Below are 45,574 nucleotides of genomic sequence, written 5' to 3'. Positions count from 1 at the left end.
CGACTGATCGGATGACGAGACTCGTTCTCGCGTCCGCGTCGCCCGCCCGCCGCGCGGTATTGCGCTCGGCGGGCATCGAACCCGTCGTCCGGATCTCTGATGTCGACGAGGACGCCGTCGCCGCGGCACTGCCGCCCGGCACGGCGCCGGAGGTCGTCGTGGTAGAGCTCGCGCGGGCAAAGGCGCGGTCGGTGGCCGCCACGATTCCGGATTTCGCCGCGGATTGCGTTGTGGTCGGCTGTGATTCGATGCTGCTCGTCGACGGCGAACTACAGGGCAAACCGCATACGCCCGAGGTCGCGCGGGCCCGCTGGTCCGAAATGGCCGGGCGCAGTGCGGATCTCATTACCGGCCACTGCGTTCTGCGCATGCGCGACGGCGAAATCGTCGCCCAATCCGTCGACTGCAGTTCCACCACAGTGCATTTCGCCAAGCCCGAACCCGAGGAGCTGGACGCCTACATCGCGACCGGCGAGCCGTTGCAGGTCGCCGGTGCTTTCACACTCGATGGCATGGGCGGTTGGTTCGTCGATCGCATCGATGGCGATCCGTCGAGCGTTATCGGGATCGGACTACCACTGCTGCGCCGACTGCTTGGCGACATTGGGGTCGGCATTGCGCAGCTGTGGCGCCACTCGCCCAGCTGACGGCGGCGCGATCCGCGGCTCCGCCCCGGCCTCCGCGCCGATCGGCACCGGTGTCGCGTCGCGCTCCGGCTCCCGGAGCACCTCTTGATCGCGCCGCACGTCCTGGTCCCGCCGCGCCGCCATGAGTTCCAATCGAACGACGCAGAGCTCCGGCTCGACGAACGGTTGCAGCCGGACATTCACCTCACCGCGCACGCCGTTGCGGTCGAGCACCTCTTTGATCAAGCCCAGGTGCACGCCGCACACCACCTCGGAATGGGTGCGCGCGAGTTCGCGCAGCGGGCAGGCGGTGAGCCGGATCAGGACGTGCTCATCGGTTTCGGTGGCCGCGTCACGCTCCGGCGCGAAACCCAGTTCGGACATCAGCGTCATAGTGACGTCCTTGGCGTCCTCCAGCGATTCGACCGCGTGGTCACCCGCGTCGAGTTTGGCGCCCCAGGCACGTCCGGCGGCAATGGCCGCCTCGGACCGACGCCGCGGATCGGGACCGAGCTGGTCGGCTAGGACCTGGGCCAGTTCCTGATAGCCAACCGATCGCTGGACCGCGCTGTAGCCGATGCGCGGACGCCCACGGCCGCGCGGTGGTTGTTGGAACTGCCGCACCAGCGATTCCCTGGTAAGCACATCCAGATGGAACCGAACAGTGGTGACGTGCTGTCCGGTGATTCTGGCCAGTTCTTGGGCGTCGAGAGGTTCGCTGGCGCCACGTAGGATCGCGAGCAGTCGACGCCTCGGCCAAGAATCGGACATAGCTCACCCCTCCTCCCGGGAGACTTTATCGGATGAGGGTGCGATTTATTCGCCCATTCAGCCGATTTGTGATCTGAAACGAGTTTCACTAACGCCTCACACCTAACATCGGCGTGAGACCCGAACCGCTATAACCACCCGTCTACCTCGCGTGAAGGACCCATATCGTGCCCGTTGCCCCGGACTCTCATCCTGCCTTCGGTTCGTACGCACATCCTCACCGACTAGTAACCACAGAGTGGCTGTCGGCAAACATCGGCACGCCGGGGCTGAAGATCATCGAGTCCAATGAGGACATCCTGCTCTATGACATCGGTCACGTTCCCGGGGCCACCAAGGTCGATTGGCGCGGCGACCTCAACGATCCGGTTACGCGTGACTATATCGACGGTGCCCGGTTCACCGAGTTGATGCGCGCCAAAGGAATCGAGCGCGACGATACCGTGGTGATCTACGGCGATCGCGGCAACGCGCAGGCCGCGCACACGTTCTGGGTCTTCACCCTGTTCGGGCATCCGGATGTGCGACTGCTCGACGGCGGACGGGACGCGTGGATCTCCGAGGTGCGCGACACCACCTTCGACCCGCCCTACCTGCCGCGCAGCGAATATCCGACGGTCCGGCGCGACGACAGTTCGGTGCGGGCGTTCCGCGAGGATGTGCTCGCCCATCTCGGCAAGCCGCTGATCGACGTTCGCTCCCCCGAGGAGTACTCCGGTGAGCTGATCCAACCGCCGGCCAATCCCGAGGACGCGGCGCTGCGCGGCGGACATATTCCGACCGCGGTGAACATTCCGTGGACCGAGGCCTTCCACAGCGACGGGCGCTTCCGTTCCCGCGCCGAATTGGACGATATCTATGGCGCGCTGGCCGTCGCGGACGATCTGGTCGTCTACAGCCGGGTCGGCGAGCGGTCCAGCCACACCTGGTTCGTGCTGACCTATCTGCTCGGGTTCGAAAACGTGCGCAATTACGACGGGTCCTGGACCGAATGGGGCAATTCGGTTCGCATGCCGATTGCCAAGGGGTATGAACCGGGTGACGCACCGACGGCCGGTACCCGCAAGGCGCGCGCCCGATAGCCGTGATCTGGGCGCATCACAGCCGAGGGCCCATTGTGATGTGTGACCTACTGCGGAGTAGGCCTATCCGAGTGCGGCGGTTGTTGGCAGACTGCCTACACTCGCCCGAGACGGAAGTATGTCGACCACGGGGCGACCAAGAAGATTGCTAACAGGAGGCTCAGTGCCCAGCCATGCCAGCGCGCGGATATCGAAGGTACTCGTAGCTAACCGAGGCGAGATCGCCGTTCGCGTGATCCGGGCGGCCAAGGATGCCGGTATCGGCAGTGTCGCGGTGTACGCGGAGCCGGATGCCGATGCCCCCTTCGTAAAGCTCGCCGACGAGGCGTTCGCCCTCGGTGGGCAGACCTCGGCCGAGTCGTACCTCGTCTTCGACAAGATCCTCGATGCTGCGGCCAAGTCCGGTGCCGACGCCATCCACCCCGGCTACGGATTCCTTTCCGAGAACGCCGACTTCGCCCAGGCTGTCATCGACGCCGGGCTGATCTGGATCGGCCCCTCCCCGCAGTCCATCCGCGACCTCGGTGACAAGGTAACCGCGCGCCACATCGCCGAGCGCGCGAAGGCGCCGATGGCGGCGGGCACCAAGGATCCGGTCAAGAACGCGGCCGAGGTGGTGGAGTTCGCCGAAGAGTACGGCGTGCCCGTCGCGATCAAGGCCGCCTTCGGTGGTGGCGGTCGCGGTATGAAGGTCGCGCACACCATCGAGGAGATTCCGGAGCTGTTCGACTCCGCCGTCCGCGAGGCCACCGCGGCGTTCGGTCGCGGCGAATGCTTCGTCGAGCAGTACCTGGACAAGGCCCGCCACGTCGAGGCGCAGGTAATCGCCGACAAGCACGGCAATGTCGTCGTTGCCGGTACCCGCGACTGCTCGCTGCAGCGCCGGTTCCAGAAGCTGGTCGAGGAGGCGCCCGCGCCGTTCCTGACCGATGATCAGCGCGCGCGGATCCACGCTTCGGCCAAGGCCATCTGCAAGGAGGCCGGTTACTACGGTGCGGGCACCGTGGAATACCTCGTGCAGGGCGACACCGTGTCGTTCCTCGAGGTGAACACCCGCCTGCAGGTCGAGCACCCGGTCACCGAGGAGACCGCCGGAATCGACCTGGTGCGTCAGCAGTTCCGTATTGCCGAGGGCCATGAGCTGGCGATCAAAGAGGATCCGACGCCGCGCGGGCACGCCTTCGAGTTCCGGATCAACGGTGAGGACGCCGGCCGCGGCTTCCTGCCCGCACCGGGTCCGGTGTCGGTGTACCAGGAGCCCAGCGGCCCCGGTGTGCGTGTCGATTCCGGTGTGGTGCAGGGCAGTGTGATCGGCGGTCAGTTCGACTCGATGCTGGCCAAGCTGATCGTCACCGGCGAGAACCGGGAGCAGGCGCTGCAGCGGGCCCGGCGCGCGCTGGCCGAATTCCACGTCGAGGGGCTGGCGACGGTCATCCCGTTCCACCGCGCGATCGTCGAGGATCCGGCGTTCATCGGTGACGGCGAGAAGTTCGACGTCTACACCAAGTGGATCGAGACCGAGTGGGTCAACAACGTCGAGCCGTACACCCCGGCCGGTGCCACCGCTGACGAGGACGAGGATCTGCCGCGGCAGAAGGTCGTCGTCGAGGTCGGTGGGCGTCGGGTCGAGGTATCGCTGCCGGGCAACTTCACCGTCGGCGCCGGCGCCGCGGGTGCGGCCAGCAATGGCGCCGGAGTGATCCGCAAGAAGCCCAAGCCGCGCAAGCGTGGCGGCGCAGGCGGCGGCGCGGCCTCAGGTGATGCGGTCACCGCGCCGATGCAGGGCACCGTGGTCAAGGTCGCGGTCGAAGAGGGCCAGTCGGTCGAGGCGGGCGATCTGATCGTGGTGCTCGAGGCCATGAAGATGGAGAACCCGGTCAACGCGCACAAGGCCGGTGTGGTCACCGGACTGTCGGTGGAGGCCGGCGCGGCCATCACCCAGGGCACCGTGCTGGCAGAGATCAAGTAAACAGCTGGCGAAGACCGTCTCGGAGCGGGCGCTGGACACCGACGTCCGCGCCCGCTCTGTCGTATCGTGGTTCGGTGACCAGCTCTGCCGTCGTCCCCACCGTCGCGGAGGTCATCCGCGGCCGACGTGAATCAGCCAGCCGCGCCGACGGATATCGCCTCGCCTTGGTCGTCGAGGGTGGTGGCAGCCGCGGCGTCTACTCCAGTGGGATGGTGCAGGCGCTCGACGAACTCGGGCTCTCCTCGGTCTTTGATGCCGTGTACGGCACTTCGGCCGGTGCGATCAACGGTGCGTGGTTCTTGTGCGGGCGGGCGCTGGCGGCCATGCGGGCGTGGACCGATCCGGTGATCATGCGACGTGCGGTCGATCCGGCGCGACTGCTGCGCGGGCGGCCCGCCTTCGACCTGGACTACCTGGTGAACCAGGTGTACGACGGCATCGAGCCGATGGATTTTCCGGCAATTCTGGCCAATACCACCACCTTTCATCCGATCGGCACCGATATCCGCACCGGGCGCGCGGTCGATCTACGCAGGCACATCGTCGACAAACCCACGCTGATGACCGCGCTGCGGGCCTCGGCGGGGCTGCCGATTCTCGCCGGTCCGCCGGTGCCGCTCGGCGGTGCCGAATATCTCGACGGCGGACTGTCCGAAACGGTGCCGATCCGCACCGCGGTGCGTGACGGTGCGACGCACGCCTTGGTGCTGCGCACTCGACGCACCGATGAAAAGCGCCCAGCCGCGCCTCGGCTGCACCAGGTCGTCGGGGGTAGCTATCTGCGCGTCAGGGCACCAGGGGCTTACCGCGCCTGGCTGCAGCGGCCGCATCAGCAGGCCGTCGAGGACAACTTCCTGGCGGGGCTCGGGGATGCGGCTCTGCAGATCCACCCGCCCCTCGGCTCCCCGAATGTGGACAGCGCCGCGCGCGATACCGCGCTGCTCTCCGAGGCATTGACGATCGGGCGGCAAGCCGTGCATGCGGCCCTGGCCGCGCTAGTTCAGCTCGACGGTGGCGCCGTTGGAGAGCATGAAGTCGTGTAGTTCGAGCCGACTCGGGGTGGCGTCCTGCGCGACGTCGAAGACCAGCTGGGTGGTAGCCGATTGGCCGGGCTGGAGTTCGAACGAATAGCCGTAGCGGCGCTGGGTGGTCTGCCACATGGTCGCGATCGCGTTGTGGTCGACCTGGCGGCCCTGAGTGTCCACGAGACGTTGACCGACGGGCAGGAACCACTTCGGCTCGTCGGAGATATTGCGGACCGCGACAGTGACCACGGAGTAGGAGCCGCCCGCATTCTGCAATCCGATCCGCGGGACACCGGAATCCACCGAGGTGACCACGAATTCGAACTTGCCGTCGCGCACCGGGCTGTTCAAACCCGCAGATACCGGCGCTGGCGGCTCGGCTGATTGCGCGGTATCCCCGTCGCGCACCGCAACCGATGGATCGGCCGTGCGCGTGCCGCCGCCGCTGCCGGTATTGCCGAAGGCGATCAAGGCGGCACAGCCCGCAGCCAGCATGAACGGGGTCAGGATTATGACGACGAGTGCGCCGATCAGCCTGGACAGGAAGGACTTGCGGCGCCTCCGCTGATACTTGCGTGGCGGTGGTGCGATCCATGGGCGGCGCTGTGAGACCGACCAGCGAGGGGCAAGCGGAGCCCGCTTCGGTTGTGGTGCAGCTCGTTTGGCTCGTGCTGGCGGGCGGATGACCGGTGTCGGTTGGACCGCAGCACGATTCGGTGCCCACGGTGAATGCTGCGGTGCGGCGGGTCCCGCTGGTGGGGGCGGTGCCAGTCGGGTTGCCACGAGTGTCGGCGTGGGGCCGGGCTCCGGGAGGACCTTGGTGGGATGGAGCGGCTTCGGCGACTCTACCAATGGTGCTGGTGATTCCGCCGATGATGTCGGCGTGGGTGTCTCTGCCTGCGTCGGCGGGTCGGTCACGACTCGCGTCGACAAGTGCGTCTCCACCCGTGTCGGTGTCGGCTGCACATCTACTGCCTGCCGTCGCGCCTGCGGTAACGGCGCATCTGGGAGCGGCGGCTGCGGTGCTGCCGACTGCGGCACATCTGGGAGCGGCGGCTGCGGTGCTGCCGACTGCGGCGTACGTGACTGCGGCGCATCCGGAGGCTGGGCTGGTGGAGTCGGCGACTTGGGGGTCGAATGCTGGGGCGAGCTAGGTGTCGATGAATGCGGTGCGGGGTGTGGGACGCGCGCGAAGGCGGTGGCTGTGTAGGCGGCGGCGGCGAATTCACGGGCGGTGGGATAGCGGTGGGTCTGGTCCTTGGCCATGCCGCGGGCGATTACCGCGTCCAATTCCGGTGGGACCGCTGGGTTCACGGTTGAGACTCGGGGCGGGTCGGTCATCAGGTGGCCGTGCATCTGACGGGCCGGGTCGGTGTCGCCGTAGGGGCGGCGGCCGGTCAGGCATTCGTAGAGGACGCAGGCCAGGGAGTAGACGTCGGAGCGGGCGTCGACGGTGCCGTTGAAACGTTCCGGCGCCATATAGGCCCAACTGCCGATGGCCATGCCGGTGGCGGTGACGGCGGTCTGGCCCAGGCTCTGCGCGATGCCGAAATCGATGAGATATGCATGCCCACCGGTGCCGACCAGGATGTTCGACGGTTTGACGTCACGATGGATCAGCCCGGCTCGATGCGCCGCATCCAGACCCGAGGCCGCCTGCGTCACGAAGTCGACGGCCGCGGCAGGTGTCAAAGTGCCCACCCTGGTCAGCATTTCGGCCAGGTCGATGCCATCGATGTACTCCATATCGATGTACAACCGGCCGTCGAGTTCCCCGAAACCGTGAATCGGCACGATATGCGGATGTCGCAGACTCGATCCGAGCCGCGCCTCCCGCTGGAACCGCTTTCGATAGTCCACATCAGCGGCCACCTGCTCCGCCAACACCTTCAGCGCGACCGTGCGCCCGGTTTCGCTGTCATGCGCCAGCCATACCGCCCCCATGCCGCCCCGCCCGAGCAAACGGTCGAGCCGGTACTTCCCGAACTGTTCCCCCATCACTGACCTCCATCACTGGGACGAGGCAGGTGGCCGCGCCGTTGCGGAGTAGGGCGGCAACCCGATCGAAACCGCATCGCCCGAACCTATCCCCGACCCTAACCCCGCCACCCACCCTCGAACAGTGTGACCTCCCCTACGTAGTCCTACTCAATCGGCGACACGACCGCTGCAAACACCGGGGTGTACCACTCGGCACTGCTTACTTGCCCGGCTTGGCGCGGCCGCCATGGCCGGGCTTGCCCTTGTTCGGCTTATCGTTGCCCGAGTCGCCATTGGCCGAGTTGTCCACATGCGGATTTCCATTGCCAACGATCGTGGGTTCCGACGGCTGTTCGGGTATCTCGCCGAAGGGCTGCGCGGGAACCCAATTCGCGCTGCTACCACCCACAGTTCGACATGCGAGCGGTGTCCCGTCGGCAGCAGTAGTAATGCCGTCGATATCCGGATCGCACAGCTGCCCTACACCCGGAATCACCACATTCGGCGACGCCGCCTGCGCCGATTCGGTCGGCACCGACGATCCGGGAACAGTAGGCGTAGGCCTGCCGGATGACGGTGCCGCGGAACTCGTTTCGCCCCCCGGCCGCCCCAACCACAGCGCCAACCCGATCACAGCAACCAACGCAGCAACAGCAACAGCCGCGTGCCGCGGACCAACTCCCCACAAACCCGCACCCTCCCCCGACAACTCAACATCTCGCCCCGACTCCCCCACACCCCCACCAACCCACGTCGACACACCCGAAGTCTCAACATCCCGCGTCCGCTCAGCCGCGGCCGCACCGCCCCGGCCCGACTGCCGCCCAGACCGGGCGCCCCACATCGAATCACGCACACCACCGACATCACGCATTCCCTGACCTGCGGCCTCACGGCCCCGCATAGGCGCGCCCACAGACCCGCTGACCCGCGCCGATTCAGGAACAGACCTAGCGCCACGTATCCCCGCACCCACGGCTCCACCGCCCCACGCCGACTCCCGCACAGGCCCGGCATCCCACATACCGGCCGCTTCGACCCCACCGGCCCACATCGTCTCCGGCACAGGTTGAGCCTCCCCCGCCCTCGTACCTTCAGACGAGCCGCCTCGCATCAGCTCATAGACAGGTTGAGCGGCCCGAATCTCCGAGCCCTCGGACGGGCCGCCCTGCACCGCAGCACGCGCAGACCCGGCATCTCGCATCTGCTCACCCCCGGACCCCAAGGCCCCCATCGAGGCAGCTGCTGACTCAGCGACCTGCATCGGCTGGACTCCGCCAGCCCGCATCGGCTCACCGGCAGACTCCGCGACGCGTGGCCCGGCACCGGCGCCGAGCGACTCGGCCGCACGCCATGGCTCGGGCAGACCAAGGTTTGTCGGCACGGTTTCCGCGACGATCTCGACTGTCGAGGCCTCGCGGCCGGTCACCGCGGCATACGCCGCGCAGGCGAATTCGCCTGCGCTGGAATAGCGTTGGCTGGGGTCCTTGGCCATGGCGCGGGTGATGACGTCGTCGAGGGCCGCGGGTACGGCAGGGTTCAGGGTGGCGGCGCTGGGTGGGGCGGTCAGCAGATGGGCGCGCAGTTGCTGTGGAGAGTCGACATTGCCGAAAGGTCTTTGGCCGGTGAGGCATTCGTATAGAACGCAGGCCAGTGAGTACTGGTCCGCGGGCGCGTCGGCGATGCCGTCGAAGCGCTCCGGCGCCATATATGCCAGGGTGCCGACCACATTGCCGTGGGCCGTGATGGCGGGTTGGTCGATTCGATGTGCGATGCCGAAGTCGATCAGATGGACGAACCCGGTCGGGCCCACCATGATGTTGGACGGTTTGACGTCGCGGTGCACCAAGCCGACCCGGTGCATGGCATCGAGCGCCTTCGCGGTCTGCGCGATGATCGCCACGGCACGCGCCGGATCCAGCGGCCCGGCTTCCCGCAGCAATGCGCTGACATCGGTGCCCTCGATGAACTCCATATCGATATAGAGGCGGCCGTCGAGTTCGCCGAAGGTGTGGATCGGAACCCGGTGCGGTCCCGGAGCGTGCGCGGCCAGGCGGGCCTCCCTGGTGAACCGCAGTCGGCAGGTCGGATCGGCGGCGTGCGAGCAGGCCAGCACCTTCAGAGCGACGGCACGGTCGGCGACGGTGTCCAGGGCGAGCCAGACCTGCCCGGTCCCACCGGTGCCGAGCAACCGATCGAGGCGGTAGTGGCCGAACCACGTCTTGCCCATGTCGAACCTCCTACTACCTTCCGTTCGTCTTTTAGCTACCCGAAATCCGCACCGGCATTACAGATTCCGCGAATTGTTCCGGCCGCAGAGGCGATCATGGCGCAACCGGCCCGCTCGGCGCCGCGAAATCCGACGAGCACGACCTCGATGCGGCAGCGCGGGAGCGTTCAGCAAAAGCCGCTAGCCTTGCTGTTATGAGTGACCTGCCCGAGATTCGCATCGGCACCGCGGAGCGCGAGCATGCGATGCAGCGCCTGTCCGATCATTTCGCCGCCGGGCGGCTCAGCGTTGCGGAGTTCGATGAGCGCAGTGCCGTGGTCGCGGCCGCGCTGACCCGCGGCGACCTGGAGAAAGTCTTCGTCGACCTGCCCGAACCGGCCCCCGTTGCCGCGGCGCCCGCCAAGCGCGACTCCGGGTTCATCGCCGAGTGGCCGGAGCGGGTGATGGCGGTGATCCCGATCCTCGCCGTCATCCTCTTCTTCGTCACCGGCAGCTGGCTCTGGTTCCTCGCCATCCCGCTCTCGGGCGCACTGCTGTTCGGCGGTCGGCACGAGCACCAACGCCGCCGCCCACGCGACCGTCGCCGCCGCCGGGAACTGGAGGACTGATGGAGCCCATCGAAATCAATGCGGGCACCTGGTACCTGCGCGCCCTGCGCGCCGACGACCGGATCGATGACCGACCCGCCCTCGCCGACGGCGGTATCACCGATCCGAACTACGTCACCCTTCGCACCGAGCAGTGGGATGACGGATCCCACTTCTCCTGGGCCGTCTGCGAACCCACCACCGCCGAACTGGTCGCCGAAATCGTCGTCACGCCCGGTGCCGGCGACACCGCCGAACTCACCGGCTGGGCCCGCCCCGGTTACGAGCCCGCCCTCGAAACCGGCACCACCGCGGTCCGGCGCTTCGTAGAAGGCGGCCTCGGCCTCCGACTCCCTTGAGCCAGAAGCCGACTCAGCGCATCACACCCGTGTGTCCGGTGGAGTAGCGGCCCGGCTGCGGCCAGATGATGAGTCCGTGCGGCCCGCGCCCAACGGGTATGCGCGCCAACAGGTTCCAGTTCTCGATATCGATGGCGTACACCTCACCGTGGTGTCGACCCGACACCCAGAAAACGCGCCCGTCCGCGGAGAGGTTGCCCATATCCGGACTGCCGCCGCCCGGTATGAACCACTTGTGCACCAGTGCATTCGCGGCGAAATCCCAGACGGAAATGCTGCCCTCGTGCCGGTTGGTGATGAGCATCTGTTTGGAGTCGCGAGTGACATACAGGCCATGCGTGCCTTTGCCGGTCGGCACGAAACCTGTGTTCTCCCAGGATGATGCGTCAATGGTGTAGATGCCGTCCGCGACCATATCGGCGATGAAGAAGGTACGCCCGTCCGGGGACAGCTTGACGTCTTGCGGCTTGCCACCACGACCTCCCGGCAGGTCGATCATCTTGACCACCTTGCGCTCGGCCACATCGAAAACCAGCATCCGGCCGATGAATTCACAACTGGCCAGGGCGAATCGACCGTCGGCGGTGAAGTCCATATGGTCCACGCCCGCGCAGTCGGGTACCGCGAGGGCGTGCACCTTCTGCCAGGTGTGCGGATCGTAGAAGTCCAGCGACTTATCCGCTTCGGCGACGACCAGCGCGTACCGGCCATCCGGCGTGTAGTACATGTTGTAGGGGTCGCGCACCGGGAAGGGCTCGCCGGGTTTGCCGGTACGCGGATCGATCGGCAGCAGGGTGCCCCCGCCGATCGGCAGATCATTGGTGACATACAGCGTCTGCATGTCATAGGACGGCACCACATGCTGGGGTTCCCGACCACCGGCCGGGAACTTGTCGATCACCTGGAAGGTTGCCGGGTCGATCACCGAAACCGAATGCGATTCGCTGTTCGGCACGTAGACCAGGGGCCGATGGTCGGCCACCGCCGGACTCAACTCCCGGTTCGCGGCATAGACGTCGGTCGGCGACAACGGCGGCGGCATGCCGGGTAGCAGATTCCCCAGATGCGGCGGTGCCGCGCTGGTCGTGGCGGCGACCGTGGTGGGCGGCGGAGTCGTCACACCCACCGATCCGGCCTCGCTCGGGGCGCACCCCGCGACCGTCACGAGGACGGTCAGCGAGGCGAGCAGTGGTGCGCAGCTTCGGTGATTGCGCTGTCGGTTCACGCGCTGCACCGTGCCAGGAGGTGGTGAAGACGAGATGACATGGGTGCGAAGCCTAGGCGCTGCCGCCCGGATTCCACTGCAATCCCGGCCAGAGCGCAACGGATTGCCCGAATCATCCGGAAATACGTACTCGGACAGTCAAATTTCCGTTTGCGGTCGGATAACTATCCGGCGTCGTCGAGTACCCGATCGAGCGCGTCGACCACGGTGTCCAGCTCCGATTCGGTAACGGTGAGCGGTGGCCGGAACCGGATGCCGCGTTCGCCGGTGCCGAGAATCAGCACATGCTCGCGTTCCCGCAGCGTGGTCAGCACCTCGTCCCGCAGTTCGGCCGAGGCCAGTGTGATGGCGCACATCAGCCCGCGTCCGCGCGGTTCGGTAACCCGAGGATGGTCGGCCGCAAGCTGCTCCAGACGCCGCAGCAGATGCGCGCCGAGCGGCCGTGACCGCTCGATCAGCTCATCGCGCTCGAACACCTCGAGGATGCGCCGGGTCCGCACCATATCGGTGAGATTGCCGCCCCAGGTGGAATTGAGCCGAGAGCTGACCACGAAGACGTTGTCGGGCACCTCGTCCACCCGACCGCCCGCCATGATGCCGCAGATCTGGGTCTTCTTACCGAACGCGACAATATCGGGCTCGAGCCCGAGTTGTTGGTAGGCCCAAGTGGTTCCGGTCATGCCGACACCGGTTTGCACCTCGTCGAGAATGAACAGCGCGTCGTTCTCGTGACAGAGTCGCTGTACGGCCTGCAGGAACTCCGGACGCAGATGACGGTCGCCGCCCTCGCCCTGGATCGGCTCGGCGATGAAACACGCTATGTCGTCGGGGTTTTCGGCGAAGGCGCGGCGCGCTTGGTCGAGTGCGTGCGCTTCTGCGGCGTCGATATCGACACCGTTGGCCAGGAACGGCGCATCGATGCGCGGCCAATCGAATTTGGGGAAGCGGGCCGTCTTCACCGGGTCGGTGTTGGTCAGTGACATGGTGTAGCCGGTGCGGCCGTGGAACGCTCCGGTCAGATGCAGCACCTTGGTGCCGAGTTCCGGTGCGCGCCCGTGGGATTCGTTATGCCTGCTCTTCCAGTCGAACGCGACCTTGAGCGCGTTCTCCACCGCCAGTCCGCCGCCGTCGATGAAGAACAGGTGCGGTAGCCGGGGATCGCCCAGCACCCGCGCGAAAGTGTCGACGAAGCGGGCCATCTCGACGGTGTACATATCGGAGTTGCTCGGCTTGTTCAGCGCCGCGACGCTCAGTTCGGCGCGGAACTCTTCGTCGTCGGCCAGGGCGGGATGGTTCATGCCGAGGGCATTCGAGGCGAAGAAGCCGAACATATCGAGGTAGGAGCTGCCGTCTCGTTCATCGACGATCAGGCAGCCACGGGATTTCCGTAGATCCAGCACCAGGTCGAATCCGTCGGCGAGGATGTGCGCCGACAGGATCTCGTGTACCCGGGAGGCGGGGGTGACCGGTGCAGTGTCACTCCCCGCGCGGGTGCGCTCCAGTTCGATGGTCACACCCGTAGGGTACGTAAATCTTTACGAAAGTTCTACGGAATAACGGAGTAATTACGGTCAGAGGCTACCTGTCGTAGAATGTCTGCAAGATGATGGTGCTTCGAGTTCGCACGTTGGCGGTCGCCCTGATCTCCTGTAGCAACTGCTCGAGGTGCCGAGGAGAAGCCACCCGCACCAGCAACACGTAACTCTCGTCACCGGCCACCGAGTGGCATGCCTCGATCCCCGGGATATGTTGCAGCACGGCAGGCGCGTCATCGGGTTGCGAGGGGTCGAGAGGAGTGATGGCGACGAATGCCGACAACAGCTGCCCGAGCGCCTCTGGATCGACATGTGCGGTGTAGCCACGGATCACCCCGCGCGCCTCTAGTCTGCGGACCCGCGATTGCACAGCAGACACCGATAAGCTCGCCTTTTCGGCCAGATTCGACAGGGTGGCGCGACCATCGGCCATCAGTTCACGAATCAGCAGGCGATCGATGTCATCGAGTACGGGTCTTGCCGGTGTATCCGCCATCAGCGAAGGCTAACCCAGCGGAGGCTACTCGTGGCGAAAACTTTTGCGCCTTGACGGACCGTACCCATCCGATATTGTTCGCCGACCCAAAGCTAAAGCGGAGCAACCGATGACAGACACGCTCGACGACCACCTGACCAAGGACCTGGCAACCCGCTCGGCCGAACTGCTGCACACACTTGGCGCGCCGACACCGGTCGCGGGCGAGCTGCCCGCACGGACGCCGATCACCGGTGGCACGCTCATGACCCTGTCCGCCGATTCCCTCGACGATGCGGACGCGGCGATCGGGCGGGCGGCGGCAGCCTTCCGCGGCTGGCGCACCGTACCCGCGCCGGTGCGGGCGGGGGTGGTGCGGCGACTGGCCGAACTGCTCACCGCGCACAAGGCCGAACTCGGCGAGTTGGTCACCCTGGAGGCGGGGAAGATCGGCGCGGAGGCCGTCGGCGAGGTGCAGGAGATGATCGATATCTGCGAATTCGCGATCGGACTGTCGCGCCAGCTCTACGGCAAGACCATGCCCTCGGAGCGGCCCGGACATCGGCTGATGGAGACCTGGCATCCGCTCGGCGTGGTCGGGGTTATCTCGGCATTCAACTTCCCGGTCGCGGTGTGGGCGTGGAATACCGCCCTGGCGCTGGTCTGCGGTGACACGGTGGTGTGGAAGCCGTCGGAGACGACACCGCTGACGGCGCTGGCCTGCCATACGCTGCTGCGCCGTGCTGCGGCCGATGTCGGCGCGGATCCCGAAGTGCATCAACTGATTCAAGGTGGCGCGGAGGTCGGGTCTCGGCTGGTCGAGGACGAGCGGGTGGCGCTGGTGAGCGCGACCGGTTCGGTCCGGATGGGCCGTACGGTGGCGCCGCGGGTGGCCGCTCGGTTCGGGCGATGTCTGCTGGAGTTGGGTGGTAACAACGGCGCGATCGTCACGCCCACAGCGGATCTGGAGCTGGCGGCGCGCGGCATCGTATTCGCGGCGGCGGGTACGGCCGGACAGCGCTGTACGACCTTGCGTCGGTTGATCGTGCACGCCGATGTCGTCGGGCCGCTGCTGGATCGCGTGGCCGGGGCATATCGACAACTGCGCGTTGGCAATCCGCTCGACGACGGTGTGCTCGTCGGCCCGCTGGTCAACGGCCGTGCCTACGAAGGGATGCGCGCGGCGATCGATCGTGCGCTTGCCGACGGCGGCGAACTGGTCTGCGGCGGCGAGCGAGTCGACGGCTTCGGCGACGACGCCTTTTACGTGCGCCCGGCGATCGTGCGCATGCCCGCCCAGACCGCCGTGGTCCGCGAGGAAACCTTCGCACCGATCCTGTACGTGCTCACCTACCGCGACTTCGACGCCGCTATCGACCTGCACAACGGTGTTCCGCAAGGCCTTTCCTCGGCCGTCTTCACCGCTGACCAGCGCGAGGCCGAACGCTTCCTCGCCGCCGACGGCTCGGACTGCGGCATCGCCAACGTCAATATCGGCACCTCCGGCGCGGAGATCGGCGGCGCGTTCGGCGGGGAGAAACAGACCGGCGGCGGGCGGGAATCCGGGTCGGACTCGTGGAAGGCATACATGCGGCGGGCGACCAACACCGTCAACTACTCCGATCAGTTGCCATTGGCGCAGGGCATCCAATTCGGCTGAGCCACAACCTGTCCTGCCTTTCGGCGCATGCCTCGACGATGTCGTCGGGGAGAGGCCGAATAGCGCGAGGCGCGGGCTTTGCGCGCCGCTCACGCATGTGCGGCAGAGCGGATAATCGCTCGCGCGGACCACCGGCATCGACGTAGCGTTGCTCGTACGACGCGGGGTGGAGCAGCTGGGTAGCTCGCTGGGCTCATAACCCAGAGGTCGCAGGTTCGAATCCTGCCCCTGCCACTGATGGTCCAGGCCGACCGGTTCCAAACCGACTGGCCTGGACCTTTTTTCGCTGGGGGCGCTCTGCGGCGAGTCGCCGGGAGTGTCGGTAACGGGATGTATGCCAGGCCGATTGAGCGAGTAGCCCAGGCACCCAACCCTTCAGACCGGCCTGGCAGCGTCTCGGTAGGGGAACATGAGTAACCGCTTCAACACCTTCGTCGGCACCGGACTCGCATTCGCGGGTGCGCTCACACTGCTGCTCAGCGGCTGCGCGCCGCAATCGAGCGGCCCCGGGCTCAGCGCCGCGACGGCGTCGGTCACCACGTCCAAGGCCACCTCGACACCGGTTGCGACAACGTCGCCGCAGTCGACCACGACCACCGCAGCTCCGACGACCACATCGCCGACCACCTCGGTAGCACCACCCGCACCGCCTGCGCCGATCGCCTCGGTACCGCCCGCAGCGGCCGCCCCACTCGCCCAATCCCAATCCTCCTGCGGCAACGACTCCTACCTCAACTCGGACAACCAATGTGTCCACCGCCCCCAGTCCGCTCCCGCCGCCCCGCCCGGAGCCACCGCACGCTGCACCGACGGCACCTACAGCTACAGCCAGCACCGCTCCGGCACCTGCTCCCACCACGGTGGCGTCGCCGCCTGGTTGTAACTCCCGGCCACCGAAGCGGCGACTCCGCGGATGAGGCGCACCTGAGCCTCCCGCACGCCGTGATGGGCGCATCGGAAAGCCCGCCTTCGAACTGGGCACCCACTCGAGGGGTACCCAGTTACGACAAGGGGTGCCGGGGTGTCACGAACCCACCTGCTCCGCATGAACTCGCGCTGCCCGCACGAATTCACCCGGCCCGCCCGACCTGCTCCGTGCGCGAATTCGCTTGGCACACATGAGTCCCCAGCGCATGAACTCACCTGGCGGGCCGCGAACTTCGCTTGGGGACCCGGACTCGGCTGGTGCGTGAGCTCCCTGGCGCGGACGACTTGCCCGAGTGGTCCGGTGACGTGATGCGATCATTCCGGCTCGCGTGGCCGAGGTCACATTTCACCTCGCATCCTGCACAACTCATGCCCACTAGTCGAGCTACAAATTGAGCAGTCTGCTCAGCGTGTCGCATATCAGTTGTGCGTTCAGCTCTACAAGTACAGGATGACGGAAAGAAATGCTCAACGAAGCGAAGCGCCCGATCGGTGCCTCGCGGACGGGTGGACTACATGACCGAGCTCGCGGACCGCGAACTGATCCCAGCCCCCTATGACCTGGCCGACCGCTACCGCGTCGGCGCGGGCACCGTTGTCCTCACCGGCGTCCAGGCGATTGCCCGACAACTGGTCGAGCAGCATGTTCGTGATCTGCGCGCCGGACGCCGGGTCGGCACCTTCGTATCCGGATATCAGGGCAGCCCGCTCGGCGGCGTCGACAAGATGCTCAGCGGGATGCCGAATGTATTGGCCGAGCACGATATTTCGTTCGTCCCCGGATTGAACGAGGAACTCGCGGCGACCTCGGTGTGGGGCAGCCAAGCGGATCTGCCCGCGGGCGAGGCTACGCATGACGGCGTTGTCGGAGTCTGGTACGGCAAGGGCCCCGGTCTCGATCGCGCGACGGACGCGTTGCGGCACGCCAATATGTACGGCGCGAATGCCCGTGGCGGTGTCCTGTTGCTGGTCGGCGATGATCCGGCGTCCAAGTCCTCGACCGTGCCTGCGGTGAGTGAGCGCTCGCTGGCCGCGATGGGGATCCCAGTTCTGTTTCCGCGCAACGCCCGCGAGATCATCACGATGGGCCTGCACGGTGTCGCCCTCTCGCGGGCATCGGGATGCCTGGTCGCGCTGAAGATCGTCGCCGATGTCGCCGACGGCGCGTGGACAGTCGACGGCTCGGTCGGCGATATCGACATCACCGTCCCCGAGATCGAATGGGAGGGAAGGCCGTTCACCTACCTCCAGCGGCCGATGGCCGCGCCGACGGACAGCGTGCTCGCCGAGGCCGATCTGTACGGGCCGCGCTGGAAGATGGTGCAGGCCTACAGCGCACTCAATGAACTCGACGTCATCGAGGTGAATCCGACGCGCGCCCACATCGGAATCGCCGCCACCGGAACCACATTCGACGCCGTGCGCCAGGCACTGATCGATCTCGGCGTCGACGATGACGCACTGCATCACGCCGGGGTCCGACTGCTGCGCATCGGCATGCCGTATCCGATTGCACCTGGTCGGGTCCGGCAATTCGCCGAGGGGTTGGAGCGGGTCGTGGTCGTCGAGGACAAGACCGCGTTCATCGAAACGCAGATCCGCGAAATCCTGTACGGCACTGCCGATGCGCCGCAGATAATCGGCAAGCGCGATGCGGAGAACCGGCCGCTGTTCGCGCAGGACGGCGAGCTCACTTCGGGTCGGATCGTGGCACCGTTGCGCCGCGCGCTGCAGCGGCGGCTGGAGATGAAACGTCCCTTGCCACAGCCACTGTCGCTCGCGGTGCTACCTGCGAAGCGGGCGGCCTACTTCTGTAGCGGCTGCCCGCACAACCGGTCCACCGCCGTGCCGGAAGGGTCGATCGCCGGTGGCGGCATCGGCTGCCACACCATGGTCACCATGTCCGGCCGCGAAGACACCAAGGTGACCGGGCTGACCCAGATGGGCGGCGAGGGTGCGCAGTGGATCGGTCAGGCTCCGTTCACCTCGGTGCCGCATCTGTTCCAGAACATCGGTGACGGAACGTATTTCCACTCCGGACAACTCGCGGTGCAGGCGTGTATCGCCGCGGGCGTGAATATCACCTACAAGCTGCTCTACAACGATGTCGTCGCGATGACCGGCGCGCAGGACGCCGAGGGCGCACTCGCGGTACCCATGCTGACCCACAAACTCACCACCGAGGGCGTGCGGCAGATCATCATCTGCGCCGATGAACCCAAGAAGTACCGCAAGCGCGACCTCGCCGCCGGAACCCTGCTCTGGCACCGGGATCGGCTCGACGAAGCCCAGCGCACCCTGCGCGAGATTCCCGGCGTGACCGTGCTCATCTACGACCAGCACTGCGCCGCCGACGCGCGCCGTCGGCGCAAGCGGGGCACGCTGCCGGTCCGGCGGACCCGGGTGGTCATCAACGAGGCGGTCTGCGAGGGCTGCGGCGATTGCGGTGTCAAGAGCAACTGCCTTTCGGTACAGCCGGTCGATACCGAATTCGGCCGCAAGACCCGCATAGACCAGACCTCGTGCAATACCGACTACAGCTGCATGGACGGCGATTGCCCCTCTTTCGTAACGGTCGAGCTTCCCGCGAAAGCCGAGAAGCGCAAGACAACTCGACGCCCCGAGCCGCCGCAACTGCCCGACCTGCCGAACGGCGCACCGGCGACGACCCAGAACGTATTCCTCGCCGGTATCGGTGGCACCGGAATCGTGACGGTCAACCAGGTGCTTGCGACCGCGGCGTTGCGCGCCGGGTACGAGGTGGCGAGCCTGGATCAGATCGGTCTGAGTCAGAAGGCCGGGCCGGTCGTATCGCACCTGCGCTTCACGAGTGGCGAATTGGAGCCGGCGAACCGCCTGACGCCGGGTTCGGCCGACTGCATAGTCGCGTTCGACCTGCTCGCCGCCACCGATAACAAGAATCTGGCCTACGGCTCGAAGCAGACCACCTTGTCCGTCGCGTCGACCAGCAAGACCGCGACCGGAGAAATGGTCTACGACAAGTCCGTCGCGTATCCCGAAGAGCGCGAACTGCTTTCCCGGCTCGAGCAGGTATCCCGTTCGGTGCGCTCGTTCGACGCGCTGGCCGCAGCCGAGGTGCTGTTCGGAAATACCGCCGCCGCCAACTTCCTGCTCGTCGGCGCCGCCTACCAGATCGGCGGCCTACGCATACCCGCGTCGGCGATCGAGGAGGCCATCGAGATCAATGGCGTTGCGGTGCATGCCAATATCGCGGCATTCCGTTGGGGGCGGGTGGCGATCGCGCGGCCGGACGAATTCGCCGCTGTCACCGCGCGAAAGACCCACAAGCGCGCCGAGATCGCGATTCCGGCAGACCTTTTCGACGGGGTGAGCGCGACAGGTGAGACCAGGCGGCTGCTCGAACTGCGTGCCATCGAGCTGATCGGCTTCCAGGGAGTACGCGTCGCGCGCGACTATATCCGCACCGTGCAACGCATTTGGGAGGCAGAGCAACGCGTCACCGATCGCACCGAGTTCAGCGAGCAGGTGGCCCGCGGCCTCTACAAGTTCACCGCCTACAAGGACGAATACGAGGTGGCCCGCCGCTTGACCGACCCCGCCTTCCTCGACCAGGTCAGCCAGCAGCTCCCCGACGGCGCCAACCTCACCTACCGTCTGCACCCGCCGATCCTGCGTGCCATGGGCCGCAAGAAGAAGATCGGCCTCGGCCCCCGCAGTCACCTCGCCCTGCGAGTCCTCGCAAAGGGAAAGCGCCTGCGCGGCACCAAGTTCGACCCCTTCGGCTATGCCCACGTCCGCCGCGTCGAACGCACCTTGCTCGCCCACTACACGGAAATGGTGACCACCCTGGCCACCAACCTCACCCCAGCCGACTACGACCGCGCAGCCAAGGCCGCCGCACTTCCCGACATGGTCCGCGGCTACGAGGACATCAAACTGGCCAATGTCGAGCTCTACCGAAACGGCCTGCAGGATCTCGGCATCAAGCCCCCGCAGCTCTAGCAGCCGCACCGACCGGACACCCCGTCTCCGCATCCGGGCACCCCACATACGCGGGGTGCCCGGATGCGAGCGGGTTGCCCGGTCGGTTCAGATACGGAAAGTCCGGAACCAGTTTGCCGAGGCGTGGTGTGGGACGGGCCGATTTCGGCTGCGGAGCGCGTCGACGCAGCCATCGGGCGGGGTGGTCCAGATCTTGCCGGACCCAGCGGATGACGATCCAGCCGAGCGCGCGCAAGGCGTCTTCGCGACCCTTCTGCACCGAATTGGGGATAGCGACGAGGCTGTGGATAAGTTTCGGCTATTCGGTGATCGAACGGACCTGCTGTTCGTATTGCGCGCGGGTTTCGGAGTCGGCGGGGTGCAGGGCGCGGTTGCCGTCGAGGAGTCTGCGAACGAGGCGGACCGCGCGTTCGGGGGCGGCGGCCAGGGCTATGTCGATGGGACCCAGGTAGTTCGGGACGGCTACCTCGGCCTTGCGGGTTTCGCAGGTTTGCAGGATGGCGGCGGCGACGTCTTCGGGTTCGACGGTGGGCATGCCCTTGCCGAGCGCCAGGCCGGAGGAGAGGCGGGTGCGGACGGCCGACGGCATGACGCAGCTGACGCTGACCCCCTGCGGCGCGAACTCCAAACGTGTCGCGGCGGACAGGCCTACTGCGGCGAATTTGCTCGCGTTGTAGACGGCGAGGCCCGCGACCGGGATCTTGCCCGCGAGCGAGGCGACATTGACGACGTGGCCGCGGCGGCGCTCGATCATGCCGGGCACCACTGCGCGCATGCCATGGATGAGACCCCAGACGTTGATATCGATGGTCGCGCGGCCGACCGCGTCGGACTCGTCGAGGAACGCGCCCGCGGGCATGACACCCGCGTTGTTGACGAGAACATCCACCGCACCGAAGTCGGCGACGACCTTGTCCCACTGGTCGCGGGCACGGACGTCGAGCTCATAGGCGCGCGCACCGATAGCCGCAGCGGCGGATTCGGCTGCGACAGTATCGACATCGGCAATGGCGATTTCAGCGCCCTTGGCCGCGAACAGTTCCGCGGTCGACTGTCCGATGCCGCGGCCCGCGCCGGTGATCAGCACCCGCGCGCCCTTCAGGTCGATATCCGGATAACCGTGACCGAGAATATTCATGCGAAGGCTCCTTGTTCCAGCGCTCGGCGAGTGCTGTGCAGACTGTGTTCGAAGGTTTCGAGACGGCGGCGTCCGTCCATGAAATTCGGGCCCATTACCTCGAGATCGTCTGCGGTGGCACCGATCACGAGGACGCGCGTACCTGCCGCGCGCAACACCCCGACCTCGGCGGCGAGCTGGGCGCTCATGCGGCTGCGCAGCTGCCGCTCCAGGAAATGACCGGGACCGGTCGCGGGGACTTTTTCGACGGAGGCCATCGGCGCGAGCACCAGTACCTCGTCGAGTTGTTGCGCGGCAAGCAGATCAACCGATGCAGTCGATCCGGCGCCACCATCGATGAAGCGGCGTCCGGCGATCGATACGGGCGGGAACCAACCGGGTACTGCCCACGACGCGCGCAGCGCCTCGCCCAAGGCTGCCGACGGTGCATCGGGCGAACCGAACGGAACCCGTTCTCCCGTCGCATAATCCATGCCGACCAGCCAGGTCGCGGGATGAGATACCCAGGAGCGGCCGGGATTCAGGCGATCGGCCAGGTGTTGCAGCCAGCTCGCATCACCACCGCCGATCGGCAGTAGGCCGCTGCCCGCGGTGAGCAACCGCTGTCCGGTCGCGGGCGCACGCAGACTCAAAGCCAACTCACCCAGCCGGGGCCGGGGCAGCGGGGGAAACCGTCCGGGTTCGGAACGCATATGCGCCGACAGAATCGGATTCGTCGAGGTGCCGCGCTGCATGGCGACGAGTTCATCCACACCGATACCGCTGCCGAGCAGGGTGACCGTCTCGGCACCCGCCGACGTGCCGAGCAGCACATCCGCCTCCCGCGGATCCCAGTCGAGCACCTCGCGGGTGGCGGCCAGCGCGGCGACGATCCAGGCGAACCCGAGCGTGCCGCCGCAGCCGATGGCCAGGCCGCGCCGTTGCGACCGGTTTTTGTTACCCATGGTTTCAAACACTAGCAGAATTCAAATACCTTCGGTATCCGAAATCCAACGGTACGTAGAATCTGCGGTATGGCACGTCTGACCCGGTCCGAAAGTCAGGCCCGTACCAGGGCCGATCTGATCGCGACCGCACGCGATCTCTTCCTGACCGAGGGCTATGCGAAAACCAGCCTGGAGCGAGTCGCCGAGGAGGCGGGCTACTCGAAGGGCGCGGTCTACTCGAACTTCCGCACCAAAAAGGAGCTGTGCCTGGAGGTGCTCGGGCTGATCCACGCGACGAAATTCGGCGAGGTGGCCGATCTGATCGCGGCCGGCGAGACACTCGACGATCAGCTGGCGCGATTCCACGAATGGGCCGAGCACACCATCGGCGATGTCGGCTGGACCATGCTCGAATTCGAATTCGCCACCGTCGCCCGCGACGATCCGGAACTGCAGGCCGCGCTGGTCTCCAGCCTCGCCATGATGCGCGGCGCCGTCGCGGCGCAGGTGCAGACGCTTTCGGACACGATCGGAATCCCGCTGCCGATGTCCGCAGCGGATGCCGCGACCGCGATCCTGAGCATGGGCATCGGGCTCGGCATGCAGCGGGCCGTCGATCCGTCGATTCCGGTGCGGCTGATCACCGATGCGGTACGACTGCTCGTGACGATGGGCGATGGACCGCTGCGGGCGATGAGCCCGGATCTCACGCCGTGAAGTGCAATGTCCATTCGCCGCGGTAGTGCAACCGGGTGACGCTACCCGGCGGAATGTCGATCCGCCAGAACGATTTCGGCGGCGCGTCCAAGGTCACCAGCAGCGCCGCACGGATCACCGCCGGATGGGTGACCGCGATGGTGGACATGCCTTCGGAGGCGATTTCGGCCATCCAGTACCTGGTCCGCTCGACCACATCGGTCACGGATTCGCCACCGTGACCACGGAACTGCGGGTCGGTCAGCCAGGCATACAGCTCATCCTGCGGCACCGACATCAGTTCGCCGCCGCGCCACGCGCCGGCATCCAGATCACGCAGCCGGGCGTCCTCCTCGCCCGGAAGTCCCATCAGCGCAGCCGTTTCCACGGTCCGGCGTTCGGGTCCGGTGAGCACGCGCGCCGCGGTCAGGCGGCCACACGCCGCGATTGCTCGGCGACCGGCCTCGGTCAGCGATTCGTCTACTGGAAAACGTGCCTTTCGCATCGCCTCGGTCATGCCATGGCTGACCAGGTCGAGTCTGAGCACCTTTTGCACGGTTGGAAGCGTACGGCGCGACGCTGGCGGCCGTACTTCGATTGCCACCCCTTCGCTCGGGCCGCGAGCCATTTGCCGGACTCGAGGTATTCCGGCCGCCGCTGCTGGTTGTCGGTACCCGGGTGCACACTGATGCCATGGCCCAGTTCTCCACCGCGACCCAAGAGTGGTTCGACGGCGCGTTTCCCGCGCCCACGGCCGCTCAGCTGGGCGCTTGGCAGGCCATTGCCGCAGGTGAGCACACCTTGGTCGTCGCGCCGACCGGTTCGGGTAAGACACTGTCGGCCTTTCTGTGGGCCATCGATCAACTCGCGACCCGGCCGAAGCCCGAGGGCAAGGTCGGCACCTCGGTGCTCTATGTGTCACCGCTCAAGGCATTGGCGGTGGACGTCGAGCGGAATCTGCGTGCGCCGCTGGTGGGGGTCACCCAGACCGCGAAGCGCCTCGGCCTGGACCCGCCGACGATCACCGTCGGCGTTCGGTCCGGCGATACCAGTCCGGCGGACCGGCGATCGATGCAGCGGACACCGCCCGACATTCTGATCACCACGCCCGAATCGCTGTTCCTGATGCTCACCTCCGCGGCCAGGGAGACGCTGAGCGATGTCGGCACGGTGATCGTGGACGAGGTACACGCCATCGCGGGCGGTAAGCGCGGCGCACATCTGGCACTGTCGCTGGCCCGTTTGGATCTGCTGACCGAGCGGCCCGCGCAGCGGATCGGGCTATCGGCGACGGTGCGACCGCCCGAGGAGGTCGGACGGTTCCTTGTCGGAAGCGCGCCGATCACGATCGTTTCGCCGCCCGCTCCCAAGACCTTCGATCTGTCCGTGCGGGTGCCGATCGCGGATATGACCGAACCGGGCGATTCCGATCAGCCCGGGTCGATCTGGCCGCATGTGGACGAGGCGATCGTGGATCTGGTGCTGGGCCACCGGTCTTCGATCGTCTTCGCGAATTCGCGCAGGTTGGCCGAGCGACTGACCGCGCGGCTCAATGAGGCCTATGCCGCGCGGCTGGGCGAGGCCGTCGATACCGACCACAAGCCGCCCGCCCAACTCGGTGCCTCCACCGAAGTGATCCACGGCGCCGATCCACTGCTGGCCCGAGCGCACCACGGTTCGGTGAGCAAGGAGCAGCGGGCGCTGATCGAGGACGATCTCAAGAGCGGACGGCTGCGCTGCGTTGTCGCCACCAGCAGTCTCGAACTCGGAATCGATATGGGCGCGGTCGATTTGGTGGTACAGGTGGAGGCGCCGCCGTCGGTGGCGAGTGGGTTGCAGCGGGTCGGGCGGGCCGGGCACCAGGTCGGTGAGATCTCGCGCGGGGTGCTGTTCCCGAAGCACCGCACCGATGTCATCCACTGCGCGGTCGCCTCGCAGCGGATGACGGCGGGGCAGATCGAAGCGTTGCAAGTTCCCGCGCACCCCTTGGACATCCTGGCCCAGCAGACCGTCGCGGCCTGCGCGCTCGAACCCATCGACGTCGACGCCTGGTTCGAAACCGTGCGCGGCACCGGCAATTACGCCTCGCTGCCCAGGTCGGCGTATGAATCTGTGCTCGATCTGCTCGCCGGTCGCTATCCGTCGGACGAGTTCGCCGAATTGCGGCCCCGGCTGGTCTGGGACCGCGACGCGGGCACGCTCACCGGTCGACCAGGTGCGCAGCGACTGGCCGTGACCTCGGGTGGCGCGATCCCGGATCGTGGCCTTTTCGCGGTCTACATGGTCGGTGAAAAGGCCTCGCGGGTGGGCGAACTCGATGAGGAGATGGTGTACGAGTCGCGGGTCGGCGATGTTTTCGCGCTCGGTGCGACCAGCTGGCGCATCGAGGAGATCACCTTCGACCGGGTGCTGGTCACGCCCGCATTCGGGCAGCCGGGGCGATTGCCGTTCTGGCATGGTGACGGACTCGGTCGCCCCGCCGAACTCGGCGCGGCGCTCGGAGAATTCATTCGCAAGGCCGGTGTGCACTCATCGAAGGGTGCGGACTCCAACACCGATGGAAAGAAGCGCTCCCCAACGGATCCGGCGGTCGACGCACTCCTACGTGGCGCCGGCCTCGACGACAATGCCACCACGAATCTGGTGACGCTGCTCGATGAACAACATACTGCCACCGGACAATTGCCCACCGACAAGACCCTGATCGTCGAGCGCTTCCGCGACGAGCTCGGCGATTGGCGACTGGTGCTGCATTCGCCGTACGGCCTGCCGGTGCATGCGCCGTGGGCATTGGCGATCGGTGCGCGGCTGCGGGAGCGGTTCGGCGTGGACGTCGCGCCGAATGCCTCCGATGACGGCATCGTCGTGCGACTACCCGATACCACCGACGATCCGCCCGGTGCTGAGCTTTTCGTATTCGAGCCCGATGAGATCGACGACATCGTCACCGAGCAGGTCGGCGGATCGGCGCTGTTCGCATCGCGATTCCGGGAGTGCGCGGCGCGGGCACTGCTGCTGCCCCGACGCGATCCGGGTAAGCGTGCGCCGCTATGGCAGCAGCGGCAGCGGTCGGCGCAATTGCTCGATGTGGCGCGGAAGTTTCCGGACTTTCCGATCCTGTTGGAGACGGTGCGCGAATGTCTGCGTGACGTTTACGATCTGCCGTCGCTGCGGGATCTGCTCGGACGGGTGGCGCGCCGCCAGGTGCGCCTGGTCGAAGTCGAGACCGCGACGCCGTCACCGTTCGCCAACTCCCTGCTGTTCGATTACATCGGACAGTTCATGTACGACGGGGACAGTCCGCTGGCCGAACGTCGGGCCGCCGCACTATCGCTCGATTCGAGTCTGCTCGCCGAACTGCTGGGGCGGGTGGAACTGCGGGAGCTGTTGGACGCCACCGTTATCGAGCAGACCGAGCGGGAATTGCAGCGGCTCACACCCGAACGGTTGGCACGGGATGCGGAGGGTCTGGCCGATCTGTTGCGGTTGCTCGGACCGCTTACTGCTGACGAAGCCGCGCAGCGGTGCGTCGGCGTTCAACTCGACGATGCAGAGCCCACCGGTGATCCGGCGGAATGGTTCACCGGCTTGGTGAAATCCAAGCGCGCACTCGAGGTCACCTTCGCTGGACGGACCTGGTGGGTCGCGGTGGAGGATGCCGCGCGCCTGCGCGACGCGCTCGGCGTACCGCTCCCGATCGGCACCCCCGCCGCATTCATCGAACCGGTCGCCGATCCGCTCGGAGACCTCGTCGGGCGCTATGCCCGCACGCACGGACCGTTCACGACCGAGGCCGTGGCCGCTCGTTTCGGACTCGGCACCGCGGTCGCCGCGACGGCACTGCATCGGCTGGTCGCGGAAAAGCGCGTGGTAGAGGGCGAATTCACACCTGCGGCCAGCGGCTCGGAGTGGTGCGACAGCCAGGTGCTGCGCCGATTGCGCCGCCGGTCGCTCGCGGCCGCCCGGCATGAGGTGGAGCCGGTTGCGACCACTGCCTTCGGCCGGTTCCTGCCGTCCTGGCAGCACATCGGCACCGGTGAATTGCGCGGCGTCGACGGGGTGGCGACGGTGGTGGAACAGCTTGCGGGAGTGCCGATTCCCGCGTCCGCATGGGAATCGCTGATCTTGCCCGCGCGGGTGCGCGACTACTCACCCGCCATGTTGGACGAGTTGATGGCCACCGGTGAGGTCATCTGGTCCGGGCACGGCGCAATCACCGCCAAGGACGGCTGGATCGCGCTGCACCTGGCCGATCAAGCGCCGTTCACGCTGACACCTGCCGACGAGATCGAACTGTCCGAGGTGCATCTGCGCCTGCTCGATGCGTTGGGTGCATCGATCGCCCCGTGGACGCCCATTGATGCCGAACCGGAGGCGCAGCCCGGTGCTGGATCAGGACAGGTCGTCGCGCTGGACGATGATGCAGCACAGGATGTTTCAGCGATGCCGGGCAATTCGGCGACTCGAGGCACCTCGGTGACCACCAACGGCTCGGCAGGCCGAGACGGGTCGCCGATGCGACTCCCCCCGGTCCTGCACGGCGGCGGCGCGTACTTCTTCCGGCATCTCTCCGACGCCACCGGACTCCTCGACGATCCCCGAGTCGCGAATGCATTGTGGGAGCTCGTCTGGGCAGGCGTGGTCTCCGGTGACACCTTCGCCCCCGTGCGCGCCCTGCTCTCGGGTAGCGCACGGACCACCACCGCCCATCGCACACCACGGCGCGCACCGCGCGGACGGGCCTACCTCCCACGACCGAATATGCCCACCAGATCCGGACCGCCCGCCGTCGCGGGCCGCTGGTCGTTGCTGCCGGAGCGAGTAGCGGACAACACCCTGCGCGCCCACGCGACGGCAGACACCCTGCTGGAGCGGTACGGCGTGCTGACCCGCGGTTCGGTGCAGAACGAGGGCGTGCCGGGCGGATTCGCGCTCATGTATCGCGTGCTCACCGAATTCGAGGATCGCGGCCGTTGCCGCCGTGGCTATTTCATCGATTCGCTGGGCGGCGCACAATTCTCCACCACCGATGTGGTGGACCGACTGCGCTCCTTCGACACCGAGCGCACCCGCCCCGGCACCGGTGGACAACGCCGGAGCACCGCATTCGCCTTGGCGGCAAGCGATCCCGCAAACCCCTACGGCGCGGCACTGCCCTGGCCGAAGGGACCGTCCGAGGGCGCGGGCCACCGCCCCGGACGCAAGGCCGGCGCCATCGTCGTGCTCGTCGACGGCGAACTGGCGCTGTATCTGGAGCGCGGCGGCAAAACGCTGCTCACCTTCACCGAGGACCCGAACGTCCGCCAGGCCGCGGCCACCGCCCTGGCCGATCTGGTGCGCGACCGCCGCGTCGACTCACTGGTGATCGACCGGGTCGACGGAGAAACCGTGCACGGCAACACCTTCGCCGGTTTCCTCACCGAGGCCGGATTCTCGGCGACCCCACGCGGCCTGCGATTGCGGAGCAAGCCGTGATCCGACGACGAAGCCGCGCATCACGACGCCACTCCGGCAAGCACGGCGACAGCGACTCACACACCGCAAAGCGAGGCCGGATTCTCCGCGACACCACGCGGCCCCGATTACGGAGCAAGCCGGACGAACCCGCGCACGCCGACACCTTTCCGGTAAGCGCGGCGTCGGCCACTCGCATACCGCAGAGCGAGAACTGCGCGGCGTCGGCCACTCACACACCGCAGAGCGAGAACTGGGCAGCGACGGCCACTCGCACTCCGCACCTATGGTCGAGCCATGCCTGAAGGCGACACCGTATTCCTGACGGCGGCCAGACTGCGGCTCGCGCTGGAGGGGAAAACGCTGATCCGCAGCGATTTCCGGGTGCCGCGCTATGCCACGGTCGATCTGGTGGGGCAGCGGGTCGAGGGGGTCGCCAGCTATGGCAAGCATCTGTTCGTCCGAACCGACGAGGTCAGCGTCCACACGCATCTGAAGATGGAGGGCGAATGGCGGACCTACTGCGCCGGTGAACGGTGGACGCGGCCGCCGGTGACCGCCCGGCTGGTGCTCGGCACCGATGACACCGAGGCCGTGGGCTTTTCGCTCGGCACCGTCGAGGTGCTGCGGCGCGCGGACGAGCACACCGCCACCGACCATCTCGGACCGGACCTGCTCGGCGCCAACTGGGATGTGACCGAGGCGGTGCGACGGCTGGCACGGCATCCGGCCCAACCGATCGGCCTCGCCCTACTCGACCAGCGCAACCTGGCCGGTATCGGCAATATCTTCCGCAGCGAAATCTGCTTCCTGCGCCGCGTCCACCCGGCCACACCTATCTGCGACGTCCCCGACCTGCTCGCCCTCGTGCACGAGGCGCATCGCGTACTCACCAAGGCCGCCACCGAACCACCGTGGCGGCCACTCGCCTACGGCCGCGCCCGACGCCCGTGCCAGCGCTGCGGCACCCGCATGGTCGTCCATCTACTCGGCGAGACCGAACCCCAACCCGGCCGAACGGCCCGAAACCCCCAGTCCGACCGCATTACCCAGCGCGAACGCGGCATCTACTTCTGCCCACGCTGCCAGCCAGAACCCACCTGACCGCGATAGTCAGCCGACTACTCGCCGCCCTCCTCGCCCTCACCGCCACGGCGGTCTTCAGTTATCCACTCCTGCACGCTCTTTCCACCACTGCCGACCCAGGCGTCCCGAATCCACCACCATCCACCTCGAATATTCGCCGGTTTTCCGAACTAACTAGACCGGTCGTCATAGTTCACGTACCGTGAGGGCGTGGCACCTCGCACCGACTCTCGCCAACGCTTCATCGACGCCGCGGCCGACCTCTTCCACACCCAGGGCTATCACGCCACCGGCCTTAATCAACTCGTCAGCGCGGGCGGCGCACCCAAGGGCTCGCTCTACTTCCACTTCCCCGGCGGCAAGGAACAACTCGCCGCCGAGGCCCTCACCCAATCGAGCAGCCAACTGCGCGACCAACTGGACGCCATCCTCGCCGACGGTGGCGATATCGCCACCGCCTTCGACGTCCTCACCGCACTGCTCGTCGATTCCGATTTCGAACGCGGCTGCCCCATCGCGACCATCGCACTCGACGCGGGGCGCGAGAGCGAAACGATCAGGCAGGCCTGCGTCACCGGTTTCGAATCCTGGCGGGAGTCGATCGAAAAGTACCTGCGGGACAAGGGAATCGACCAGGAGCGCGCCAACGAACTTTCGACTGTCACCCTCGCCACGATCGAGGGTGCCCTGATGCTCGCCAAGACCAAACGCGATGTCGCGCCGCTGCGCGCGGTCGCCGCCCACCTGCGTACCACCTTCGAACGGGAGCTCTCCTGATGCGCGTGCACCACCTCGATTGCGGCACGATGCGCCCACTCGGCGGCCGACTCCTCGACGGCACCGGCAGCATCTTCGGCCGCGCCGAGATGGTCTGCCACTGTCTGCTCCTCGAACTCGACTCCGGACTCGTCCTGGTGGAGACCGGCATCGGCGAGCAGGCGGTGCATCGACCCGAGGAATGGCTCGGCCGTCGCTTCCTCCGGCTCACCAATCCGGTCCTCGATCTCGCACAGACCGCGGTGCGCCAGATCGAGGCGCTGGGTTACCGACGCGAGGATGTGCGCGACATCGTCCTCACCCATCTCGACCTCGACCATGCGGGCGGCCTCGCCGACTTCCCGCACGCGCGGGTGCACGTATACGCCGAGGAACTGCGTGCCCTACAGGGCGGGCATACGCGCGAAGAACGCTTGCGCTACAAGGAACCTCAGTTCCGCCACGGTCCGCGCTGGGAATCGTACGCGGATACCGGTGACAGCTGGTTCGGATTCGACGCGGTGCGCGAATTGACCGGTCTGCCACCGGAAATCCTGATCATCCCGCTCGCCGGGCATACCCGCGGCCATGCGGGCGTCGCCGTCGATACCGGGAACGGCTGGCTGCTGTCCGCGGGCGACTCCTACTACCATCCCGGTGTCCTCGACCCGGTTCGTCCGCGACAACCGCTCGGAACAGCCATGTTCGAGAAGAATGTGCAGACACTTCCCGCCGCCCGCATCGAGAATCAGCGGCGGCTGCGCGAACTGGTGCGGGACCACGGCGACGAGGTCACGGTGTTCTCCGCGCACAGTTCGATCGAATTCTATGCCATGGAGCAGATCGGCGTTCGACCAAACCCTTGACGGCCCAAGCACTCCCGATTAACTTGCAGAATGCAAGTTAATATAGGGAGTGCAAGGTGAACGATCCGCGGCGGTACGTGGTCATCGGGGGGGGACTGGCCGGGCTCGCGTCCGCGGTCTGGTTGGCCGAGGCGGGTAAGCAGGTCACCCTGCTGGAACGCCGCGGTCGACTAGGCGGCCGGACGCATGCGATGAAAGTCGAAGCGGCCGATGACCTTCCCGATAACGGCCAGCATGTGATCGCCAGCGGTTACGACCATCTGTTCCGCTACCTGACCAGTGTCGGCACCCGGCAATACGTCGCTTTCCCGCAGTGCGCGACGCTGCGCTGGCCGGACGGGCGCAGTGCCTCCATGTCGACCAAGGGCTTCGGCGCTTGGCGCACTTTGTTCGGCGCGCATCCCGACGCGAGCCTGCTCGATCGGCTGCGCGCGGCCCGTGCCACGGCGCGATTGGGCTGGCAGTGTCTGCACCAACCCGCCGATCTCGCAGACCTCACCACCGAACAGTGGTTCAACCGGGTCGGTATGCCCGCTCCGGCGCGAGAAGCGTTGTGGGACTGGCTCGCTCTCGGTCTCGCGGCCGAACCGGTGCAGCAGGAATCGGCCAAGATCCTCGCCGATTTGATGGCCACCGGCATCCGGCTCGGGATCAAACACCGCAAAGCGGTCACCATCGGCTACCCGACCACCGACCTCGATACGCTCTATATCACCGGGGCCCAAAGGGTTTTCGAGAAATACGGTGTCGAGGTCCGCCACCGCGCGGTGGCTCGTCGGATCAATATCGAGAACGGCGCGGTGACCGAGGTGGTGCTCGCCGACGGTTCGGTTGTCCCGGCCGATGCCGTTGTCTGCGCGGTACCGAATTCGAATATTGGCGGTCTGCTCGACGACCTGCCCGAGCACTCCGAAATCTACGCCGCCGCAGATAAATTGGGTTACACACCGATCGTCAGCACCAACCTGTACCTGGACCGCCCGCTCGGCACCGAGGCCGAATTCGAGGCGCTGATCGGCGGCACCGGCGTCATCGACGAGGTCTTCGACCGGCAGTTGATGACCGGGCGAAGCACCGACCAGGCCTGGCTGTATTGCCTGACCACCAGCGGCGCGTACGAGCAGATCCACAAGACCAACGAGCAGATCATCGACGAACAGATGCGCCTGCTGCGCCGCTACTACCCGGCCGCTGTAGACGCGAAAGTCGTTCAGGGACACGTCGTTCGGATGCCGAAGGCGACCTTCTCCCAGGTGCTCGGCACGCACGGCCTGCGCCCGAATCAGCGCACCTCGGTGCCCACGCTTGTGCTAGCGGGCGATTGGACCGCGACCGACTGGTCGGCCACCATGGAGAGCGCGGTGCAGAGCGCTGCCAAGGCGGTGGAGCTATTGCTTGCGCTACCGTCGTTGCCGTGACCACGGAGCGCTCGAGGTCCGAGCAGCCCACTGCGAAGCCCTGTCCCACGCCCAAGCGCCGCATGTCCGCGGCCGAGCGGCGCGCACAGCTACTCGATGTGGCGCGCGACATCGTCGCCGTCGACGGCTTCGGTGCGGTGAGTATCGATCGGGTCGCGCGCGAGGGCGAGGTCGCACGGGCACTGGTGTATCAGCAGTTCACCGATCTGTCCGGGCTGATGACCGCGCTGGTGGATCGCGAATCCGCAATCGCACTGGCCGGTATCGGCACCCTCGACTGGTCCGACACCGATGACGACCCCGATCGGATCGGCCGCAGTATTCTCGCCTATCTGCATGCCACGCCGACGAGTTGGCGGATCATCCTCAGCCCACCCGACGGCGGACCGCCGGATCTGCGCGACCGGCTCGAGCTCGGCCGGTCCTATGCGCGGGCGATCGGCGCGCGGCATCTGTCCCGCCATGCCGGGGTCACGGTCGATCCGGATGGCGCGACCGAGCGAATCATGCTCGCGGCATTGGAGGAACTGGCTCGGCTGCATCTGGCCGACCCACAGCGGTACCCGGATGAACTGGTAATGCGCTACGTTCGATCGCTCATGGCCTGGGCCACCCATGTCGAAACTCCGAAAAAGGAGCACTGAACAGCGGTTTCAGCGTCATCACGAAATTCTCACGGACGCCTTGGTTTTCTTGTCCCAACGCGGGAACAACCCGCGCGAACGAGAGGAAAAACCATGAAGATCCGCTCCACGATCGCTGCCGGAATGTTCGTCCTCGGCGCCGTCGCCGCGGGCACCGGAGTCGCCTCGGCCGCGCCCACCCCGATGCACACCCCGTTTATCGGCAACTACGCGACCTACGACGCCTGCGCCGCAGACGGTAACTCCCCGAAGACCGGTGGCACCCAGTGGGAGTGCCGCGAGGTCGCCGACGGCTGGGATCTCTACACCTACTGAGTACTCGGACACCAGTCTGCGCACCAGGTGTGAAATACCTTATTCTCTGACCTCGTGCGAGTGCTGGTGATCGAGGACGACGAAGGTCTCGGCATGGAAGTCGCCGCGGGACTGCGCTCGGCCGGTTTCGCGGTGGACCTCGCCCCCAACCTCGCGGATGCCGATTTCAAGATCTCCGTCAACGGCTACGACGTGCTCGTCGTGGATCGCGGCCTGCCCGACGGCGACGGTCTGCAGTTGGTCGCGGCGCACCGCGCGCGGGGTCAACGGGTCCCGGTCCTGATTCTCACCGCCCGCGACGCATTGGCCGATCGCATAGCCGGATTCGAGCACGGCGCCGACGACTACCTGGTCAAACCGTTCGCACTGCCGGAACTCGCCGCACGGGTGCGCGCACTGTCGCGGCGGCGCGAACATCCGGCGCCGGCCCGGATCGTGCTCGGCGATATCGATATCGACCTGCCGCGTCGCCGGGTGCAGCGCGCGGGCATACTGCGCTCGCTGACTCCGAAGGAATTCGCCGTACTCGAACTGCTCGCCACCCGCGCGGGCAGCGTCGTATCGCGTTCGGAACTCATCGAATGCTGCTGGGACGAAATGGCCGAACCCGCATCGAATGTCGTCGACGCCGTCATAGCGCAGTTGCGGCGCAAACTCGGCGCGCCACCGGTGATCGAGACCGTGCGCGGTACCGGTTTCATGATCGGAAGTGACTCATTCGCACCTTGATTTCCACGGCGGATGCCCGCCCCGCCGTGGCCCGCCTCCGCCGCACCCGCTGGCTGCTCACCGCACTGATCACCGCCATCACCGCGACCTGTCTGATAATTCTCGGCATCGTCGCGGCGACCATCGATGCCCGCTCGCGGGAGGCCGCGGTCGACGATTCCCTCGATCGGGTGGTGAGCGGACTGTTCCGCGCCGTCAACCTGCCCGAGGGCGAGGAAACCATCGACGTGAGCCAGCTCGAGAACGACGCCCTGGCCAACGGCGAAGTCGCAGTGGTGGTGCTCAGCGCGCCCGGGAATGGCAGGTGGCAGGAGAATTTCGCGCATCTGCGCTCCTGGCTGCCCAAGGACGACGGCGTCGCGGGACTCGCCGATGACGCCGATCTGGCCGGGGAGACCGTCTTCCGCGACGGATACGACGGTGCGGGCCGCCCGGTCCGTATCGCGGCGACACCGATCACCTGGGAGGAGTCCGAGACCAAAGCGGTGGTCATCGCGGGCACGAATCCCGGTGCGTTCGACCGTGATCGGGCACTGCTGATCTGGGGGCTCGTCGTCGGCGGGCTCACGCTGGTCGCGCTGTCCGCGGTGGCCGGACATCTGCTCTCGGGCCGGAGCATGCGGCAGGCCATTGTGCTGCTCGAAGAGCAGGAGCGGTTTCTCGGGGATGCCGCCCACGAATTGCGCACGCCGCTCACGACTCTCGGTTTGGTCACCGCGCCGCGCCGCCGCAATCCGCACGAGGTCGAGCGGGCGTTGGTCGATGCCAGAGCATTGGGCAGTCGGATGGAGCGAATCGTCTCGGGATTGTTGGCGCGTGCGCGGATGCAGGCGGGCGTCACCACCATGGAAAAAGTGCAGTTGCTGCTCGATCAGCTCACCGAATCGGTGGTCGAGGAATTCCCGCAGGAAAATATTGTGCTGCAGGCGAATCCCAGTGTGGTGACCGGTGATCCGAACCTGCTGAGCCTTGCGGTGCGCAATCTGATCGAGAATGCGATCACGCACGGGGCGGTCAATCGCGGTGCGCCCGTGGAGGTGCATGTGGCCGATGGCCGGATCAGCGTGCGTGACCATGGGGCGGGTTTGACTCCGCAGTTGTCGAGCAGTCCGTTCACGCGTGGGGTGAGCGGCGGGCGTGGCAGCGGAATCGGGCTGGCGCTGGTGGCGTGGATCGCCGATTTGCACGGCGGCACAGCGACAATGGAACCGGCCGCCGGTGGCGGCACGATCACCTCGATTATGCTGCCGCCGCCGGCTGTCTAGTTCTCAGCTGTCCAACGGGACCGGTTCCAGGATCTCCGCGCGCGGTTCGGGTGCCGCGATGCGCAGGGCATCGGCGGAGGGGTCGTCCGGCTGGGTCTGGGAGCGGATCTCCGCCTCGACGCGTGCTTGGTAAGTGCTTACCTCCCGGTCGATTTCGTCGTCGTCCCAACCGAGTATCGGCGCGACCAGATTGGCCACCTGTTCGGCGCAGTTCGCGCCGCGGTGCGAGTATTCGATGGAGATCCTGGTCCGGCGGGCCAGAATGTCGTCCAGATGCAGCGCGCCTTCCGCGGCGGCCGCGTAGACCGCTTCCACCTGCAGATACGACGGCGCATCCATAATTGGTTGCAGCAGTTCGGGTTTGCCGTCGGCCATGGCCATGACCTCGTCGATGAGCGAGCCGTAGCGATCGAGCAGGTGCTTGATCCGGTACGGATGCACGCCATAGGCCTCGGCGAGTTGCACCGTCTGATTGATCAGCGCGAAGTAGCCGTCGGCGCCGAGCAGCGGAACCTTGTCGGTGATGGACGGTGAGACACGCGCCGGAATATCCTGTGCCGCTTCGTCGACCGCGTCATAGGCCATCACCCGGTAGGTGGTGTATTTGCCACCCGCGATGCCTACCAACCCCGGCGCGACCCGGGCGACCGCGTGCTCGCGCGACAGCTTGGAGGTCGAATCGCTTTCTCCCGCAAGCAAAGGCCGCAGACCCGCGTAGACACCGTCGATATCGGCGGGCGTGAGCGGGGTGACCAGCACCTGGTTGACCCGATCCAACAGATAATCGATATCGGCCTTGGTCGCCGCCGGATGGGCGAGGTCCAGCTTCCAATCGGTATCGGTGGTGCCGATGATCCAGTGCGCGCCCCACGGGATGACGAACAGCACCGAGGTCGCGGTGCGCAGGATGATCGCGGCATCGCTGACTATGCGGTCGCGCGGCACCACAATGTGCACCCCCTTGGACGCACGTACGTGGAAGCGGCCCCGATTGTGCGAAAGCGCCTGGACCTCATCGGTCCACACACCGGTCGCATTGATCACCACGTGGGCACGGACTTCGCCGGTGCGGCCGTCCTCGCTGTCGCGCACCTTCACCCCGACGACCCGGTCCGCCTCGCGCAGAAAGCCGACGACCTGGGTGGAGGTGCGGATCACCGCGCCGTAGTGCGCGGCCGTGCGGGCGACGGTCATGGTGTGGCGGGCATCGTCGACGACCGTGTCGTAATAGCTGACGCCGCCGATCAGCGAGTCGGGCCGCAAACCCGGCGCCAACCGCAGTGCGCCGTGTCGGGATAGATGACGTTGGCCGGGAACGGATTTCGCGCCGCCCATGGTGTCGTAGAGCACCAGTCCGGCGGCCACATACGGGCGTTCCCAGCCGCGGCGGGTCAGCGGGTAGAGGAAGCGCAGCGGCTTCACCAGATGCGGCGCGAGCCTGGCGAGTGCGAGTTCACGTTCCCGCAGCGCCTCGCGCACCAGCCCGAGTTCCAGTTGCTCCAGGTAGCGCAGTCCGCCGTGGAACATCTTCGAGGACCGGCTGGAGGTGCCGGAAGCGAGATCACGCGCCTCGACCAGTGCGACTTTCAGACCGCGCGTGGCCGCGTCGAGCGCGATACCCGAGCCGACCACACCGCCCCCGACGACGACCACGTCGAAGTGGTCCTTGCCGAAGCGCTCCCATGCCGTCGCGCGTTGCTCGGGTCCGAGGAACTGCGATTCCGGTTGTTTGGTCATGCTCGATACCTCCAGCCGACCCCGGCGCCGGGGTTCAGACGACGTTTGTGGTCTTTCGGGCACACGATCGAGCTGCACAGTCGGGGGGCGGTCTTCTGTTGTACAGGCTAAAGGGAATCGGCGACGATCCCGTGTCGGGGCCGAAGCCGTGTCGCCCGCGGCCGATAATCAGCGCTACTCGCCGGTAACCGACCTCAACACTAGTCCGAGAACCTGCTGGTCGCGATGTGATGCGCGGCGCGCTCCGTCGTTTTCCCCGCCGACCACGTCGGTTTTAGTAGCCTGCACGAATGCGTCGCTATGTGGCCGCCATTGATCAGGGCACGACCTCGAGTCGGTGCATTATCTTCGACCGGCAGGGCCGTGTCGTCGGTATCGCGCAGCGCGAGCACGAGCAGATCTTTCCGCGGCCGGGCTGGGTCGAGCACGATCCGGAAATCATTTGGCGCAATACCGAATTCGTCCTCGGCGAGGTGCTGCGGAGCACCGGTATCGCCGCCGATGAGATCAATGCGGTCGGCGTCACCAATCAGCGCGAGACGACGGTGGTGTGGGATCGGGCCAGCGGCAAGCCGATTCATCACGCGATCGTCTGGCAGGACACCCGCACCGACCGTCTGGTCACCGAACTGGGCGGCGAATTCGGCGCGACGCGCTACCAGGACCGCACCGGTCTGCCGCTGTCCACCTACTTCGCCGGTCCGAAACTGCGCTGGATTCTGGACAATGTCGAGGGCGCGCGGGCCAGGGCCGAAGCAGGTGAGCTGTGTTTCGGCACCATCGACAGCTGGGTGCTGTGGAAGCTCACCGGTCAGCACATCACCGATGTGACCAACGCGTCGCGCACCATGTTGATGGATCTGCGTACGCTGCAATGGGATTCGCGAATCTGCGCGGAATTCGGGGTACCGCGGTCGATGCTGCCCGAGATCCGCAGCTCATCGGAGATCTACGGGGAGATCGGCTCCGGCCCATTGGCGGGCATACCCGTCGCGGGCATTCTCGGCGACCAGCAGGCGGCGACCTTCGGCCAGGCCTGCCTGTCCCCCGGCGAAGCCAAGAACACCTACGGCACCGGCAATTTCATGCTGCTCAATACTGGAACGACGCCGGTATTCAGCAAACACGGCCTGCTCACCACGGTTTGTTACCAGCTCGGCGCCGCGGCGCCGGTCTACGCACTGGAGGGATCCATCGCGGTGACCGGCTCACTGGTGCAATGGTTCCGGGACAATCTCGGCATCATTTCCGCCGCCGACGAGATCGAACCGCTGGCGCGCAGTGTCGAGGACAATGGCGGCGCTTACATCGTCCCCGCGTTCTCCGGCCTCTTCGCGCCGCGCTGGCGCCCGGATGCCCGTGGCGTGATCGCGGGCCTGACCCGCTTCGTCAACAAGGCACATCTGGCGCGAGCGGTGTTGGAGTCCACCGCATTTCAGACGCGCGAGGTCATGGACGCGATGCGCGCCGATGCCGAATCCCAGCAGCTGCGGCTGGAACTGACCACCCTCAAGGTCGACGGCGGCATGGTTGGCAACGATCTGCTCATGCAGTTCCAGTCCGACATCCTCGATGTGCCGGTGGTCCGCCCGGTCGTCAATGAAACCACCGCGCTGGGTGCGGCCTATGCGGCCGGGCTCGCCGTCGGGCTGTGGGAGAGCACCGATGACATCCGCGCCAATTGGGCCGCGGATAAGACCTGGCAGCCCGCGATGTCTGCGACGGATCGCGAAACTCACCTCGCCGCCTGGAACAAGGCCGTGGAGCGCACCTACAACTGGGTGGATTGACGACTATTCGGCCGCGCGAGCCAGCCGGTCGATCGCCTGCGCCAATGTCGCCGCGTCCGAAGTGGTGAAGCACATGCGCATGGAATGGCTGTAGTCGGTGTCGACGGCAAACGCCGAACCGGGCACGAAGGCGACCCCGTGCTCCAGGGCTCGCGGCAGCAGCCGATCGGTGTCCGTGCCGTCGGTGAAATCGGCCCACACGAACATGCCACCGGCGGCGTCGGTGCAGGTGACGCGGTCTCCGAAGCGGGTACGCACGGCGTGCACGAGCGCCTTGGCGCGGTCGCCGTATGCGCTGCGGACGGTCTCGACATGGCCGGTCAGCCAGGTTTCGTCGGTGAGCAGGTCGGCGGCGATCTGGTGGGTCAGCGCCGAACCGCACAGGTCCGCACCCTGTTTCAGCAATTCGACCGCGCGACAGATGCGCTCCTGCGCCACCATCCAGCCGACCCGCAGCGCGGGCGCGAGGATCTTCGAGGCACTGGACAGCCGAATCACATTGCGGGAGTAGGTTGCCACGGGATCGGGCGAGGGCCGGTCGAACCAGAGCTCACCGTACGGATCGTCCTCGATCACCCAGAAGCCGTAGGTATCGGCGAGTTCGGCCAATTCACGACGACGCGGCGGGCTCATCGTGACGCCACCCGGATTGTGGAAATTGCTCACCGTGTGCACGACCGTGGGACGCTCACCGCGCACCAGCAGTTCCTTCAGCACATCCAGCCGCATGCCCTCGGAATCCAGGGGCACCGCCACAATCCGCGCACCGGCGGCCCGGAACACTTGCAGCGCACCGACATACGCCGGATCCTCGACGACCACCAGCGCGCCCGGATCCAGCAGCACCTCGGCGAGCAGCGAAAGCGCCTGCTGCGAACCATGAGTCACGAACACCTCGTCGAGCCCGACCGCGCGACCCAGCTTCGCCGACTCCCGCAGGCGCAGCACATCGCGCAGCGGAGGCCACCCGCGCGACCCGGTGTACTGCAACACCGCGGCATCACTCAGCGCCGCATCGGCCGCCGCGACGAGCCGCTCCCGGGGCATCAACTCCGCATCCGGCAAACCGCCCGCGAGGCTGATCACCTCTTCGCGCGTGGTCAGCTCGAGCAGGTCACGAATCGCCGAACTCTTCAGTCCGCCCAGTTTGGTTGCGAGCGGTGGATTGATCGGCGACATGGAAACCTCCGAGGGGACGCGAAACCCCACTGTCCCACACCGCTACCAAAATGTGAAATATTCATCCCATGATCTGAGAGCTCAGGCGCGCTCCCGGATGGCGAAGATCACGGTCTTGCCATCCCGGACCACCGTGATGATGGTCTGCCGGTAGACATTGGTCGTACCGTCGGGGCGATGTTCGGTCAGGTCCACCTCGAACGTGTCGGCCGCCGACTCGGCAATCCGCAGGCAATGCGTGGTGCCGACCGGAATCTGTTCATTGATGGCCTGCTGGATGACCTCGGCCGTCGACACATTCTCGGCATCCGGCGCGACGAACCTGCGCGCCCGCTCACCATTGCGGTCGACGTAGAACTCGTACTGGAAGCCGAGGATCGCACCGGGACCGCTCGAGGTGTCGCCCTGCCCGTTGCCGCGGGTCACCTTGCCGTCTTTACTCGCGGGGCAGCTCAGCGCGGCAGTGGTGCTCGGCGGGGCGGGCGGCGCCGCCTTCGGACTGCCGTTGTCGTCGCGGCTGACCGCGACGAAGGTCACCACCAGCGCCAAGACCACCACGATCGCGGCGAGCACACCGAGCGCTATCCATCGACCGCGCGAACTGTGCCGGGTCGGGGTCGCGGTGATCGTGTCGGAGATCAGCTTCGGCGTAAGGCGTTGGGCGATCGGATCGTCGGCCCAGGACAGGCCCGACCGCTCGGACGGCGGCTTCGGTACCCCGCCGGATTCGGTGGGGCTGTTCCACCAGGTGTCACGCTGGCCCGCGGCGGGGGTCGTATGCCGGACGGTGGCCTCGTTGGGATCCGGTTCGACCGGAGGCTCGGGTCGGCGCGTCGGCGGCTCCGGTTGCCGGGGCGGCGGTGGTGGCGCATCACCGAACACTGTCGTATCCGGCGCGCGGTACTGCGGGGGTGGTGGCGGCACCGTCGACGGTTCGTCGGCCGGACGCCAGATCAGCTCGGGATGATCGGTGCCAGGCTCGGGCACCGACCACTGCGGTCGAGCCTGCCCGCCCGTCGGCGGCCCGAAATCGCCTACCGGAGGACCGAAATCGGAGACCGGCGGCCCGAAATCGTCCAACGGGGGTCCGAATTCCGACCCGGTCCGGTCGGATTCGTTGTCCCTGCCATCACCCTCGGAGCCCACACCAAATCCTTTCCCCAGGACACACGTGTGGGGCGGTCGAGAACGACCGCCCCACCCGTCGAATCAGCTCGTGTCAGTACTGGAGTGACCCACCCCACTGGGTGGTGACCCCGGCAACGTTGACCGTCTGCGGAGCCAGTTCGCCTGGCGGCACCGGAAGTTTAACTTGCGCGGCGGCCTCGAGGGCAGCCACGCCGCCCGGCTGTTCCCGAATCCAGTGCTCGACAGCGGCCTTGGCCAGGTTGGCCTGGGTGGTGTCGAGGATGACCTCGGTCTTATTGTCGGCCAGACCCTCACCGCCGGTGTAGGAGGTGACCTTGACGGTGTTGGCGCCGATGTATTCGACCGACACACCGGCCTCGCCCTGACCGGTCGGGGTGCGGTATCCGATGGTGCCGACGTAGCCCGCGGCATTGTTGAAGTGGTGGGTGTTGGCCACGTAGCCGGGCGCCAGCGAGCCACCGTCGATATTGGCGCCGATCTCCTGATGCGGCCCGTCCATCTCGACGACCGGCGCGGCAGGCGCCTGCTGGAAGCGCGGAGCCTCCCAGCGCGGCTGCTGCACCAGCGTGTCGGTCTCCGGCTGCTGCGGAGTCCGGGCGTTCGGACCGCTCGGGGTGTTCGCACCCGGCGCGGTGGTACCGGGCTGCGCGGGCTTCGGAGCCTGCGCACCGGGAGCCGTCTCCGGCACCACGGCGGGGATCGCGGGGCCGGTCTGTCCCGGAACCGGCAGCGGCGCGACGCGCGGGGTGGTGACACCCGGCTGGGTCGGCGTCGACAGCTTCGGATCCCTGGGCTGATTCGGCATGACCTGGTTCGGATCCGGCGTGGTGACACCCGGCTGGCTCGGCGTCGGCGACGGCTTGGTGTCGGGCTTGTCCGGCTCCGGCTTGGTGGTCTCCGGCTGGCCCTGATCCGTCGGCGCGGTGCTGCCCGGATCGGCAGGCGCGGGCGCCGGGGTGGTCGGTGTACTCGGCTGATCCGGAACTGCCCCCGCTGGCGCCGCGAAGAGCGTGGCCACGGCCGCCGCAGTGGCCAGTGGCAACGATGTGCTCGCCATCGCTCGCTGCGCTCGAGTCGGCTTACGATGTTTCACTTTTCGCAATCCCTTTCCCGTGTGCGACCGGGTGGGTCGCACGCAGTTATCCCTGGTGAGACGCTTGGTCCACGAATGAGGACCGCCGAACGACCAAGCGGCCGTTCGCCGTTCCCGTTGGAAAGGATCGATCCCCCCACACAGAACCCTCGCGATCGCCCGCCGATCGCATCTCTGCGGGAAGTGAACCACATGCGCGCCGGACTGGCAACGCGGTGAAAGTCCAGACAAGACAGTAAGACTCGGGGCACTCGAGATCGACCGCATAATCCGGCCACAACGGAGCGAGTCTTACGAGCGACGTTCGCGGCGCCGAAGGCGCTGCAAATCAAATACCGCCTGTTAATCGAGGTCGTCGTGACGCATCAGCAGCCGGGCCGCCTCGGTGACCGAGCCGGTGAGCGACGGGTACACCGAGAAGGTCTGGGCGAGATCGTTGACGGTCAGATTGTTCTGGACCGCGAGCGCGATCGGCAGGATGAGCTCCGAGGCGATCGGGGCGACGACCACACCGCCGATGACCACACCGGTCGCGGGCCGACAGAAGATCTTGACGAAACCCCTGCGCAGACCCGACATCTTGGCGCGCGGGTTGGTATTCAGCGGCAGCATCACCGTGCGCGCGGGCACCTCGCCGTTATCGATGGCGGTCTGGCTCACGCCGACGGTCGCGATCTCCGGACGGGTGAAAATGGCCGAGGCGACCGTCTTCAGCCGGATCGGGCTGACGCCCTCGCCCAGCGCGTGGTACATCGCGATGCGGCCCTGCATGGCGGCCACCGAGGCCAGCGGCAGCAGACCGGTGCAGTCGCCCGCCGCGTAGATACCGGGTGCCGAGGTGCGCGACACCCGGTCCACCCGCAGGTAACCACCGCGGTCGAGTTCGATGCCGACCCGCTCCAGGCCGAGGTCGTCGGTATTAGGTATCGAACCGACGGTCATCAGCGCATGCGTACCCGTGACGGTGCGGCCGTCCGAGAGCTTGACCACGATCCCCTGGGCAGTGCGCTCCACCGCATCGGCTCGGGCGTGCTTGACCAATTCGACGCCGCGTTCGGCGAGTGCGTCCTCGAGTACGAGCGCGGCATCCGCATCCTCACCGGGCAGCACCCGGTCACGGCTCGAGACCAACTTCACCCGTACACCCATTTCGGTATACGCGGAGACGAATTCGGCGCCGGTCACACCGGAGCCGACCACCACCAGGGTCTCCGGAAGTTCCTCCAGGTCGTATAGCTGACGCCAGTTCAGGATGCGCTCACCGTCGGGCTCGGCGCCGGGCAACACGCGCGGGCTCGCACCGGTGGCGATCAACACCACTTCGGCCTCGACGGACTCCTCGGTGCCATCGGCCAGTAGCGCGCGCACCCGGTGCGCGGCCATGCCGGTGCCCGGATCACTGAGCTTTCCGCGCCCGGCCAGCACCGTCACGCCCGCGGCCTGCACCTTGGATCGGATATCGGAGGACTGGGCCAGCGCCAGCGCCTTCACCCGAGCGTTCACTTCACCCAATTCGATCTGGGCCTGGCTCGGATCGAGGGTAATGCCCAGGTCACGGGCGCGACGCAGATCGGTGCGCACGCCCGTCGAGGCAATAAAAGTCTTCGACGGCACGCAGTCCCACAGGACGCACGCCCCGCCGATGCCGTCGCTATCGATCAGGGTGACCGTGGCCCCGTGCTGGGCCGCCACCAATGCCGCTTCATAACCGGCCGGTCCGCCACCGATGATCGCTATGCGGGTCATGGATACCTCCGCTGGAGCTGTTCGACCGGGATCTCCGGTGCCGGTAAACAACGTTAGCTGGCGAACACACGGTCATCTCGCCGGGATAGAGACGATGCGCGCAGGTTATTGGATACCCTTGCGTCGTGCCGATCTACGCCGCCTACGGGTCCAACATGGATTCGTCCCAGATGCTCGAGCGCTGTCCGCACTCCCCCATGTACGGGACGGGCTGGTTGGAAGACTGGCGCCTCACCTTCAGCGGTGACGACATCGGCTGGGAAGGCCCGCTGGCCACCCTCGCCGAGGAGCCTGGCTCGCGGGTATTCGTGGTGCTCTACGACGTGTCCCCTGAAGACGAGGAGCGCCTCGACCGCTGGGAGGGTTCCGACTTCGGCATCCACCGCAAGATCCGGCTGCGCGTGACGCCGAGTGCGGGCAGTGGTTCCGAACCCATCCTGGCCTGGCTATACGTACTCGATGCGTACGAGGGCGGGCTACCGTCGGCGCGCTATATCGGCGTGATGGCCGACGCAGCCGAAAAGGCAGGCGCGCCAGCGGAATACGTGCACGCGCTGCGCACTCGCAACAGCAAGAACGTCGGTCCCGGATTCTTCGGTAGCTGAACAGACGGCAAGCGGCCGACCCCTGCCGAGGTCGGCCGCTTCTTCGTCTTCGTCAGCTCGCGTTCAACACGATATTGCTGAGCACCCGGACACCGACGGCAAGCGCGCGCTCGTCGAGATCGAAAGTCGGCTGGTGCAGATCCAACTGTTCGCCGTGCCCGGACCACACGCCGAGGCGTGCCATCGCGCCCGGCACCTCCTCCTGGTACCAGGAGAAATCCTCACCGCCACCGGATTGCAAGGTGTCGGCGAGCGCGTCCGGGCCGAGCATGCGGATCGCGTCCTCGAACATCCTGGTCGAGTGCTCGTCGTTGACCACCGGCGGTACGCCGCGGCGGTAGTTCAACTGGTAGCGCACCCCGGTCGGAGCGAGCAGGCCGTCCACGATCTCGCGCACCATCGGCTCCAGCAGCGACCAGGTCGCGTGATCGCCGGTGCGGACGGTGCCGGTGAGCATGCCGGTCTGCGGTATCGCATTGGGCGCCTTGCCCGCGCTGACCGCGCCCCAGACCATCACCGTGCTGGTGCGCGGGTCGATGCGGCGGCT

Annotated in this window: 38 protein-coding genes and 1 tRNA gene; 22 read left to right on the top strand and 17 right to left on the bottom strand. The window is 66.7% G+C overall.

Annotated elements, in window-relative coordinates:
• Positions 1-11 precede the first annotated feature (11 nt).
• Positions 12-647 (top strand): Maf family protein, encoded by a 636-nt coding sequence (locus ON44_RS06305; protein ID WP_040686943.1) that lies wholly within the window; start codon positions 12-14, stop codon positions 645-647.
• On the opposite strand, the gene ON44_RS06300 is transcribed toward ON44_RS06305, so the two are convergent.
• Complete coding sequence (locus ON44_RS06300; protein ID WP_040686941.1) at positions 573-1,397, bottom strand: helix-turn-helix transcriptional regulator; 825 nt, start codon at positions 1,395-1,397, stop codon at positions 573-575. The two genes, ON44_RS06305 and ON44_RS06300, sit on opposite strands and share 75 nt — an antisense overlap.
• Positions 1,398-1,564: 167 nt before the next feature.
• Here ON44_RS06300 and ON44_RS06295 point away from each other — a divergent pair, with 167 nt between their 5' ends.
• From ON44_RS06295 to ON44_RS06285, 3 genes are all read left to right on the top strand, one after another.
• A complete protein-coding gene (locus ON44_RS06295) occupies positions 1,565-2,479 on the top strand; it encodes a sulfurtransferase (protein ID WP_040686939.1) in 915 nt (304 codons plus the stop codon).
• 163 nt (positions 2,480-2,642) lie between these two features.
• Positions 2,643-4,448, top strand: a complete 1,806-nt coding sequence (locus ON44_RS06290; protein WP_040686937.1) for an acetyl/propionyl/methylcrotonyl-CoA carboxylase subunit alpha — start codon at positions 2,643-2,645, stop codon at positions 4,446-4,448.
• 74 nt (positions 4,449-4,522) lie between these two features.
• The gene (locus tag ON44_RS06285; protein ID WP_051181622.1) at positions 4,523-5,491 is read left to right on the top strand and encodes a patatin-like phospholipase family protein; all 969 of its coding nucleotides are present in this window, start codon (positions 4,523-4,525) and stop codon (positions 5,489-5,491) included.
• Here ON44_RS06285 and ON44_RS46550 read toward each other — a convergent pair.
• Positions 5,444-7,471, bottom strand: a complete 2,028-nt coding sequence (locus tag ON44_RS46550) for a serine/threonine-protein kinase (protein WP_051181621.1) — start codon at positions 7,469-7,471, stop codon at positions 5,444-5,446. The two genes, ON44_RS06285 and ON44_RS46550, sit on opposite strands and share 48 nt — an antisense overlap.
• Before the next feature lie 202 nt (positions 7,472-7,673).
• Positions 7,674-9,683 (bottom strand): serine/threonine-protein kinase, encoded by a 2,010-nt coding sequence (locus ON44_RS46545; protein WP_051181619.1) that lies wholly within the window; start codon positions 9,681-9,683, stop codon positions 7,674-7,676.
• Positions 9,684-9,877: 194 nt separating this feature from the next.
• Between ON44_RS46545 and ON44_RS06270 the strand changes: the two genes are divergently transcribed.
• Positions 9,878-10,291, top strand: a complete 414-nt coding sequence (locus ON44_RS06270; protein WP_040686935.1) for a DUF1707 SHOCT-like domain-containing protein — start codon at positions 9,878-9,880, stop codon at positions 10,289-10,291.
• On the top strand, positions 10,291-10,629 hold the full coding sequence (locus tag ON44_RS06265; protein ID WP_040686934.1) for a hypothetical protein: 339 nt from the start codon (positions 10,291-10,293) through the stop codon (positions 10,627-10,629). Before ON44_RS06270 ends, ON44_RS06265 begins: the two co-directional genes overlap by 1 nt.
• Positions 10,630-10,642: 13 nt before the next feature.
• On the opposite strand, the gene ON44_RS06260 is transcribed toward ON44_RS06265, so the two are convergent.
• From ON44_RS06260 to ON44_RS06250, 3 genes are all read right to left on the bottom strand, one after another.
• Positions 10,643-11,854, bottom strand: coding sequence for a YVTN family beta-propeller repeat protein (locus tag ON44_RS06260; RefSeq protein ID WP_040686933.1), 1,212 nt, complete (start codon positions 11,852-11,854; stop codon positions 10,643-10,645).
• Positions 11,855-12,018: 164 nt separating this feature from the next.
• Positions 12,019-13,368 carry an L-lysine 6-transaminase gene (gene lat, locus ON44_RS06255; protein WP_083897682.1) on the bottom strand — a complete coding sequence of 450 codons (1,350 nt, stop codon included), beginning with the start codon at positions 13,366-13,368 and terminating at the stop codon, positions 12,019-12,021.
• A gap of 64 nt (positions 13,369-13,432) precedes the next feature.
• Positions 13,433-13,885 (bottom strand): Lrp/AsnC family transcriptional regulator, encoded by a 453-nt coding sequence (locus tag ON44_RS06250; RefSeq protein WP_040686931.1) that lies wholly within the window; start codon positions 13,883-13,885, stop codon positions 13,433-13,435.
• A 109-nt stretch (positions 13,886-13,994) separates the two neighbouring features.
• Between ON44_RS06250 and amaB the strand changes: the two genes are divergently transcribed.
• Positions 13,995-15,524 (top strand): L-piperidine-6-carboxylate dehydrogenase, encoded by a 1,530-nt coding sequence (gene amaB, locus ON44_RS06245; RefSeq protein ID WP_051181617.1) that lies wholly within the window; start codon positions 13,995-13,997, stop codon positions 15,522-15,524.
• A gap of 160 nt (positions 15,525-15,684) precedes the next feature.
• A tRNA-Met gene (locus ON44_RS06240) sits at positions 15,685-15,758 on the top strand.
• A 141-nt stretch (positions 15,759-15,899) separates the two neighbouring features.
• On the opposite strand, the gene ON44_RS52340 is transcribed toward ON44_RS06240, so the two are convergent.
• Positions 15,900-16,244 (bottom strand): hypothetical protein, encoded by a 345-nt coding sequence (locus tag ON44_RS52340; RefSeq protein WP_040686929.1) that lies wholly within the window; start codon positions 16,242-16,244, stop codon positions 15,900-15,902.
• Between ON44_RS52340 and ON44_RS52335 the strand changes: the two genes are divergently transcribed.
• Both ON44_RS52335 and ON44_RS06230 read left to right on the top strand, forming a co-directional pair.
• Positions 16,183-16,407: a DUF3761 domain-containing protein gene (locus ON44_RS52335; RefSeq protein ID WP_245567027.1), complete on the top strand. Its 225-nt coding sequence runs from the start codon at positions 16,183-16,185 to the stop codon at positions 16,405-16,407. The two genes, ON44_RS52340 and ON44_RS52335, sit on opposite strands and share 62 nt — an antisense overlap.
• 560 nt (positions 16,408-16,967) lie before the next feature.
• Complete coding sequence (locus tag ON44_RS06230) at positions 16,968-20,435, top strand: indolepyruvate ferredoxin oxidoreductase family protein (protein WP_040686948.1); 3,468 nt, start codon at positions 16,968-16,970, stop codon at positions 20,433-20,435.
• Here ON44_RS06230 and ON44_RS49985 read toward each other — a convergent pair.
• The 3 genes from ON44_RS49985 to ON44_RS06220 are packed head-to-tail and all read right to left on the bottom strand — an operon-like array spanning position 20,416 to position 22,517.
• Positions 20,416-20,694 (bottom strand): hypothetical protein, encoded by a 279-nt coding sequence (locus ON44_RS49985; RefSeq protein WP_157187062.1) that lies wholly within the window; start codon positions 20,692-20,694, stop codon positions 20,416-20,418. The genes ON44_RS06230 and ON44_RS49985 overlap by 20 nt on opposite strands.
• A 39-nt stretch (positions 20,695-20,733) precedes the next feature.
• Positions 20,734-21,573, bottom strand: a complete 840-nt coding sequence (locus ON44_RS06225; protein ID WP_040686927.1) for an SDR family oxidoreductase — start codon at positions 21,571-21,573, stop codon at positions 20,734-20,736.
• Positions 21,570-22,517, bottom strand: a complete 948-nt coding sequence (locus tag ON44_RS06220) for a patatin-like phospholipase family protein (RefSeq protein WP_040686925.1) — start codon at positions 22,515-22,517, stop codon at positions 21,570-21,572. Before ON44_RS06220 ends, ON44_RS06225 begins: the two co-directional genes overlap by 4 nt.
• Before the next feature lie 69 nt (positions 22,518-22,586).
• On the opposite strand from ON44_RS06220, the gene ON44_RS06215 reads away from it, so the two are divergent.
• Complete coding sequence (locus ON44_RS06215) at positions 22,587-23,216, top strand: TetR/AcrR family transcriptional regulator (RefSeq protein WP_040686923.1); 630 nt, start codon at positions 22,587-22,589, stop codon at positions 23,214-23,216.
• On the opposite strand, the gene ON44_RS06210 is transcribed toward ON44_RS06215, so the two are convergent.
• Complete coding sequence (locus ON44_RS06210) at positions 23,206-23,751, bottom strand: histidine phosphatase family protein (protein WP_040686921.1); 546 nt, start codon at positions 23,749-23,751, stop codon at positions 23,206-23,208. The two genes, ON44_RS06215 and ON44_RS06210, sit on opposite strands and share 11 nt — an antisense overlap.
• A gap of 137 nt (positions 23,752-23,888) precedes the next feature.
• On the opposite strand from ON44_RS06210, the gene ON44_RS06205 reads away from it, so the two are divergent.
• From ON44_RS06205 to ON44_RS06165, 9 genes are all read left to right on the top strand, one after another.
• Positions 23,889-28,670, top strand: coding sequence for an ATP-dependent helicase (locus ON44_RS06205; protein WP_051181624.1), 4,782 nt, complete (start codon positions 23,889-23,891; stop codon positions 28,668-28,670).
• Between the two features lie 276 nt (positions 28,671-28,946).
• Entirely contained in the window at positions 28,947-29,753 is an 807-nt protein-coding gene (locus ON44_RS06200) for a DNA-formamidopyrimidine glycosylase family protein (protein ID WP_040686919.1), read from the top strand.
• Positions 29,754-29,945: 192 nt separating this feature from the next.
• Positions 29,946-30,512 carry a TetR/AcrR family transcriptional regulator gene (locus tag ON44_RS06195; protein WP_040686917.1) on the top strand — a complete coding sequence of 189 codons (567 nt, stop codon included), beginning with the start codon at positions 29,946-29,948 and terminating at the stop codon, positions 30,510-30,512.
• Entirely contained in the window at positions 30,512-31,357 is an 846-nt protein-coding gene (locus ON44_RS06190) for an MBL fold metallo-hydrolase (RefSeq protein WP_040686915.1), read from the top strand. Before ON44_RS06195 ends, ON44_RS06190 begins: the two co-directional genes overlap by 1 nt.
• 56 nt (positions 31,358-31,413) lie before the next feature.
• Positions 31,414-32,775 carry a hydroxysqualene dehydroxylase HpnE gene (gene hpnE / locus ON44_RS06185; protein ID WP_040686913.1) on the top strand — a complete coding sequence of 454 codons (1,362 nt, stop codon included), beginning with the start codon at positions 31,414-31,416 and terminating at the stop codon, positions 32,773-32,775.
• A complete protein-coding gene (locus tag ON44_RS06180) occupies positions 32,772-33,419 on the top strand; it encodes a TetR/AcrR family transcriptional regulator (RefSeq protein ID WP_373283131.1) in 648 nt (215 codons plus the stop codon). The genes hpnE and ON44_RS06180 overlap by 4 nt, the downstream gene beginning before the upstream one ends.
• A 93-nt stretch (positions 33,420-33,512) precedes the next feature.
• Complete coding sequence (locus ON44_RS06175; RefSeq protein WP_040686910.1) at positions 33,513-33,734, top strand: hypothetical protein; 222 nt, start codon at positions 33,513-33,515, stop codon at positions 33,732-33,734.
• A 54-nt stretch (positions 33,735-33,788) separates the two neighbouring features.
• Positions 33,789-34,463 carry a winged helix-turn-helix domain-containing protein gene (locus ON44_RS06170; protein ID WP_040686909.1) on the top strand — a complete coding sequence of 225 codons (675 nt, stop codon included), beginning with the start codon at positions 33,789-33,791 and terminating at the stop codon, positions 34,461-34,463.
• Positions 34,460-35,728 (top strand): sensor histidine kinase, encoded by a 1,269-nt coding sequence (locus ON44_RS06165; RefSeq protein WP_051181615.1) that lies wholly within the window; start codon positions 34,460-34,462, stop codon positions 35,726-35,728. Before ON44_RS06170 ends, ON44_RS06165 begins: the two co-directional genes overlap by 4 nt.
• Positions 35,729-35,731: 3 nt before the next feature.
• Here the strand turns inward: ON44_RS06165 and ON44_RS06160 are convergent, their stop codons facing one another.
• Entirely contained in the window at positions 35,732-37,465 is a 1,734-nt protein-coding gene (locus ON44_RS06160; RefSeq protein WP_040686908.1) for a glycerol-3-phosphate dehydrogenase/oxidase, read from the bottom strand.
• Between the two features lie 290 nt (positions 37,466-37,755).
• Between ON44_RS06160 and glpK the strand changes: the two genes are divergently transcribed.
• The gene (gene glpK, locus ON44_RS06155; RefSeq protein WP_040686907.1) at positions 37,756-39,255 is read left to right on the top strand and encodes a glycerol kinase GlpK; all 1,500 of its coding nucleotides are present in this window, start codon (positions 37,756-37,758) and stop codon (positions 39,253-39,255) included.
• A gap of 3 nt (positions 39,256-39,258) precedes the next feature.
• On the opposite strand, the gene ON44_RS06150 is transcribed toward glpK, so the two are convergent.
• From ON44_RS06150 to ON44_RS06135, 4 genes are all read right to left on the bottom strand, one after another.
• Positions 39,259-40,434 carry an aminotransferase-like domain-containing protein gene (locus tag ON44_RS06150; protein ID WP_040686906.1) on the bottom strand — a complete coding sequence of 392 codons (1,176 nt, stop codon included), beginning with the start codon at positions 40,432-40,434 and terminating at the stop codon, positions 39,259-39,261.
• A gap of 81 nt (positions 40,435-40,515) precedes the next feature.
• On the bottom strand, positions 40,516-41,580 hold the full coding sequence (locus ON44_RS06145) for a DUF8176 domain-containing protein (RefSeq protein ID WP_040686904.1): 1,065 nt from the start codon (positions 41,578-41,580) through the stop codon (positions 40,516-40,518).
• A 73-nt stretch (positions 41,581-41,653) separates the two neighbouring features.
• A complete protein-coding gene (locus ON44_RS06140) occupies positions 41,654-42,640 on the bottom strand; it encodes a hypothetical protein (RefSeq protein ID WP_245567026.1) in 987 nt (328 codons plus the stop codon).
• A gap of 378 nt (positions 42,641-43,018) precedes the next feature.
• Positions 43,019-44,422, bottom strand: coding sequence for an NAD(P)H-quinone dehydrogenase (locus tag ON44_RS06135; RefSeq protein WP_040686902.1), 1,404 nt, complete (start codon positions 44,420-44,422; stop codon positions 43,019-43,021).
• Between the two features lie 125 nt (positions 44,423-44,547).
• Here ON44_RS06135 and ON44_RS06130 point away from each other — a divergent pair, with 125 nt between their 5' ends.
• On the top strand, positions 44,548-45,027 hold the full coding sequence (locus tag ON44_RS06130; protein WP_040686900.1) for a gamma-glutamylcyclotransferase family protein: 480 nt from the start codon (positions 44,548-44,550) through the stop codon (positions 45,025-45,027).
• A gap of 52 nt (positions 45,028-45,079) precedes the next feature.
• Here the strand turns inward: ON44_RS06130 and ON44_RS06125 are convergent.
• Positions 45,080-45,574: M20/M25/M40 family metallo-hydrolase (locus tag ON44_RS06125; protein ID WP_040686898.1), on the bottom strand; the 495-nt coding region annotated here is incomplete at its 5' end.

Origin of the sequence: Nocardia vinacea NBRC 16497, from assembly GCF_000308835.1 — a bacterium.
Lineage (GTDB): Bacteria > Actinomycetota > Actinomycetes > Mycobacteriales > Mycobacteriaceae > Nocardia > Nocardia vinacea.
The sequence above is the reverse complement of the archived record's forward strand: the minus strand, read 5'-3'. Positions and strand labels throughout refer to the sequence as shown.

What these genes read in the sequence shown, in the direction of transcription:
- ON44_RS06265 (WP_040686934.1), top strand. Translation starts at nt 10,291, where the DNA reads ATGGAGCCCATCGAAATCAATGCGGGCACCTGGTACCTGCGCGCCCTG.
- ON44_RS06215 (WP_040686923.1), top strand. Translation starts at nt 22,587, where the DNA reads ATGGCACGTCTGACCCGGTCCGAAAGTCAGGCCCGTACCAGGGCCGAT.
- ON44_RS06230 (WP_040686948.1), top strand. Translation starts at nt 16,968, where the DNA reads ATGACCGAGCTCGCGGACCGCGAACTGATCCCAGCCCCCTATGACCTG.
- ON44_RS06220 (WP_040686925.1), bottom strand. Translation starts at nt 22,517, where the DNA reads ATGGGTAACAAAAACCGGTCGCAACGGCGCGGCCTGGCCATCGGCTGC.
- ON44_RS46545 (WP_051181619.1), bottom strand. Translation starts at nt 9,683, where the DNA reads ATGGGCAAGACGTGGTTCGGCCACTACCGCCTCGATCGGTTGCTCGGC.
- ON44_RS06250 (WP_040686931.1), bottom strand. Translation starts at nt 13,885, where the DNA reads ATGGCGGATACACCGGCAAGACCCGTACTCGATGACATCGATCGCCTG.
- ON44_RS06200 (WP_040686919.1), top strand. Translation starts at nt 28,947, where the DNA reads ATGCCTGAAGGCGACACCGTATTCCTGACGGCGGCCAGACTGCGGCTC.
- ON44_RS06190 (WP_040686915.1), top strand. Translation starts at nt 30,512, where the DNA reads ATGCGCGTGCACCACCTCGATTGCGGCACGATGCGCCCACTCGGCGGC.
- amaB (WP_051181617.1), top strand. Translation starts at nt 13,995, where the DNA reads ATGACAGACACGCTCGACGACCACCTGACCAAGGACCTGGCAACCCGC.
- ON44_RS06305 (WP_040686943.1), top strand. Translation starts at nt 12, where the DNA reads ATGACGAGACTCGTTCTCGCGTCCGCGTCGCCCGCCCGCCGCGCGGTA.
- ON44_RS06140 (WP_245567026.1), bottom strand. Translation starts at nt 42,640, where the DNA reads ATGGCGAGCACATCGTTGCCACTGGCCACTGCGGCGGCCGTGGCCACG.
- ON44_RS06270 (WP_040686935.1), top strand. Translation starts at nt 9,878, where the DNA reads ATGAGTGACCTGCCCGAGATTCGCATCGGCACCGCGGAGCGCGAGCAT.
- ON44_RS06225 (WP_040686927.1), bottom strand. Translation starts at nt 21,573, where the DNA reads ATGAATATTCTCGGTCACGGTTATCCGGATATCGACCTGAAGGGCGCG.
- ON44_RS46550 (WP_051181621.1), bottom strand. Translation starts at nt 7,471, where the DNA reads ATGGGGGAACAGTTCGGGAAGTACCGGCTCGACCGTTTGCTCGGGCGG.
- ON44_RS06135 (WP_040686902.1), bottom strand. Translation starts at nt 44,422, where the DNA reads ATGACCCGCATAGCGATCATCGGTGGCGGACCGGCCGGTTATGAAGCG.
- ON44_RS06205 (WP_051181624.1), top strand. Translation starts at nt 23,889, where the DNA reads ATGGCCCAGTTCTCCACCGCGACCCAAGAGTGGTTCGACGGCGCGTTT.
- ON44_RS06300 (WP_040686941.1), bottom strand. Translation starts at nt 1,397, where the DNA reads ATGTCCGATTCTTGGCCGAGGCGTCGACTGCTCGCGATCCTACGTGGC.
- ON44_RS06150 (WP_040686906.1), bottom strand. Translation starts at nt 40,434, where the DNA reads ATGTCGCCGATCAATCCACCGCTCGCAACCAAACTGGGCGGACTGAAG.
- glpK (WP_040686907.1), top strand. Translation starts at nt 37,756, where the DNA reads ATGCGTCGCTATGTGGCCGCCATTGATCAGGGCACGACCTCGAGTCGG.
- ON44_RS06160 (WP_040686908.1), bottom strand. Translation starts at nt 37,465, where the DNA reads ATGACCAAACAACCGGAATCGCAGTTCCTCGGACCCGAGCAACGCGCG.
- ON44_RS06175 (WP_040686910.1), top strand. Translation starts at nt 33,513, where the DNA reads ATGAAGATCCGCTCCACGATCGCTGCCGGAATGTTCGTCCTCGGCGCC.